This is a genomic window from Phycicoccus avicenniae (assembly GCF_018139485.1).
Classification (GTDB): Bacteria; Actinomycetota; Actinomycetes; order Actinomycetales; family Dermatophilaceae; genus Phycicoccus; species Phycicoccus avicenniae.
In genome coordinates this window covers 1-57,671 of the sequence record NZ_JAGSNF010000002.1, presented here as the reverse complement: position 1 = coordinate 57,671, position 57,671 = coordinate 1, and the positions used below count along the sequence as shown (strand labels likewise).

Here is a 57,671-nt window from a genome sequence, read left to right as displayed (position 1 = left end):
TCGTCCACGGCGTCACGTCCGCGCCCGGACGACGGCTGTACCGCCGGGCGGCGGGGGCGACACCGACTGCGTGAGAGAAGTTCGACAAAGTCTCGACAGAGTGCATCCACGGACGCGCCCGCCGTGGAAGAGGGAGTGTCAGCCACCCCCGAGAAAGGTTCGTCATGCGCCGAGCACTCGCCCTGACGGCGGCCACCGCGGTCGCCACGCTCCCCCTGGCCCTCGCGGGCCCCGCGACCGCCGCGGAGTCCGACGACGCCAGCGTCGTCGTCGTCCACGCGGTCCCCGACCTCACCGTCGACGTGTACGGCAGCGCCGACGAGGAGTACACGGCCGACGAGGCCCTCCTCACCGACTTCGAGCCCGGCACCGTCACCGACCCGGTGTCCCTCCCGGGCGGGACGTACAACCTCGCCGTCTTCCCGGCCGGGGACGACCCGTCGGGCGACCCGGCCATCGAGGCGACCGGGGTCGAGGTCCCGGGCGGCGCGAACATCAGCGTCGCCGCCCACCTGGACGAGGGCGGTACCCCGACCCTCACCCCGTTCGTCAACGACGTCGAGCCGACCGCCGCCGGTGAGGGTCGCCTCGTCGTCCGGCACACCGCGGCGGCCCCCGCGGTCGACGTGCTCGCCGGCGGCGACCCCGTCTTCACCGGCCTGACGAACCCGAACGAGGAGCAGGCCGACCTCCCGGCCGGCACCGTCTCGGCCGCCGTCGCCCTCGAGGGCACGACCGACCCGGTCATCGGCCCGGCCGACGTCGACGTCGCCGAGGGTGCCGCGACGATCGTGTACGCCTGGGGCTCCGCGGAGGACGAGAACCTCGCCCTCGCGGTCCAGACGATCGACGGCCTGCACTCCTCCCCGTCCGGCGTCCCGTCGGGCACGGCGGCGCTGCCGGCCGACACCACCCCGGTCCTGCTCGGCGGCATCGCGCTCCTCGCGGCCGTCGCCGCGCTCGGTATGGGCGCCCGCGCCCGCAGCCGCGCCTGACCCGGACCACCCACGGCGGGCGGGTGGCCACGGCCACCCGCCCGCTGTCCTCAGGAGACCTCCATGTCCTCGTCGGACCCCTCGAGCCGCTGGCGCCACGGCGCTCTCGCCGCCGCGGTCGTCGCGCTGCTCGCCACGGGCGGGCTCGCCTCCTGGGCGGCCACTCGCCCCGCCCCGGTGGCGGGCGACGGGGTCGCGGCGCTCTCGGAACCCGCGGCCACCCCGACCCCACGCCCGTCGGTGCGCGCCGTCGCCCGGCCCGCGGACCCGGAGTCGGTCGCGAGGTCCCGCGGCGCCGCGCCCACGGCGCTGAGCATCCCCGACCTGGGCGTCGAGGCGGACGTGCGCGGTGTCGGCGTGGAGGCGGACGGCTCGATGACGATCCCCGCGGAGCCGACCTCGGTCGGTTGGTACCGCTTCGGCGCGGTCCCCGCGGACCCCGCCGGGCACACCGTCATCGCCGGGCACGTCGCGACGCGCGAGGACGGTCCCGGCGCCCTCGCCCCGTTGCTCGGAGCCGAGGAGGGCATGCGCGTCGAGGTCGTCGACGCCGACGGGACAGCCCACGCGTACGAGGTCGTCGGGCGCGAGTCGATCCGCAAGCAGTCCCTCCCCGTCGACCGCATCTTCGCGCGCGACGGGGACCCCCTGCTCGTCCTCGTGACGTGTGGCGGGGAGTACGTCCCGGAGCTGCGGGCGCACACCGACAACGTCGTCGTCACGGCGCGACCGATCGGGTGAGGCCGTGTCCCCGCGTGCCGTCGCCGGCGCCCCGTCCGGGGCGACCGTCGCCCCTGGGCGGGCCCCCGCACCGGCCAGTAGGCTCCGGGACGTGGCGCTGACGGTGGTGCGCGACTCGCCCGACGACCCCGACGACCTCGCGGTCCGGCTCCGAGCCGGCGACCGCGGGGCGCTCGAGGAGGCCTACACCCGCTGGTCCGGCCTCGTGCACACCCTCGCCCTGCGCTCGCTCGGGGACCACCACGACGCCGAGGACGTCACCCAGCAGGTGTTCGTCGCCGCCTGGCGCGGCCGGCACACGCTGGATCCCGACCGGGGCTCGGTCCCGGGGTGGCTGGTCGGGATCACCCGGCACCGCGTCGCCGACGTCCACGCGGCCCGGGCGCGGGCCGCGCGGGACGCCGACGCGGTCGCCGCGCAGGACCCGGGGCGTGCCGGACCTCCGCCGGTCGACGACCGGCTCGCCGCCCGCCTCCTGCTCGCCGACGCGCTCGAGCATCTCGGCGAGCCCCGGGCCAGTGCCATCCGCCTGGCCGTCGTCGACGAACTCACCCACGAGGAGGTCGCACGCCGGCTCGACCTGCCGCTGGGCACCGTCAAGAGCCACATCCGGCGCGGACTCGCCGCGCTCCGCACGCACCTGGAGGAGGTGACCCGAGATGACGCCTGAGACCTGGCACCCCGACGAGGACGCGCTCGCCGCCCTCGCCACCGGCGGGTCGGTCACCCCCCGGGTCACCGACCACGTCGCAGGCTGCCCCCGGTGCGCGGCAGAGGTCGAGGGCCTGCGCGCGACGGCCGAGCTGCTGCGTGAGGGTGACGCCGGGCTCACCTCCCCTCCCCCGTCGGTGTGGGCGGCGATCCGGTCCGCCCTCGACGAGGACGACCGCGGCTCCGCCCACCCCGGTGACCTCCCGGCGCGGGGACCGGAGGCGACCTCGTCGTCCGGGTCGCCCCGGTCCCACCCGGCGTCCTCCCCACGTCGGGGCTCGTTCGTCCGCGCGGTCTCCCCGTGGTGGCTCGCCGCCGCCGTCGTCGTCGGCATCGTGCTCGGCGGGGTCGGGCGGGGCTGGGTCGGACCCGACACCGGCACCGGAGACGAGGCCGTGCTCGCGGCGACGACCCTCGAGACCCTCGACGACGGGACGCGCCGCGGCAGTGCCGACGCCGTCCGGGTCGCGGGTGGGCTCGACCTCGACGTGAGCACCGAAGACCTCGAGGACGACGGCGGATACCTCGAGGTGTGGCTCATCACCGAGGACCTCACCCGGATGGTCTCGCTGGGCGTGCTGCGCCCGGGTGAGGCGTCGCAGCGGTTCGCGATCTCGCAGGACCTGCTGGACCAGGGCTACGTCGTCGTCGACATCTCCCGCGAGGAGTTCGACGACCAGCCGCAGCACTCCGGTGACAGCGTGGCCCGGGGCACCCTCCGCCTCTGAGCGATGCGGGTCCGCCTCACCCCTCGCCGATCTGGACGGCCCACAGCCCGGCGTAGGTGCCACCGGCCGCGACGAGGTCGTCGTGCGTCCCGGACTCGACGACCCGGCCGGCCTCGAGAACCCAGATCCGGTCGGCCCGCCGCACCGTCGAGAGCCGGTGCGCGACGACGAGGGCGGTCCGGCCCGCGCTCGCCTCGCGGACCGAGCGTTGGATCGCGGCCTCGGTCTCGGTGTCGACGGCGCTCGTCGCCTCGTCGAGGAGGAGGACGGCGGGCCGCCGCAGGAGGGCCCGGGCGAGGGCCAGCCGCTGGCGCTGACCGCCGGACAGGGTGAGCCCCCGTTCGCCCACCTCCCCGTCGAGCCCGCCGGGCAGCCGGTCCACGACGTCGGTGGCCGCCGCCTGCGCGACGGCCGTCCCCAGCTCGTCGCGGGAGGCGCCCGGCCGGGCGTACTCGAGGTTCTCCGCGACCGAGCCCGCGAAGAGGTGCACGTCCTGGGCGACGTAGCCGACGGACCCGCGCAGCGAGCCCCACGTCAGCTGCCGGACGTCGACGTCGTCGAGGAGGACGGCGCCCTCGCGCGGGTCGTCGTAGCGCAGGAGGAGGCGCAGCACCGTCGACTTCCCGGCGCCCGTCGGGCCGACGAGGGCGTGCGTCTCGCCCTCGGGGACGACGATGTCGACGTCGCGCAGGACGTCCGGCCCGTCGCCGTAGCCCGCGCGCACCCCGCGCAGCTCTAGCCGGCCCCGGACCGGGGTGTCGAGCACGCGCCGCCCCTCGTCGACCTCGACCGGGACGGCGAGCAGGGCGAGGATCCGCGCGGTCGACGCGCGCCCCCGCTGGTAGAGGTCGAGCACGGTCGCGACCTCGGTGAGCGGCCAGAGCAGACGCTGGGTCATGAAGACGAGGACGGAGTACAGGCCGACCTCGAGGGTTCCCTCGAGCACCGAGAGGCCGCCGACGAGCAGCGTCGCGGTGAAGCCCGCGAGGATCGCGACCCGCACGAGCGGGACGAAGGCGGCGGACCAGCGGATCGTGTCGACGTTGGCCCGGCGATACTCGTCGGAGGCTTCGATGACCCGGTCGCGCTCGCGGTCCTCCGCCGTGAAGGCCTTGATCGTCGGCAGCCCGCCGAGGTTGGCCGACACGACGCCCGACATCCGCGCCACGGCCTCGCGCACCCGGAGGTAGTACGGCTCGAGGAGACGCTGGTAGCGCAGCGAGGCGACGACGATGAGCGGGATCGGCAGGAAAGCGAGGACGAGCAGCTGCCAGGACGCCACCGCGAAGACGATGCCGACGAGGACGACGTTGAGGACGGTCTGCCAGATCGCCGGGACGCCGACGTCGAGGAGCCGCTCGAGCTGGTTGACGTCGTCGTTGACCGTCGCGAGGGTCGCGCCCGAGGCCCGCGCCTCGTGCCAGCGCAGGTCGAGCCGCTGGGCGTGGTCGTAGGCCTCGACCCGCAGGTCGTGCTCGACGGACTGCGCGAGGCCCCGGAACAGCAGGGCCGAGACGTACTCGGACGCGGACTCGACGAGCCAGACCACCGCGTTGACGACCGCGAGCCACACGAGCTGCGCCTCGCGGCTCTCCACCCCGAGCAGGCCGGCGACGAACGAGTCGTCACCCCGGACGACGACGTCGACGGCCGCGCCGATGAGGAGCTCCGGGACGATGTCGGCGACCTTGTTGACCGCCGAGACGACGACGGCGAGGACGAACCGGGTTCTGTACCGGCGGTAGCGCTCCCAGAGGGCGGCGATCGGTCGGGGTGGGCCGGCGGGCGGGTCGGGCAGGTCGGGCAAAGGGGTCCTCGGGCACGGAGCGGGCGACGTCGGCACGGGTGGCGGCCGGGCGCGACGATGACTTAGGTAAACCTAACCGACGGACGGGCCCCGTTCGCGACCGGGCGTGACCGGCCGGGTGTCCCCGGCGAGCGCGAGACTGCTCGCATGACCGCGACCGAGACCACCCGCCGCTTCGCCACCCTCCACGAGGACGGCATCTTCGTCATGCCCAACCCGTGGGACGTCGGGTCCGCCCGGCTCCTCGAGGACGTCGGCTTCCGCGCGCTCGCGACGACGAGCTCCGGGCTGGCAGCGACCCGGGGCCGCGGTGACCAGACCGTCCGCCGGGACGAGCTCCTCGCCCACGTGGCCGACCTCGCCGCCGCGGTCGACGTCCCGCTCTCCGTCGACGCCGAACGCTGCTTCCCCGACGAGCCGGGCGGCGCCGCCCGCACGGTGCAGCTGCTCGCCGACGCCGGGGCCGCCGGCCTGTCCGTCGAGGACTACGACCCCGGCGCCGGCGCGGTCGTCCCCCTCGACCGAGCGGTCGAGGCCGTCGCGGCGGTGACGGCGGCGGCCGCGGAGCGCGGCCTCGTCGTCACGGCACGCGCCGAGAGCCACCTCTACGGCGGCGACGACCTCGACGACACCGTCGCCCGGCTGCGGGCCTACCAGGAGGCCGGGGCCGACGTCGTGTACGCACCCGGCGTCACCCGGCCCGAGGACCTCGCCCGCCTCGTCCGCGAGACCGGCGCGCCGGTCAACGTCCTCGCGCAGCCGGGCACCCCCGACGTCGGGGCGCTCGCCGCCCTCGGCGTCCGGCGGGTGTCCACCGGCGGCGCCCTCGCCTGGGCCGCCTACGGGGCCCTCGTCGACCTCGGCACCACGCTCCTCACCGAGGGTCGATACCCGCACCTGGACCGTGACCTCGACCCGGCGGTGAGGGCCCGCGCCTTCCACTGACCCCGCCACACGACGGACGCCGCCACGACAGAGGTCGTGGCGGCGTCCGCGGGACTGCCGTCCCGCTACTCCTTGGGCTTGCGCAGCTCGAACTCGACCGTGGTGGTGTTCCCGGCGACGTCGTGCACGACGAGGGTGTTCTCACCCTTGACCGCGCCGAACGCCCCGACCTTCACGAAGTTCAGGTCCGACCACGCGTTGTCGCTCAGGCCCTTCTCGACCCCGTTGAGGACGACCGTGTCGACCTTCCCGGCGTCGTGGAGCTTGAAGGACACCATCCGGTACCGGTTCTTCTTCGCGTTCACCACGTCGGTGAACCGCTCACCGTCCTTGACCGTCACCGTCGGAGCCGTGACGTCCAGGGTGAACTCCACCGTCGTGGCGTTCCCCGCGACGTCGTACACCACGAGAGTGTTCGCGCCCTCGACCGCCCCGAACATGCCCGGGGTGACGAAGTTCAGGTCCGACCACGCGTCGTCCGTGAGGTCCTTCTCGACCCCGTTGAGCGTGAGCCGGTCCACGAGACCGTCCACGTCGTGGAGCGTGAACGAGACCTTCGAGTACGTCCCGTCCCGGCCCACCGTGAACCGCTCACCGTCCTTGACCGTCACCACCGGACCCACCGAGTCGGTGGGCTCCGGGCCCTCGACGTCGACCGTCGTGCCCAGCGTGAACGGCGACAGCGACAGGCGGTCGATGTTCGGCGCGGACCCGTCCGACCGGGCGAAGGTGAGGGCACCGTCGTCGGTCGTGAGGTCGAGGTCGGAGGAGACGTCCCAGAAACCGTCCCACGTGTAGTTGTGGCGGTACGGCGACCGGGTGGTGTCCCCGCCGGCCTCGGTCGTGTCGACGAAGCGCGTCACGACGTCGGTGTTGTACGGGTGACCGAGGTTGACCTCGGCGTTGGCGTACCCGACGGTGAGCACGTACTCACCGGCGTCGACACCGTCCGGACGCTCCCAGACGAGCGAGCCGTCCTGGCCGACGTCACCGACGTAGGTCCCACCGGATGCCCACCGGCTCGACGCCGTCGCGGCCTCGCCCTGCACCTGTAGGTCCTCGGCCTCGACCGCGACGGTGGCGTCGTCGGCGTCGGTGTTGCGGACCGTCGAGAGGGAGGACACCGTCACCGGCGTGCCGCCGGTGTTGGTGAGCCGCACCTCGTTGACCCCGCGGTGGAGGAAGACCGTCGTCGAGACGGTCCCCTCGCCGGCCGGCACGGCGCCGGCCTCGCCCCCGAGGTCCCGGCCCGAGACGAGGACCTCGAGCGTGCCGTCATTCTCCGCACTGCCGGACCGGACGAGGTCGTAGTACCCGTCCGCCGGGGCGCCGACGAAGAGCTGGGCGGCCGCGTCGGCCTCCAGCGTGACCGGACGGTCGGTGCTCGAGTGGTCGACGGAGACGTCACCGGAGAGGCGCGCCTGCCACAGCGGGAAGGTCAGCTCCTCCGGCTCGGGCACCGAGACGTCGAGACGGTCCAGCGTGACGTCGTAGTTCACGTCGAGGGGACCGTCCGGGCCCGTGGCGCGCAGCGACACCTCGTGGGCGCCGGCGGACAGGTCGACCTGCACCTCGGCCCGGGCCCGGTAGGTCCAGCCGAGGGTCGCCGAGTAGGTGACCCGGCCGACGTACGCGTCGTCGACGTACAGCGCGTGCTGGCTCCACGTCTTGTCGTTGCCCGCGATGACGCCGAGCTCGTAGGTCCCGTCCGCCGGGACCTCCACGTCGAAGGTCACCCGCGACGAGGGCCGGTTGAACGAGCCCACGTCCGCCAGACCGGAGGCGGCATAGCTCCAGTCGCCGGTCTGGGAGTAGGCCTGCGCGTCGACGAGGGTCGCGTCCTCGGCCTCGTAGGAGGCCGACCACACGGCGTCGGGCTCGGCCGGGGCGTCCCCGGCGGCGGGCACGATGCTCACCCGGTACGCCGACTGCGCGTCGGCGGGGACGGGCACCTCGATGCCGCCGTCGGTGACCGTCATCCGGGTGACGGAGTCGACCATGGGGGACGAGGCCTCGCCCTCCTGGCCGGTGACGTCGGTCGACTCGACGAAGACGTCGACGGTGTCACCGAGGACGTCGGCCGGCATGTTCTGCACCCGGAGCACGCCGCCGTCGTCGTTGCCGCCGACGAGCACGGTCGCGAGGCGCTTGGACTCGTCGAGCGCGGCGATCCCCTGGAGGGTGTCCGGCCGGACGGCCTCCGGCGTCAACGCGACGGTGTGGCCCGAGAGGTCGGAGTACCACTTGTTGAGCCACCAGCCGCCGTTGGCCATCGCCGTCTGGACGGCGTGGTCGGACAGGTTGCCGGCGTAGGTCCAGAACGCCATGTCACCGTCGACCTTGGTGTCCTCGAACATCGAGAGCCACTGGATGAGGCGGCCCGGGTTGCCCATGTCGTGGCGGTTGCCGTACTCGTCGATGTTGATCGGCAGCGGGTCGATCCCGAGGTCGCGCTCGAGCTGCCGGTACTCCTCGAAGTGCGCGCGGTAGCCCCGCGAGCCGAGCGAGCCGGTCCCGAGCTCGTGCCACGCCATGACGTCCGGCAGCGTGCCGGCCTCCTGCGCGTGGGTCATGAGGTCACGGACCCGGTCGGCGTGCCACACGGCCTCGTTCGGCCCGACGATGACGGCGTCGGGGTCCATCTCGCGGATGACCTCGTACGCGGCGTCCCAGTCGCGGAGGAAGTTCTCGCGCTCACCGCCGCCCCAGTTCTGGTACCAGATGCCGTCGGGCTCGTTGAACGGGACCCAGGCGAACTTCTCCATGGGCAGGCCGGAGTCGATGACGGCCTGCATCTGCTGCCGGATCTTCGGCAGGTAGTCGGCCTGGATGTCGTCCGGCTCCTGGTAGGGCCACCGGCTGTAGACGTCCTGCATGTAGACGACCATCTGCTCGCCGCCGTTGTCGAAGAAGGCGTCGGAGATGTCGAGGACGTCACCGTTGGGGTGCTGGTCACCGTTCGGCGGCTTCTGGGCCAGGGTGCGGGGCCGCTGGCCTGCGACGAGGTCGTCGCTGGGGACGCCGTCGTCGCTCATCCCGTAGAGGACGCCGGTGGCGCCGCCGTGGATCGGGCCGGTGCTGTCGGCGAGGTCCACGACGACCGAGGGGGTCGCGGGCTCGACGGTGCGCTCCCACAGCTGGTTCGGGGCGCCCGAGCACCACCACGTGGCGATCTCGGTGCCGGGGGTCGTGGCCGCCTGCCAGGCGTCGACGCAGAGCCGCCCGTCGGCACCGCTCTGGATCGTGAGGTCCTCGAGGACGTCCCACTGCTGGGTGTCGGACCCGTCGCAGTCGGCGGCCACGACGCGGGTCCCCGCGTCCGGTGCGGCGGCGAGGTCCATGCAGAGGTCACCGGGCGCGGCGAGCTCGCCGTCCGCGGTCTCGACCCACTGCTGCGTGGGGCCGCCGTCGCAGGACTGGAGGGTGAGGATCTCGCCCGCCCCTCCGTCCGGGACGGTGATGCACAGGTCGCTGGCGACCCCGCGCAGGACGTCTCCCTCGGCGCCGGCCGCCGGGGTGGCGACCGCCCCCATGAGTCCGGCACCGACGACGAGGGCCGTGGCCCCCGCGGTGCTTCTCGCTACGTGCTGTCTCAGCGTCACTGCTGGTCTCCTCCGACGGGTCGTGCAGGGGCGGGCGGCCGGCAGGCGGGACGCCTGGAGCGGCGGGGCCGTGCCGACGGACCCCGTCGGTCGGACCAGGCGCCGTTGGCCGGTCGAACAGATTGTGACTAGTCACATTCCGCGACGAGTGTCACCCACGACCTCGGTCACGTCAACCCCTCGTCCGGCCGTGGACCGGCGGGTCCGCTCGTCAGCGGCGCGGCGGCGGCGCCGTCGAGCCGCGGACGACGAGCCCGGGTGACGGGAGGCCGGGCGCGACGGGCGTGCCGCCACCGGCGACCGTCGTCGCCATCGCGTGCGCCGCCCGCCCGAGCGCGACGAAGTCCATCCGCACCGTCGTCAGCGGCGGGGTGAGGAACGCCGCGAACGGCACGTCGTCGAACCCCACGACGCTCACGTCCCCCGGGACCGACCGGCCGGCGTCGTGCATCGCCCGGGACACGGCGAGGGCGACGTCGTCGTTGCCGCAGAAGACCGCGGTCACGTCGTCCCGTGCCGCGAGCCCGGTCCCGGCGTCGTACGCGTCCGCGAGCTGCCAGCCGGCGACGACGACCTCCGGCACCGGCGCGCCCGCGGTGGTGAGCGCGTCGACCCAGCCCTGCTGGCGGCCGGCGATGCGCCCCTCCGAGGGGATGGCGACGTGGTGGACCGTGCGGTGACCGAGCTCGAGCAGGTGCCGGGTCGCCTCGGCGGCGGCGTCCCGCTCCTGGAGGGACAGCGAGGGGCGGCCGGGGTCGTGCGACCCCGGCTCGGCGGCGACGACGACCGGGACGTCGTCCGGCACGTGCTCGAGGAGGGCGAAGACGACGGGGTCGAACGCGATGACGACGACCGCACCCGCGCTGGGATCGCACACCTGGTCGACGAGCCGGCGGACCTGCTCCTCCTCGACGGACTCGACGACGCTGATCGCGACGCTGTCCCCGACGGCCCGCGCGGCCTCCTCGATCCCGCGCAGCGTGCTCGCGTGGCCGAAGAGCCGGGTGTCCGCAGTGACGACGGTGACCGCGCCGCGCCGGCCGTAGTTGAGCGACCGGGCGGCGCGGCTCGGGCGGAAGCCGTGCTCCTCGATCGCCGCGAGGACGCGGGCGCGCGTCTCCTCGCGGACGTTGGGTGCGTCGTTGAGCACCCGGGAGACGGTCTGGTAGGACACCCCCGCGGTCGCCGCGACGTCACGGATGTTCGCCGTGCGCTTGCGCCCCGCGTCCGGCGTGCCTGACGAGGTCGTGGTCACACCCCATTGTGCGCACGTGGGGCGAGGCGCGTCCGCGCTCGTGCCACGAGGCGCAGTCGCGCACGTGGGGCGAGGCGGGTCCGCGCCCGTGCCGACGTCACTTCACCGCGCCGCTCGTCACCCCCGAGATGATCCGCCGCTGGGCCACCGCGAAGACGACGAGCAACGGCAGGCTCATGAGGACGACGTAGGCGAAGATGAGGTGCCAGTTCTCGAGGTAGAGCCCGGCGCTGGCGACCTGGAAGAGGTTGAGCGGGAGGGTGTCGACCCGGCCGCCGACGACGAAGAAGGCGTAGAAGACGTCGTTCCACACGTAGAGGCTGATGAGGATCGTCGCCGTCGCGAGGACCGGCCGCAGCAGCGGCAGGATGATCCGGAAGAAGACGGTGAGCGGCTTGGCCCCGTCGACCCGGGCGGCCTCCTCGAGCTCCGGCGGGACCGTGCGCACGAAGCCGGTGACGAAGAAGATGACGGTCGAGAGGTACATGCCGACGTACACCCCGACCATGCCGGGGATCGTCCCGTCGATCCCCAGCTGGCGCAGGAGCAGCACGACGGTGACGACGGCGGGAGGCAGGACGATGCCGCTGATCCCGATCGCGTAGACGACGGCGAGCACCCGGCCCCCGCGACGGGCGAGGATCCACGACGCGAGCGAGCCGACCGTGAGCACGATCGCGATCGTCGGCGCGAGGATGAGGGCGCTGCCGACGAACGCGTCGAGGACCCGCCCGTCCTCCCAGACCGTCCGGTAGTTCTCGAGCATCTGCCACTGCTGCGGCAGGGCGAGGTTGGGGTTCTGCGCCTCGGCCTGCGGCTTGGCGGAGGTGACGACGACCATCCAGAGCGGGACGCCGAGCAGCAGGACGACGACGAGGACGGCGACGACGGGCTGGACCCGGTCCCAGCCCCGGACACGGTCCCGTCGTGGGCGCCGGGGGGCGGTGGCGGCCCTCGTCGAGGAGACCGCTCCGGTCGTGGTGGTCGAGGTGGTCACAGGACGTTCTCCCGTCGGCGGAGCAGCCCCACGACCGGGAAGGCCATGAGCGCGACCGTGAGGAAGAGCACGAGGCTCATGGTCGTGGCCTGCGCGAACAGGCCTTGCCCGAAGGTGCGGTAGATGAAGATGTTGAGCAGCTCGGTGCTGCGGGCCGGGCCACCGCCGGTCGTCGCCTGGACGATGTCGAAGCTGTTGAGCGACCCGAGCAGCGCGGTGGCGACGTTGAACGTGACCGCCGGCGCCAGGAGCGGGAAGCGTACGTGGACGAACCGCTGCCACGCCGTCGTGCCGTCGAGCTTCGAGGCCTCGATGAGCTGGCCGTCGATCGTCTTGAGGCCCGCGAGGTAGATGAGCATCGACAGACCCATCCACTTCCAGCCGTGGATGACGGCGACGACGACGATGGTCCACGTCGTGCTGCCGAGCCAGGCCGTGCTCACCTCGTCGCCGCTCACCCGGGTGAGGACCGCGTTGAGGGCACCGTCCGGCTTGAGGAGGGCCTGGAAGATGTACCCGACGGCGAGCGCCGACATGAGGACCGGGATGAAGAGGAAGACCCGGCTGAGCCGGTTGACCCGGGTGTCGTTCTCGAGGAGCACGGCGAGGAGCAGACCGAAGAGGTTCTGGAAGAGGGCGACGAGCACGGCGTACACGACGGTGATCCGCAGGGCCCGCAGCAGGTCGCCGTTGCTCAACAACCGCTCGAAATTGTCCGCGCCGACGAAGTTGATCTCGGCCTTGAACGAGGACCAGTCCGTGAAGGCGTAGACGAAGTTGTAGACCGTGGGGAGGAAGAAGAAGACGAGCAGGACCGCGAACGCCGGCAGGAGGAAGGAGACCGGGTAGGACGACGCGTGCCGTGGGTCGGCGGGCCCGAACAGCCGGGGGCCCCGTCGGGCGGACGGTGCGGAGGGCGTGGCGGACCTCTCCCGCACCTCGGTGCCTTGCGCCATTGCAGCAGCTCCTGTCTCGTGTCGACCTGGGCCGAGGGGGTGCCGGCGGACCCGCCGCCGGCACCCCGTCGGGTCACTCGTCGAAGGCCTCGACGCCCTGGGCGCGGGCGAGCTCGGCGAACTGGGCCTGGGTCTGCTCGGCGACCTCCTGCGGGGTGGTCGCACCCTGCAGCATGTCGGCGAGGTAGATGTACAGGTCGGGGTTGGCGACGGCCAGCGACTGCATCGAGCCGACCGAGTCCGCGAGGGCCTCGTTCTCGGAGATCAGGGCCTCCGGGACGCCGTCCGGGTTCGGGACCTCGGTCTGCAGCGAGACGGTCTGCTGGTCCTCGACGAAGGTCGGGTAGCCCTCGCTGAGCCAGTAGTTGAGGAGCTGGCGCGCGGCCGCCTCCCGGTCGTCGTCACCCGTCGCGAAGGCGACGAGGGCGTTGCTCTGGTCCGGGATGTTCGTCCCGACGTTGCCGCCCGGGGAGATCGGGAAGTAGCCGATCTTCTCGTCGAGCTCGGCGGTGTCGGCCTTGCTCTGGAGCTGCCCGAAGAAGGAGTTCACCTGGACGACCATCGCGACGTCGCCGGCGAGGAGGGCGTCGCCCTCGTCCTCGAACGTGGCGGTCTTGTAGTCCTCGTTGAACAGGCCGTCCTCGACGAGGCCCTGGTAGGTGTCGATCGTGTCGAGCACGACCGGGTCGGTGAACGAGGTCTCGTTCGCGTTGATCTCGTCCCACAGACCGTCGGCGGCGGCGTCGGCGAGCTGGACCTGGACCCACCACTGGGTGGCCCAGCGGTCACCGCCCATCTCGAAGAACGGCGTGACGCCGGCCTCCTGGAGCTCACGACCGGTCTCGACCATGTCGTCGAAGCTCGTCGGGGTCTCGGTGATGCCGTTCTCCTCGAGCACCTCCTTGTTGTAGTACACGCCGATGACCGCGGGGCTCTTGATGAGGGCCGCGTAGCGCGTGTCGTCGAGCATGCCGGTGAGGTCGCGCAGCTCGGGCTTGTAGTTCTCGAGGTAGGGGGCGTCGTCGAGCGGCTGGAGGTTCTGCGTCGCGTTGAGGGCCGACAGCTGCGAGCCGGTCGGCTGCCAGAACGCGAGGTCCGGCTTGTCGCCGGTGGCGACACGGGTCTGGACGCTCTGCTCGTAGGGGTCCGGGATGGTCTCGACCTCGACGCTCGCGCCGGTGGCCTCCTCGAAGGCGGCGACGACGGCCTCCGGGACGGTGTTCGAGTTCTGGGCGGCCCAGATCGTCAGCTCGGTGCCGGCGAGGTCGGCGGTCGCCTCGGGCCACTCGGCGGCGGCCGAGTCGCCGGAGCCGGTGTCGGCGGTGCTCGCCCCGGGGTCGGAGCACGCGGCGGGGAGCAGCAGCGCTGCGCCCACCAGGAGTGCGGGGAGGGTGCGGGCGGTCTTCATGGGAACTCCTTTGTTCTGTCGGTGTCCTCGGGGTGAGGACGGTCAGGCCTGCCTGATCCGGAGGACCCGGGCCTGGGGGGTCGTGGCGGGGGTGTGGACCCGGAGCTCGCCGGCCCCGGGCGACCAGTCGGTCGTCCAGGGGTCGTCGCTCACGACCGGGAACACGGTCTCGACGGACGTCTCGGCGCCGGCCAGCCAGGGCAGCGGCACCGTCGCGGTGCTGTCGGCGCCGGGGCGGCGCCACAGGGTGAGGAGGGTCTCCTCCCGCCCACGGAGGGCGAGGCAGACCCAGGGGTCCGTCCAGCCCGGCGCGCCCCAGGGCAGCACCGGCACCGTCTCGGGCAGCAGGTCCCGGAGGGACCGGTGCGCCGCGACGGCCTCCCGGACGAGCTCGCGCTGGTGCGGCTGCATCAGGTCGAGGTGTCCGGAGAGATAGAGGCGGCCGAGGAGTGCGCCGGCGAGGGTGAAGGCCATCTCGTCGGAGTCCATCTCGGCCTGCGGGTAGGCCCAGATGCCGGCCTGCTCGGGGAGCAGGGTGAGCATGGAGGCGGCCGCGATCGGGGGGTAGCGCAGGAAGTCCTGCTGGTCGGAGGTCGACTGCACGTTGCAGCGCGACACGGTGGCGAAGTCCTGGCGCATGCCCCCACTGGCGCACGACTCGAGGAGCACCTGCGGGTGCCGCGCCGCGAGGTCGTCGAGCCAGTCCAGGACCGCCTGCTGGTGACCGAGCAGGTTGCCGCCGGGGCTGCTCGCCGGACCGTCGACCCCCCGGCCGGGGGTGACGTTGTAGTCGAGCTTGAAGAACCCGGCGCCGAGGTCGTCGACGAGCCGGTCGACGACGCTGTCGAGGTGCTTGCGGGCGGAGGGGTCACGCAGGTCGAGCAGGTGGCGTCCGTGCTCGACGATCCGCACGCCCTCCCGGCGCAGGAAGGCCTCGTCGGGAAGGGTGGCCGCGAGCGGGCTGTCGACGCCGATGACCTCCGGCTCGAGCCACAGCCCCGGGACCATGCCGCGGGAGCGGATGTGCGCGAGGACCTCCTCGAGGCCTCCGGGGAAGCGCCACGTCGCGGGCTCCCACTCCCCCACCGTCGACCACCAGCCGCCGTCCTGGGCGTACCAGCCGGCGTCGATGCAGAAGTACTCCGCGCCCGCCTCCGCGGCGGCGTCGACGAGCGGGAGCAGCTTGTCCGTCGTCGGGTCCCCCATGAGGGTGTTCATGTAGTCGTTGAAGACGACCGGCATCGGCAGCGGCCCGGGGCGACGCTCGTCGAGCAGGCGGCGCCGGTGGCGGGTGAGCTCGGCGAAGGCGCCGTCGGTCCCGCCGTCCGCGACGGCGACGGAGACCGGGACGCTCGTCATGGTCGCGCCCGGCTCGAGGACGTGCCGCCACTCGTGCTCGTCGGTCGGCCCGGTGGCCAGGAAGGTCAGCTCGCGGTGCTCCGGCGTCGTCCGCTCGGACAGCTCGACGGTCCAGGAGCCGTTGTGCTCGACCTGCCAGGCGAGGGCCCGACCGCTGGGGCGGTGCAGGAGCGCTCCGCTCGGCATCCACGTCGCCGACGACCAGGACCCGGCCGACCCGAGGACGACGGCGTCACGCCGGTCCTGGTCCTGGTGCCGCGGGAGGTCGAGGTCGACGAGGGCGTCGTCGGCACCGAGGTCCTCGAGCCGGTAGCGGGCCTCCCCGACCCACGTGCTGCGGCCGGTGAGGTGGCTGACGTCGGCGAGCGCCTCCCCCGGCCGCAGGAACGACCCGAGGGCCAGGCTGGAGACGGCCTCGAGGACCACGCGCTCGGCTCCGTCGTTGTGCACCGTCGTCCAGGCCTGGAGAGCGGCCGCCCCCCGCGCGCTGCGCAGGTGGCTCGTCACGACGAGGCCGGTGGCGGCGTCCCGCTGCACGACCTCGAGCACGCACCAGTCGCCGACCTCGCGGACGCTGTGCGACACGGGCCGCAGACGCTGCCCGACGAGCGTGTTGTGGTGCGTCGTGTTCATGTGGGCCCGCCCGTGGCCGACGGCCAGCAGCTCGACGAGCGGCTGCGCCGGGGCGTCGGCGGCATTGTCGGGGGCGGGGGTGCCCAGCGCGACGATGCGCGCGGGCCGGTCGTCGGCGAGGGACAGCGCGAGCGTCAGCTCGGCTCCGTCCATCGTCACGGTCTGTTCCACTGTCGTGCTCCTTTGCGCGGTGTCTCGCCATGAAAACGTTGATCAGATGTCCGCGTCAAGAGCTTCCCAGAAGATTCTGATTAACGTTTTCATCACGCCGCCGGTGAAGGACCCACCGGGATCGGACAGCGGTCGTCGACGCGCGGGGGTGGTCGGCAGCGCGTCCCGGCGCGGCAGCCCCGCGTGGGAACATCCGTCGTCAGGCGACCGGGGTCGGCGCGGGACCGGTGCTGTCCCGGATGACGAGCTCGGCGCGGACCCGGCGGCCACGTCGGACGGGCCGCCCGTCGGCGACCTCGCCGAGCGCCCGGAAGGCCAGGCGCCCGAGCTCGTGGAAGTCCTGGGCGACGGTCGAGAGCGGCGGCAGGGTGAAGGCGCTGACCGCGAGGTCGTCGAAGCCCATGACGGAGACGTCCTCGGGGACCCGCCGCCCGGCCTCGGCCATGGCACGGAGCACGCCCATCGCGAGCTCGTCGTTGCCGCAGAGCACCGCGGTCACCTCGGGCCGCGACGCGAGCCGGCGTCCGGCCTCGTACCCGGAGAGCGGGGTCCAGTCCGCCTGCTCCACCTCGGGGACGGGTGCGCCGGCGGCCTCGAGCGCCGCACGCCACCCGACGACCCGGCCGATGGGGCGCCCGACGACCGGGATCGCGACGTGGTGGACCGTGCGGTGCCCCAGCCCGAGGAGGTACTCCGTGGCCTCCCGGCCCGGGGTCTCGTCGTCGAGGAGGACCCGGGTCACCCCGTCCCGCCGCGCCACCGGTGCCGTCGCGACGACGGGGACGTGCGGCGGGAGCGCGCGCAGCGCCGCCTGGCCGGCCTCGTCGAACTCGATGACGATGACCCCCGTGAGCGCCTGGCCGAGCAGCAGGTCGGTGGCCCGCTCGATGACGTCGGGGTCCGCGGTCTCGACGACCGAGATCGCGACGGCGATCCCCGCCTTGCGGGCCTCCTCCTCGATGCCCTGGATCGTCATCGCGTAACCGAACCGGGTCGTGTCGGAGGCGACGACGGCGACGAGGGACCGGGTGCCGCGCACGAGGGACTGGGCGGCCGGGTTGGGCCGGTAGCCGAGGTCGCGCACCGCCTGCTCGACGAGGGTCCGCTTGGCCTCGCTCACGGGGACCGTGGAGTTGAGCACACGGGAGACCGTCGGGACCGACACCCCGGCCGCGCGCGCGACGTCGGAGAGCGTCGGCGCGCGGGGACGCTCGCGGTCGGCCATGGGGTCACGGTAGTGCCGTCGACGCCGTGGGAGCCGCCGACCCCCGGGACTCCCTTCCGCGCCGGGCGGATCCGCCCGTGGCAGGACCACCTCCCGGCGACGTCGACGATGCCGCACCGTCGGTCCCATGAGCGACCACGCCCGCCCCACCCATCCGCTCGACGCCGAGCTGAGCCGGCGCCTCTTCGAGCAGCGCGTCCTCCTCCTCGGGGAGCCCCTCGAGGACTGGAACAGCAACCGGCTCTGCAACGGCCTCCTCCTGCTCTCCCTCGAGGACCCGCGCGCCGACATCCACCTCCTCGTCAACTCCCCCGGTGGCTCGGTGCCGGGCATGCTCGCGATCCGCGACTGCATGCGGGCCGTCCCGAACGACGTCCGCACCGTCAACCTCGGGATGGCCTACAGCGCCGGCCAGTTCCTCCTCTCCTCGGGGACGAAGGGCAAGCGCTACGCCATGGAGCACTCCAAGGTCCTCCTCCACCAGGGCTCCGCCGGGATCGGCGGCACGGCGATGGACATCGCGATCCAGGCCGAGGACCTGCGCGCGACCCGGGACACCGTCATCGGCCTCGTCGCGCAGGACACCGGCCAGGACCGGGAGACGGTCGAGCGCGACTCGCGACGGGACCGCTGGTTCACCGCGCAGGAGGCCCTCGACTACGGCTTCGTCGACGCCGTCGTCTCCGGTCTCGACGACGTCCTGCCGAGCAGAGCGCGCACCGTCGGCCTCGGAGGTGTCCGGTGAGCACCTACCCGATCCCCTACGTCACGACCCGCACGCCGCTCGGTGAGCGCACCGTCGACATCTGGAGCCGGCTGCTCGCCGACCGCGTCGTCTACCTCGGGACACCCGTCGACGACGGGGTCGCGAACGCCGTCATCGCCCAGCTGCTCCACCTCGAGACCGAGGACCCGGACCGTCCGATCAACCTCTACCTCAACTCCCCCGGCGGGCAGATCCCGGCGACCCTCGCGATCTACGACGCGATGCAGTTCGTCCGCGCCCCGGTCGAGACGACGTGCGTCGGCCAGGCCGTCGCGAGCGCCGTCGTCCTCCTCGCCGGCGGCGAGCCGGGCAGCCGCCGGATCCTCCCGCACGCCCGGGTCGTCGTCCACGCGCCCGCCGCCGAGGGGCGCGGGACGATCCCGGACCTCATCCTCGAGGCCGACGAGGTGGAGCGGGTCCGCACGATGCAGGAGGAGCTGCTCGCCCTGCACACCGGTCGCTGCCGGGAGCAGGTCCGCGACGACACCGAGCGCGACCTCGTCCTCACCCCGGAGGCGGCCGTCGAGTACGGCGTCGTCGACGCGGTCGTCCGGGCCCGGCCGAGGGGGTGAGCCGGCGGCGGGCGCACGCTCAGGCGGCGAGGCAAGGGGCGCCGCCGGACGCCCCGGCGAGCCGCGTCGCCGCCCTGCCGGCGAGCTCGGCGACGGTGAGGTCGAGGGCGCCGGCGACGGCCGACAGGACCTCCGAGGACGGCTCCTTGAGCCCGCGCTCGACCTCCGAGAGGTACTGGACCGAGACCCCGGCGCGGCCCGCGACGTCGACCAGCCGCTCCTCGCGCTCGGCCCGCTCGGCGCGCAGCTCGGTGCCGACCGCCTCGCGCCACAGCGGCTCGGGGCGGGGACGCGGGACGGGACCGCGGGAGGCGACGGGACGACGGTGCAGCGGGACGACGACGCTCATGGACCGACGGTAGACCCGCTGCCGCGGCACCCGGCCGCCGTTCCGCCGACAGCGGACCGGGGCCGGGCGCCGGCGCGCGGGACGGACGCGGGGGCCGGCGGCGCGAGGGGCCCAGGTGCGTCCTCGCGCCGCCGGGGTCTGCGGGGCCCGCGCCTCAGAGGCGGGCGGCGAGCCGGTGGTACGCGGAGCTCCAGCGCAGGGAGTCCCGCATCCCGGGGATGGTCGTGCCGCCGTCGATGACGACGAGCTCGGTGCGCAGCATCTCGGCGAGCTCACGGAACTCGGCCGTGCCGACGGCGGTCGAGAGGACGGTGTGGTGCGGACCGCCGGCGAGGATCCACGACTCGGTCGAGGTCGCGAAGTCCGGCTTCGGCTCCCACACCGCGCACGCGACGGGCAGGTTCGGCAGCGGCTCGGACGGCTCGACGACGTCGATCTCGTTGAGGGTGAGCCGGAAGCGGTCGCCCATGTCGCTGATGCCGACGACGACGGCGTCCGTCGCGGGCGCGGCGGTGAACCGGAGCCGGACGGGGTCCTCGCGGCCGCCGATGCCGAGCGGGTGGATCTCCAGCGTCGGGCGGCCGGCGGCGATGCTCGGGCACACCTCGAGCATGTGCGCGCCGAGGATCTTCTCCGCACCCGGCGTCGACAGGTCGTAGGTGTAGTCCTCCATGAACGACGTGCCGCCCGGTCGCCCGGCGGCCATGGCCTTCGTCGTCCGCAGCATGACCGAGGTCTTCCAGTCGCCCTCGCCGCCGAAGCCGTAGCCGTCCGCCATGAGGCGCTGGACCGCGAGGCCCGGCAGCTGGCGCAGGCCGCCGAGGTCCTCGAAGTTGCTCGTGAACGCCGTGAACCCCCCGTCCTCGAGGAAGGTCCGCAGGCCCCACTCGATGGCGGCGCCGTAGCGCAGCGACTCGTGCCGCTCGCCGCTCGGGAGCAGCTCGGCGGCGACGTCGTAGTGGTCGACGTAGTCGGTGACGATGTCGTCGACCGCGTCCGCGGGGGCGGAGTCGACGAGGTCGGCGAGCTCGGTGACGCCGTAGGTGTTGACCGACACCCCGAACCGCAGCTGGGCCTCGACCTTGTCGCCCTCGGTGACGGCGACCTCGCGCATGTTGTCCCCGAAGCGGGCCAGGCGCATCGTCCGCAGCTCGTGCGCGCCCCGGGCCGCCCGGGTCCACGCCGCGACGCGCTCGCGGACGGCCGGGTTCGAGACGTGGCCGGACACGACGGTCCGCGACACCCCGAGCCGGGCGCCGATGTAGCCGAACTCGCGGTCGCCGTGGGCGGCCTGGTTGAGGTTCATGAAGTCCATGTCGATGGAGCTCCACGGCAGCTGTGCGCCGGCCTGGGTGTGCAGGTGCAGCATCGGCTTGCGGAGGGCGTCCATGCCGGCGATCCACATCTTCGCCGGCGAGAAGGTGTGCATCCACGTGACGACCCCGGCGCAGTCCGGGTCGGCGTTCGCCGCGAGGATCATCGCGTGGACCGACGCCGAGTCCTTGAGGACCGGCTTCCACACGACGCTCGCCGAGAGGTCGCCCTCGGCGTCGAGCTGCTCGGCGACGGCGCGCGACTGGTCGGCGACCTGGGCGAGGGTCTCCTCGCCGTAGAGCTCCTGGCTGCCGGTGAGGAACCAGACGGTGAGCGGGCGGACGGGCAGGGGGCTGGACATGTGGTGGGTGCTCCTCGGGTGGGACGGGGTCGGTGGGGCGCGGCCGGGACGCGAAGGCAGTCGGCGCGCGGTCAGCGCTGGCCGTAGACGTTCTGGTAGCGGTCGAAGAGGGAGGCGACGTCGGACTCGGCGATCCGCTGCGGCTCGCCGAGCTGACGCGAGACGTGGACCGAGCGGGCGACGTCCTCGAGCATGACGGCGGCCTTGACGGCGTCCTTCGCGTCCTTGCCGATGGTGAACGGGCCGTGCCCGGCCATGAGGACGGCCCGGCTGTTCGACCCCCGCAGCGTCTCGACGATGCCGCGGCCGATCGAGTCGTCGCCGATGAGGGCGAACGGGCCGACGGGGATGTCGCCGCCGAACTCGTCGGCCATCATCGTGAGGACGCACGGGATCGGCTCGGCGCGTGCCGCCCAGGCGCAGGCGTACGTCGAGTGGGTGTGCACGACACCGCCCACCTCGGGCATGTGCCGGTAGACGTAGGCCGCGGCGGCGGTGTCCGAGGACGGGGCGCGGTCGCCCTCGACGACCTCGCCGTGGAGGTCGCAGACGACCATCGACTCCGGGGTGAGGTCGTCGTAGGACACCCCGGACGGCTTGATGACCATGAGGTCGTGCCCGGGGACGCGGGCGGAGACGTTGCCCGCGGTCCACACGACGAGCCCGTAGCGGGTCAGCTCGCGGTGCAGGTCGCTCACGGTGCGCCGCAGGGCGGCGATCGTGTCGCGGACGTCGGTGACGGCGGTCATGCGGGGGTCCTCCTCGGACGGGTGGGTGGTGCGGTGCTCTCGCGGACGACGAGCTCGGGGACGAGCAGCGGGGCGGGTTCGGGCGAGCCGCCGTCGACGAGGTGTCGGACGGTCTCGACGGCCCGCCGGCCGATGGCGGCGAAGTCCTGGCGCACGGTCGTGAGCGGCGGGAGCAGGTAGCCCGCCTCGGGGATGTCGTCGAAGCCGACGACGCTCACGTCGTGGGGCACCCGGCGACCGGTCTCGTGGAGCGCGCGGAGCACGCCGAGGGCCATCTGGTCGTTGGCGGCGACGACGCCGGTGACGTCGGGGCGGTCGCGGAGCAGGAGCCCCGCCTCGTAGCCGCTCTGCGAGCTCCAGTCGCCGACGAGGGGGTCCTCGGCGGCCAGACCCGCCTCGTGCATCGTGGCGCGCCAGCCCTCGAGCCGGGCCCGGGCCTCCGCCCAGTCGAGCGGGCCGGCCACGTGGACGACCGCCCGGTGCCCGAGGTCCAGCAGGTGCCGCGTCGCGGCGCGCGAGCCGGCCACCTGGTCGACCCCGACCCCGGCGGCCCCCTCCCCCAGGTCGCCCTGGGCGATGACGACGGGGACCCCGACGGTCTGGGCCCGGGCGAGCCGGAGCGCCTCGTCGTGCCCGACGACCATGACGACGGCCTCGACCCCGAGGGTGCGCAGGTGCTCGGCCGCGCGGGCGAACGCCTTGGGCGTCAGCTCCGGCAGGTTGACCGACGTCGCGAGGAAGCCTGCCTCGCTCGCGGCGAGCTCGATGGTCCGCTCGATGCTCGCCGTGCCGAACTCGACGGCGGCGGTCGCGACGACGCCGATGATCCCGGAGCGTCCGCGGACGAGCGCGCGAGCCGTCGTGTTGGGCCGGTAGCCGAGCTCGTCGATGGCGGCGAGCACCTTGTCGCGGGTCGCCGGACGGATGTGGTCGGCGCCGTTGACGACGCGCGAGACGGTCTGGTGGGAGACACCCGCCACCCGGGCGACGTCCGCCAGCACGGGGCGGCGCCCCTCTTCGACCGTCATCATCGACCTCCGTTGTCCGCGACGATTGTGAACGCTAACATTCACGGTGTCAACGCCGACCGAAGGAGCCCTCCCCATGACCACCGCCGCCGCATCGCCCGACGCCGACGTCATCAGCCAGGGCCGCGCCGTGCTCGGGATCGAGCTCGGGTCCACCCGGATCAAGGCGGTGCTCGTCGCCCCCGACGGCCGTCCGCTCGCGAGCGGTGGGCACGCGTGGGAGAACCGTTTCGTCGACCGGACGTGGACCTACACCGAGGACGACGTGTGGTCCGGACTGCGCGAGGCCTACGGCGCGATGGCGGACGACGCGCAGGAGCGCCACGGCGTGCGCCCGACGGCCCTCGGCGCGCTCGGGGTCTCGGCGATGATGCACGGCTACCTCGCCTTCGACGAGGCGGGCGCGCTCCTCGTCCCGTTCCGCACCTGGCGCAACACGACGACCGGCCCGGCGGCGGGTGAGCTCACCGAGCTGCTCGGCGTCAACATCCCGCTGCGCTGGTCGGTGGCGCACCACTACCAGGCGGTCCTCGACGACGAGCCCCACGTGGCGCAGGTCGCGAGCCTGACGACCCTCGCCGGCTGGGTCCACCGCCGGCTCACCGGGGAGCACGTCCTCGGGGTCGGCGACGCCTCGGGCATGTTCCCGATCGATGCCGCCACCGGGACCTACGACGCCGACCTCGTCGCCCGGTACGACGCGCGCCTCGCCGAGCGCCTCGACGGGGTCTCCCTCGAGGCGCTGCTGCCGCGGGTCCTCCCGGCCGGTCGGGACGCCGGTCACCTCACCGCGGACGGCGCGGCCCTGCTCGACGCGACGGGCGCCCTCTCCCCCGGCGCGCCGCTCTGTCCGCCCGAGGGCGACGCGGGGACCGGCATGGTCGCGACGAACGCCGTGGCCCCCCGGACCGGCAACGTGAGCGTCGGGACGAGCATCTTCGCGATGGCCGTCCTCGAGCAGCCCCTCGCCCGGGTGCACGAGGAGATCGACATGGTGACGACCCCGTCCGGGGACCCGGTGGCGATGGTGCACTGCAACAACGGCGCGAGCGAGCTCGACGCCTGGGCCGGCGTCTTCGCCGAGCTCGTCGAGGCCGTCGGCTCGCCGGCCGGCCGCGACGAGGTGTTCCGGGCCATGCTCTCCGCGGCTCTCGACGCGGAGGCCGACGCGGGCGGAGTCCTCGCCTACAACTACCTGTCCGGTGAACCGGTGACGGGCCTCGACGAGGGGCGCCCGCTCTACCTGCGGACTCCCGACAGCCGTCTGAGCCTCGGGACCTTCGTCCGCGCCCAGGTCCTCGGGGCGTTCGCGACGCTGGCCCTCGGGATGCGGATCCTCGACGACGAGGGGGTCGACCTCGACGTCGTCGTCGGACACGGCGGCATCTTCCGGACCGCCGGGGTGGCGCAGCGCCTGCTCGCCGGTGCGCTCGACACCCGCGTCGCGGTCGGCGAGAGCGCTGCGGAGGGCGGCGCGTGGGGCATCGCCGTCCTCGCGTGCTACCTCGCCGACGACAGCGGCGCCGACCTCGCCTCGTGGCTCGACACCCACGTCTTCGCCGACGCGGCCTCGAGCGTCGTCGAGCCCGACCCCGCCGACGTCGAGGGCTTCCGGTCCTACCTCACCCGGTACGAGGCGGGCCTGGCCGTCGAGCGCGCCGCGGTCGACGCCTGCTGAGCCCGGCTCGACCCCGGGTCAGGCCCGGTCGAGCAGGCGGGCCATCCGCTTGGCGACGGTGTCGGTGGCCCGGCGCGGGGAGATCCGCGACAGCACGTCCATCGCTCGTGCGTCCTTGCCGATGACGACGCGGAAGGAGCCGTCGGCGAGGCCGTCGACGACCTGCCGGCCGGCGTCCTGCGGCGTCGTGAGCGACATCGAGGAGCCCGCCTCCTCCCCGGCCGACGGGATGCTCACGCCGGAGTTGTCGGTGATGTGCGTCGACACCCCTCCGGGGAAGACGACAGTCACCGCGACCGGGGTGTCCCGCAGCTCGGCGTAGAGGGCCTCGGTGAAGAGCATGACGGCCGCCTTGCTCGCCCCGTAGACCGCCTGGCCCGGGACGGGGACGAGCGCCCCCATGCTCGAGACGTTGACGATCCCCGCCTCCGGGCGCTCCAGCAGCAGCGGCAGGAAGGCCCGGACGGTCCCGACGACGCCGTGGAAGTTCACGGCCATGACCCGGTCGACGACGGCCTGATCGAGGTCGGCGACCCGGACGAAGGGCTGGATGATCCCGGCGACGTTGAGCAGCGCGTCGACCGAGCCGTGCGAGGTGAGTACCGCCTCCAGCAGGGCGGCCACAGCCGCGGCGTCGGTGACGTCGACGGCGTGGGTCGACAGTCGCTCGCCGGCCCCGGCGAGGTCCGCGGTCTCCGCGAGGCCGTCCTCGCGCAGGTCGACGGCCGCCACCCGGGCGCCCCGCCGCAGCAGCTCGAGGACGACCTCGCGCCCGATGCCGTTGCCGCCGCCGGTGACGACCGCGGTGCGTCCGGTGAGCTCCATCAGGCGTCCCCGTCCGTCGCCGCGGCGGACAGATGGCGTGCTGCGAGGTGGCCGAAGACGAGCGCCGGACCCAGTGTCGACCCCGGTCCGGGATAGGTCCGACCCATGACCGACGCGCTGCAGTTCCCGGCCGCGAAGAGCCCCTCGACCACCGACCCGTCGGACCGCAGCGCCCTCGCGTGCTCGTCCGTGACGACCCCGCCCTTGGTCCCGAGGTCGCCGGGGACGACCTCGACAGCGGTGAAAGGCCCGCGCTCGATCGGCCCGAGGTTGGGGTTGGGGTGGACCGTCGGGTCGCCGTAGTAACGGTCGTAGGCGGAGTTGCCCCGGCCGAAGTCGTGGTCGACGCCGGTGCGGGCGAACCCGTTGAACCGCTCGACGGTCGAGCGCAGTGCCGCGCTCTCCACCCCGATCCGCCCCGCGAGCGCCTCGAGCGTCGGCTCCTCGTGGAGGATGCCCGCCGCCCGCATCCGCTTCAGCACGCGGGGATCCATCGCGTAGGAGCGCAGGTAGCGCCGGGCGTGCCGCCGGTCGCTCACCATCCAGAAGCGGCCGGGCACCTCCTCACGGCGCTCGAACATGTGGTGCCCGAGGTCGACGTAGGACTCGGACTCGTTGGCGAACCGGCGCCCGGAGGCGTCGACGATGATCGAGAACGGGACGGACCGCTCGCTCACCATGAACCCGGCGCGGTCCTGCGGGCTCGCGGGCGGTACCGACCCACCCCACCAGGCGTCGTCCATGAGGTCGGTGTCGGCACCGGCCTTCTCGGCGATCTCGATGACCGACCCGACGTTGGACGCCGCCCCGGAGGACCAGGAGCCGTCGACGCCGTGGAAACGCTCGCGCATCTCGGCGTTGTGGTCGAAGCCGCCCCCGGCGAGGACCACCCCGCGGGTCGCCGCGACGGTGACCGGCCGGCCGTCGCGGACGACGCGGACGCCGACGACCCGGTCGTCCTCGACGACGAGCTCCTCGACCGGGGTCCCGGTCCAGACCTGCGTCCCCTGCCGCTGGACGACGTCCATGAGCGCGGCCGTCAGCCCGGCACCCATCCCGACCTGCCACTGGCGACGAGCCGCCATCGCGAGCACCCGGCCGGCGACCTTCGCGCCGCGGACCATGCCGCCGGGTGTCGACCAGGCCCGCTGGAGCAGCCAGAAGTCGTCGGTCATGACCGGGGCCGGGACCCCCTCCTTCTTGCCGCGGGACGTCGCCCACCAGGGGCCGATGCGGCGGACGTCGAAGGGGCGGACCTCGATCGCACGGCCGACCTTCCCACCGGGCAGCTCGGGGTAGTAGTCCGGGTAGTCCGCGGCCCGGGCGAACGTCATGCCGAGCCGCTCGAGCATCTCGACGAGCGGGCGGACGCCGTCGACGAACGCCTCCTTCCGGGCCCGGGACGTCGCCGGCCCGGCGTCGCCGACGGTCCGCTCGAGGTACTCCAGCGCCTCCTCACGCGAGTCGCCCGCCCCGTCCCGGCGCATGAGCGGGTTGTCCGGCAGCCACACCCCGCCCCCGGACATCGAGGAGCTGCCACCCCACAGGCCGCTCCCCTCGACGACGAGGACCGACAGCCCGAGGTCGGCGGCGGGAAGGGCCGCACCGACGACGGCGTGGGTGTGGTCGGCGGCGACGGCGTCGTGGGTGTGGTCGGCGACGACGGCGGTCATGGCGGCTCCTGCGGGCTCGACACAACCGGACACTGTTGTCCGGTTGTACGCTCACCAGCATGCCGCCGCCCCGCCGCGCCCGCAAGACCCTCGGGCAGACCCCGCCACGGTCGTCCGCGCCTCGGGGGGCGAACCGGGGACCGGCGGCGGCCGCGGAGAACCGCGAGAAGATCCTCGCCGCCGCCCGGCGACTGTTCGTGGCGCACGGATACCGGGTGCCGCTCAGCACGATCGCCCAGGAGGCCGGCGTCGGCCAGGGAGTGCTCTACCGGCACTTCCCCGGCCGGCTCGAGCTCGCGACCGCCGCGTTCGAGGGCAACCTCGACGCGATCGAGGCCCACGCCGCCGCCCATCCCGGCCCGGACGGCCTCGTCCTCGTGTGGCGCCGGATGGTCGAGACCCTCCTGGAGTCGACGGCGTTCGTCGAGGTCGTCGCCCACGCCGCCGACGCGGGGGCCGCGATCGGGGCCGCCGACCGGATGGCCGGCATCCTCGCCGGGCGGCTCGAGCAGGCCCGGGAGGCCGGCATCGTGCGCGAGGACCTCGAGGTCGAGGACCTGTTCCTCCTCGTGCGGATGGTCCACGGGCTCGCCGTGACGAACCCGCGCGACCGCTCGCTCGCGGACCAGGTGCGGCGCGCGGTCGGCCTCGTCGACCCCGCGCTCGCCTGGCCGCCCGAGCCCTGACCTCGGCACGGCCGGTCCTCGACGGATCAGCCGCCGGTGGGCTCGGCGGGTGCCGGCCGCACGGCCTCGCGGGTCCGGCTCGCCGCGAGGCTCGCGAGGAGCGCGAACCTCTCGGCGGTCGCCGAGCCCGCGGGCGCCGTGTACGAGGTGACGGAGACCCCCGACCCCCCGGGGACGGCGAGCACGTCGTAGTCGGCCTCGAGGTCGCCGACCTCGGGGTGGTGGAACACCTTGCGCCCCGAGCGGTGCTCGTGGACGTCGCGGGCGGCCCAGTGGGCGCGAAAGACGGGGCTGCGCGTCGAGAGCTCGCCGACGAGGGCGGTGACGTCCTCCGCCAGCGGGTCCCGGCCGGCCTCGTACCGCAGCATCGCGGCGTTGAGGCTGCACGCGAGGTCCCAGTCCTCGAAGAAGGACTGCGCCCGCGGGTCGAGGAAGGTGAACCGGGCGAGGTTGGGGCGTGCCGCCTCGAACACCGGCGCGAACATCGCCCGCCCGAGGAGGTTGGCGCCGACGACGTCCTGGCAGGCGTCGTAGGCGAGCGCCGGCACGGTCATGCTGTCGAGCATCCGCTGCAGCGACTCGGGCAGACCGGCACGTCCGCCGGCGGGCGCACGCCGCCCCGACCGAGACGGGCGGAAGAGCGCGAAGAGGTGCGCCCGCTCGGCGTCGGTGAGCCGCAGGGCGGTCGCGATCGCGCCGAGCACCGCGTCGGAGGCGCTCGTCACGCGGCCCCGCTCGAGCTTCGTGTAGTAGTCGACGCTCACACCCGCGAGGACGGCGACCTCCTCACGTCGCAGGCCCGGAACTCGCCGCTCGCCGCCCCCCGCCGGCATCCCGACCTGCGCGGGGGTGACGTTGGCGCGTCGCGAGGCGAGGAACTCGCGGATCTCGTCCGTCATGTCCACATCTCCAGGGTACGAGCGGCTGACCCGTGCACGCCCGTCACAGCGTCAGCATGACCTTCGTCGCGCGACGCTCGTCCATCGCCCGGTACGCCTCGGCCGCATCCTCGAGCGGGAGCGTCAGGTCGAAGACGAGGCCCGGGTCGATCTCGCCGGCCCAGATCCGCTCGAGCAGGTCGGGCAGGAACCGGCGGACCGGAGCCGGGCCGCCGAGCGCGTGGATCCCCGCAAAGAACAGCTCGATCCCGGGGATCTGCACATCGTGGTTGACCCCGACGTAGCCCAGGTGGCCTCCGCCTCGGGTGATGCCGACGGCCTGCATGAACGACTCCTGCGTCCCGACGGCCTCGATGACCGAGTGCGCGCCGAGGCCGCCGGTCAGCTCCTTGACCTTCTCGACGCCCTCGTCGCCACGCTCCTCGACGATGTCGGTCGCGCCGTAGTGACGCGCGAGACGCTGCCGCTCGGGGTGGCGCGACATCGCGATGATCCGCTCGGCACCGAGCTCCCGTGCGGCGAGGACGGCCATGAGGCCGACGGCACCGTCACCGACGACGGCGACGGTCCTGCCCGGACCGGCCTCCGCGGCCACCGCGGCGAACCAGCCGGTCCCGAGCACGTCGGACGCGGCGAGCAGCGCGGGGTAGAGCTCCGGCCCCGGGGTGCCCGGGGTCTTCACGAGCGTGCCGTCCGCGTGCGGGATCCGCGCCTTCTCGGCCTGCGTCCCGATCGTCTGCGCGACGAACTCCGCGTGGACGCACTTGGACTGGAAGCCGGCCCGGCAGATCTCGCACGTGTTGTCCGAGATGACGAAGGAGCCGACGACGAAGTCGCCGGGGGCCACGGTCTCCACGGCGGAGCCGACCTCCTCGACGACGCCGATGTACTCGTGGCCCATCACCTGGTGGTCTGCGGGCTCGACGCCGCGGTACGGCCAGAGGTCGGACCCGCAGACGCACGTCGCGGCCAGGGTGATGACGGCGTCGGTCGGCTCGAGGATCTCGGGGTCAGGGCGGTCCTCGACCCGGACGTCCCCGGCGGTGTGCATGACGACTCCGCGCACGGGAGTCTCCCTTCTGTGTCGCTGGTGACCCCGCGGTCGGGGCCCTCACCACCAGGGAACCGCCCAGCGACCCCGGCCGGGAGGGTCTGTTCTTCCCCCTCGGTGCGCCCGGCTCGACGGGGCCGCGTCGTCGGACGGGCCGGCAGGCCGCCGACCACGACGGAGCGCCGGCCGGACCCCGTGCGGGTCCGGCCGGCGCTGCGTGGGCGAGCCGCTACTTCAGCGTGAACCTCACCGTCGTCGGGTTACCGAGCGTGTCGAACACCACGAGGGTGTTCTCACCCTTGACCGCACCGAACGAGCCCTTCTTCACCCCGTTCAGGTCCGACCACACCGCATCCGTGAGGTCCTTGACCGTCCCGTTCACCGTCACACGGTCGACCTTCGACGGGTCGTGCAGCTTGAACGACACCTTCGAGTACACACCACCCGAACCCGACGTCAGCTTCCCGTCCTCCTTGACCGTCACCTCCGGACCGGAGACGTCCAGCACGAACTCCACCGTCGTCACGTTCCCGGCCACGTCGAACACCTCCAGCGTGTTCTCACCCTCGAGCGCACCGAACACACCCGGACGCACGAAGTTCAGGTCCGACCACACGTTGTCGCTCAGGTTCTTGACCGTCCCGTTTACCGAGACCCTGTCCACCTTCCCGGCATCGTGCAGCTTGAACGACACCTTCGCGAACCGCCCGTCCCGGCCCACCGTGAACTCCGAGCCGTCCTTCACCGTCGCCGTCGGGGCCTTGGTGTCCAGGGCGAACTCCACCGTCGTGCCGTTGCCGGCGACGTCCGTCACGACGAGGGTGTTCTTCCCCTCGACCGCCCCGAACCTCCCGGGGACGACACCGTCCAGGTCCGACCACTCCGCGTCCGTCAGGTCCTTCTCCACCCCGTTGAGGGTGAGCCGGTCCACCTGGCCGTCCACGTCGTGGAGCTTCCACGACACCGTCGACCAGATCCCGTCCCGACCCACCGAGGAGTCCTTGACCGTCACGACCGGCCCGACCGTGTCGGCGGGCTCGCTGCCCGCGACGACGCGGACCTCGTGCGAGGCGCCCGTCAGGTCGAGCGGCACCGTGAGGTCACCGTCGCTCGTCACGGACTCCCGGGCCTCGCCGTCGACGAGGACCCGGTAGTCACCGGCCGGCAGGGACCCGAGCGAGACGACCGGCGAGTAGGCGCCGGACCCCGTCGGGTTCTCCAGGGTGAGCGAGACCTCGGAGAGGTCCTCGGCCACGACGGCCTCGGTGTAGCGCGCCCCGTCGAGAGCGACGGAGAAGCCGCCCTCGGTGTAGAGGGTCAGCGCCTGGCGGACGCCGTCCTTCGGGACGACGGTGTAGGAGCCGTCCTCCAGGGTGACGTCGCCGCCGTAGCCGTACAGGCCCACGACGTCGTCGTCGACGACGTTGACCGACGCGGTGCGCATGGCGCCCCAGAAGCCGAGGTCGGCCTCACCGGACCAGGCCCACCAGCCGTCGATCATCGGCATGAACGACCACGCACCCTCGCCGGCACCGAGCTGGCTCTGGTACTGCCAGGACGCGGCCCCGATGTTGGCCGGCGAGTCGCTGATCTGACCGGAGTTGATGTTCGCCCAGCCGCCGAGGTAGGCGCCGTAGGTCGAGCGCATCGCGTCGTCGAAGTCCGGGTCGTCGGGCGAGGCGTACGTCGACAGGTACTCCTGCTGCTGCCACGCCCCCAGCTGGGTCTCGTAGCCGAGGTTCCACCACGACTCACCCATGTGCCGGTTGTCCGAGCCGTAGTAGTACCAGAGCGGCTGCAGACCGCGGGACGCGAGCGAAGCGCTCTGCACCTTGTCCGCGAGCTCGGGGTTGTCGAACATCGTGGCCAGCGTGTAGTTGGCCTCGAACCCGGTGGTGTCGATGCTCGCCTCGGACGCGAACGGGTACTCCTGGGCGAAGAGGCGGTCGGCCTTGTCCGACAGCCGACCCCGCAGCGTGTCGGCCTCGGCCGACATGCCCTCCGCGCGCAGCGCCGCGAGCAGCTGCGGGTAGGTGCTCTCGCCCATGAGGCCGAGGTCGTGGGCCGCGTCACCGATCGGGGTCGGCAGCGGGATCTTCGTGAACATCGCGTCGATCGTCCTGTACGCCATCGTGAGGTACTCGGTCGCCGTGAAGCTCGTGTCGAGGTCCGGGTAGCGCGTCTTCAGCTCGTACATCGCGAGGTAGGTGTTCGCGATGTGCGTGTAGTTGTAGGCCCGCCACACTCCCTGGTCGTTCGGGGTGTCGTCACGACCGTCGTACCAGCGGTAGACCTGCCAGGTGCGCTCGCCGTTCTCCGTCCGCGACTGGAGGTAGCCGAGCAGGAAGTTCTCGATGTAGTAGTCGATGGCCGAGACCTGGTCCTGGTCCGGCTCGACGAGGTTCTTCTCGGCGAGGTAGGCCGCCGGGGCCAGGCCGAGGTCGTCCGAGCCGCCGGCCATCCACTGCTTCCAGCCGCCGCCCGGGTAGTCGTCCCACGTGACGAGCTTCTCCCGGCTCATGTCCCACTGGAGGAACGCGCCGTCGTAGCCCCGGTCGGTCCGGGCCTGCTGGTGGTCGACGAGGAAGTCGGCCCGACGCTCGATGAGCGTCTCGACCGGCTCGACGGCCGCGTACTGCAGCACCGACCGCCGACCGCCGTCGAAGGTCACGACGACCTGCTGCGGACCGAGCTGCGGCAGGGTGAGCTCGTAGAGCTCGTACCCGTTCCGCTCTCCGGCCGGCTCGACGGTGATGTCCTTGCCGTCCTCGCCGGTCACCGACTCGATGCCGCCCTTCGCGCGGACCGCGAGGGTCGCGGTCTGGTCGGTCGGGATGGTCATCCCGGGCAGCGACACCGCGTCGACGACGCCGGCGTCGTACAGGACGTCATGCAGGTCGGCGTAGGAGTCGGCCCACCGGAAGGTGAAGCCGTAGTCCTTCGTCCCACCGGCCGGCAGGGTGAGCGAGGTGGCCGGCAGGTACCCGCCGATCTTGCCCTCCCGCTCGGGCTGCAGCGCTTTGGAGTGGATCGAGAACTCGACGAGGCCCTCCCACGCGGGGTCGTTCTCGCCGAACGGTCCCTCGCCGGTGCGCGCCTTGTTCCGGAACTCCAGCGAGGTCCCGGACTTCGGGACCATGACGAGGTACGGGCCGACGCCGTTGGGGCGCTGCCAGTACGCGTAGGAGCCGTCCTGGGCGATGAACGAGTGCCGCCCGACGTTCTGCTCGTAGATGCTCGTCTGGTCGCCCCCGTTCCACCACGAGTTCATGAGCATCGGCAGGGAGAGGTCCTCGACCTCGATCGCGGCGCCCGAGGTGTTGTCGATGCTGATCGACCAGTCGAGGACGTCCTCGTCGGCCCCGGTGAGGGCGTAGCGCTCGGTGAGGTCGAAGCCGCGGATGCCGTACTGGTTCGCGGCGTTCCCCGTGTAGGACACGGCGATGCCCTCGTCGTCGGAGGTCACGGTCCGGACGTCGTCGGACAGCCCGGTGACCCGGGGCGTGCCGTCGACGCGCATGACGACGTCGCCGACCCAGCGCGAGTCGTTGACGTCGAAGCGCGGACGCTGGGTCGGGTTCTCGACGTAGTTCGTGCAGAAGGGGTCGTCCGCGGCGTTGGCGAGGTGGTAGACACCGCCGGTCACCCGGCTCACCCCGACGCTGAACGCGTCCGAGGTCAGGGTCTCCAGCCCGGCTCCCGCCCGGTCCGGCGCCTCGCCGGTGACGGCCCACTCGCTGACGGCGACCGCGGCGAAGGTCGTGCCGTTCGTCGTCGCGTCGAACACCGCCCGCAGGCGCTCGGTCGTCACGGGCTCGGCGAAGACGACCTCGTTCGGAGCGGCCTTGTCCCGGCCGTAGGACGAGCCGTCGGCGAGGGCGACGTCGGCCCAGGCCCCGTCGACCCACGCCTGGATCCGCCAGGAGCGCGGGACCGCGACGCCGTTGCCCGCGGTGTCGGACGTCGTGTCGTGCCAGAAGGAGACCGCGGCGCCGGTGAAGGTCCCGGCCCCCGACCAGGTGTACTGGAGCCACTGCGAGGCGGGGCGGTTCGAGGAGTACGTCCCCCAGACCTGGTTCTGCTGGCCGCCGGTGAAGACCGACACCCCGTCGCTCACCGCGGCGATGGAGTTCCAGGACGCCGTGTACGACGCCGTCGGGGTCGCCTTCTGGGCGACCGAGGTCTCGGGCGGGGTGCACGACCCCGTCGTCGCGGCCGCGGGGACGGCCGTGGGGGCGGGTGCCGCCGTCGTCGGGGCGGCTGTCGCGAGCCCCATGACGACCGCGGCGGCCGTCATCCCGACGGCGGACCGTCGGAGCGCTGTCTTCGCCATTGAATGCACGCTTCCTGTCTTTCGGACCGACACCGGGCGCCGGCCCTCGGGGTGGGCGAGCCGGATGCTCACGCCCGGCTCACGACCACGCGGCCGCCTGCTCTCCGGCGGCGCTGCGGGGTCGACGCCCTTACGGTAGGAAGACTCCGCGTCATGCCGCAATGGTTTTCGGAATGTTTCGAGAACGACCCCTGGGACGCACTGTCCCGGGGGTCGTCGACGGTCGTCGGTGGGCCTCAGCCCACGTGGTCGCGCCAGGTGTGCCGTGGCTCGTAGCCGAGGACGCGTCGGGCCTTGTCGATGCCGAGCAGCGTCTCGTGCTCGCCGAGCTCCTTCGTGATCGGCACGTCGGGGTGGACCTCGGCCATGAGGCTCGCGCTGGAGCGGGACATCACGGTGTCCGCGTTCGCGATGACGAAGACGTCGGCACCGGGCACGTCGTGGGCGAGGGCCCGTTCGACGGCCTGCGCCCCGTCCCGCGCGTCGATGTAGCCCCAGAGGTTCCACTTCCGCAGCTGCGGGTCGGCGTCGAACGAGGGGAACTGCGCGTAGTCCTCGACGTCCATGACGTTGGAGAAGCGCAGGCCGACGGCGACGAGGTCGGGCTGCCAACGGCAGAAGTGCCCGGCCATCTCCTCCTCGAGCGCCTTGTTGAGCGAGTACGTCGACTCCGGTCGCGGGGCGTACTCCTCGTCGACCGGGGCGTACGGCGGCGGGGTGTCGAACGGCAGGCCGAGGACGGTCTCGCTCGAGGCCCAGACGACCTTCGTGATGCCGGCGGCCCGGGCCGCGGCGAAGACGTTGTACGTCGCGGCCGAGTTGTTCGCGTACGTCGCGGCGTTCGTCGTCATGCCCGGGGCCGGGATGGCCGCGAGGTGGACGACGGCGTCGACGGGCGCGTGCTCGTCGACGCCGCCGAGCATCTCGACGACCTGGCCGTAGTCGGTGAGGTCGACGACGAGGAACTCGCCGTCGACCTCGCGGGGGTCGCTCCCGGCGACCCGGTCGGTCGCGAGGACGTCGAGCCCGACGTCGCGCAGGTGCGCGACGACGGCCCGACCGAGCTTGCCGCGGGCGCCGGTGACGACGACACGGCTCGGGCTGCTGGTGGTGGTGGTCATGTCCCCATCCTCACCCCGACGGGCGCCGGTGCGACCACCCGGCTCACGCCCCGTCGACGACGGGCATCCAGACGCGCATCGTCGACGGGCCCCGTTCGGCCCACGAGTGGTAGGGGACGAGGCGCACGTCGCCCGTTGACCCCGGCCGCGTCGGGACACCGTCACCGGCATAGGGCCAGGACCGGTCCTCGAAGGCCCGGGTCCGGACCCCGATGCGCACCTCGCCGGAGGTGTCGTCGAGCGAGGCGGGGTCGACGAGCGCCTGGGCGACGTCGACGGGACCGCCGGTGGCCTCGACGAGGTCGACCGACTCCAGGCACAGCACCTCGGGGCCGCGCTCGACGGCGACGCACCCGCGCACGGCGTCGATCCGCGGGTCCGGGCGGGTCACCCGGGGCCGCATCGGCAGGACGAGCTCGACGGCGTCGCCCCTCCGGAAGCGGCGGCGCACCGCCACGTACCCCGGCTCGGCGGGGAGCAGCGAGGTGTCCCCCCCGCTGGTCACGGCCAGCTCGGCCCCCGCCGCCCACTCCGGGACCCGGATCGAGAGGGTCCACGCGTCGTCGCCGTCCTCGAGCGGCACGATCCGGACCCGCCCGTCGGCCGGGTAGGCGGTCTCGACGCGCACGGAGACCCGCCGACCGTCGTCGAGCGTCGTGTCGACCGTGCACCCGGCGTACTGGTGGATCTGGATGCCGTCGCCGTCGGCGGTCGCGACGAGGGCGTCGAGGCCGGCGAGGGTCCGGGCGACGTTCGGCGGGCAGCACGAGACGTCGAACCACGGCGCACGGAGCGAGGACAGGGCACGCGGCGAGGCCGACTCCGGGTCCGCCGGAGCACCCGGCACGCGCTGGTGGAGGGTGTTCGCGTAGTAGAACGCGTCACCGTCGCTCGAGGGCGAGGTGGCGACGACGTTGTACAGGGTGCGCTCGATGAGGTCGGCGTAGCGCGCCTCGCCGTGGGCGAGCAGCAGCCGCCACGAGAACATCACCGACGCGATGCCGGCGCACGTCTCGGAGTAGGCGCGGTCCGGGGGCAGGACGAAGTCGTCGCCGAACGCCTCGTCCATGTGGTGCGAGCCCTGACCGCCGGTGACGTAGGTGCGGCGCGCGGTCGTCGACCCCCACTGACGGGTCAGCGCCTCGAGCAGCCCGTCGTCGCCGAGATCGGTCGCGACGTCGACGGCCCCGGCCGCGAGGTAGTTCGCCCGCACGGCGTGGCCGCGCAGGACCTCGGCGTCGCGGACCGGCACGTCGTCCTGGAAGTACTGCTGGCCGAACTCGATCTGCCCGAGCGACCCGCGACCGCGACGCTCGACGAACAGGGCGGCCTGCTCGAGGTACCTCGGCTCGTCGGTGACGCGGGCCAGCTCGGCGAGGCCGACCTCGACCTCGGCGTGCCCGCACACCCGGGCGATCCCGTCGGCGCCGAAGACCTCGCAGACGAGGTCCGCCGCCCGTCGGGCGATCGTGAGGAGCCCGTCATCGGCCCCGGGCCGCGTCCGCTCCCGGGCCACCGCGCTCTGGAAGAGGTGCCCGAGGCAGTACAGCTCGTGGCCCCACTCGAGGTCCGACCACCGCGGCGCCTGCCCCGGCCGCCCGAAGGCGGTGCCGAGGTAGCCGTCCGGCTCCTGGGCGGCCGCGACCCGGGCGACGACCTCGCGCAGCTCGCGCTCGTGGGCGTCGCCACCGGTCCGGCCGATCTCCCAGGCGAGCGCCTCGAGGTACTTGTAGACCTCCGAGTCCGAGAACTCCCGGCCCCGTCGTCCCTCGGCGAGCCCGCCGGCCACGGCGAGGTCGAAGTTGGGCAGCCACCCCTCCCGCTCCAGCCAGTGCCGGACGTGGGCGAGGGTCCGCGTGCCGTTGACCTCCTGGCGGCGGGCCCAGAAGCCGTCGGTGATCCGCACCTGGTCCCCGCCGAGCGGGCGCAGGGTGCCGCTGCGGGGTGCGACCGGCACGAAGCCGGCGTGGTGGCGGGTCGGTTGCGTCGTCGTCATGGAGGTCATCCCTTGAAGGCGCCGGACATGAAGCCGGCGACGTAGTGGCGTTGGAGGAGGAGGAACAGGAGGATGCAGGGCAGCGCGAGCACGACGACCCCGGCCTCGGTGGCGCCGTAGTCGACGACGCCCTGGACCTGGACCCGCAGGTTCGACACCGCGAGCGGCAGGGTGAGCTTCTGCGAGTCGTTGATGAGGATGAGCGGGGCCATGAAGTCGTTCCAGGCCGTGAGGAAGGCGAAGAGCCCCACGGTGATGAGCCCCGGCTTGACCGCGGGCAGCAGGACGCGCCAGAGGGCGGCCCACGTCGAGCACCCGTCGACCTTCGCGGCCTCGTCGAGCTCCTTGGGGACGGACTCGAAGGAGATCCGCATCATGAAGGTCGAGAACGGCAGCTGGAACATCGTGAGCACGAGGGCGACACCGAGGAGGGAGTTCTGCAGGCCCACCTCGTTGAGCAGCACGTAGAGCGGGATGAGCAGCGTCGCGTACGGGACCATGAGGATGGCGAGCGTCACGAGGAAGAGCGCGTTCTTGCCCGGGAAGGAGAACCGGGCGAAGGCGTACCCCCCGAGGAACGAGATGAGCAGCGTCAGCACGACCGTCGTGATCGACACGAAGGCGGAGTTGTAGAGGTACTGCCAGATGCCCGCCTGGTAGTTCGCGAGCGTGACGTAGTTGCCGAACCCGTAGCCGTCGGTCTGGTTCGTCCCGGGCAGCGGCGACACCGACGCCCACGTCGTCCAGGCCAGTGGGTAGATGAAGAGCACCGCGAGGCCGGCGGTGAACACCCAGTAGGGCGTGCGGATGGCGACGCCGGCCAGGGTCGTGCCGCGGTTGCGGTCCAGCCGGGGGCCGCGGGGGCCCTCGGGCTCGTGGTCCTGGTCGGCGACCGCGCGGGCCGCCGGCTCGACCGGGGCGTCGGTCGCCCGGGGGGTCTGGGAGGAGGTCGTCATGCTTCTCACCGCTCGTCCGTCCGGAAGGCCCGCAGCTGGGCCATGTTGATGACCACGAGCGCGAGCAGCGCCATGACGGACAGCGCGGCGGCCACCCCGAGGTCGTTCTGGCCCTGGAAGGCCACGCTGTAGATGAGCTGCACGATGGTGATCGTGCTGTTGTCGGGCCCGCCCTTGGTGAGGATGTAGAACTGCTCGAAGGCGAGCAGCGACCCCGTGACGCACATGATCGTCGTGAGGGCGAGGGTCGGCTTCAGGAGCGGGATCGTGATGCTCCGGAAGGTCTGCCAGCGGCCGGCGCCGTCGATCCGGGCGGCCTCGTAGAGGTCCCCGGGGATGCCCTGGAGGCCGACGAGCATGAGGAGCATGTAGAAGCCGGCGAAGCGCCAGACGATGAGGAAGACCGTCGAGAACAGCGCGGCGTTCGGGGTTCCGAGGAAGGTGAAGCCGGTCCCGGCGAGCAGCCCCGAGGCGGGGCCGGCGATCGGCGAGTACAGGACGTAGAAGAGCAGGCTCGCCGAGGCGAGACCGAGGGCGCTCGGGACGAGGAAGGAGACCCGCAGGAGGTTCTGCCAGCGGCTCGACTCCTGCACGAGCAGGGCGAGACCGAGCCCCAGGCCGATGAGCAGGACGGTCGCGACCGCCGTGTACTTGAGGGTGAAGACGATGGAGTCGACGAAGAAGCGGTTGTCGACGGCCTGCACGAAGTTGTCCGGGACGTTCGGCCCGCGGTTGCCGCCGAGGAGCGGCCAGTCCGAGCCCGACATCTGGAGCACGAGCAGGAGCGGGAAGACGAAGAGCAACAGGACGAAGATCGCGGTCGGGGAGGCGTAGAGCCATCCCTGGACGGCCTCACGACGTCCGACGCGGGCGCGACGCCGCGGTGGGCGCACGCGTCGCTGCGTGGCGATGAGGGACACGGCCGGTCCTCCAGACGGTGTGGTGGGGACGGAGGGCGGCGCCGGGCCGGTCGTGGGACCGACCCGGCGCCGGGTGGATCACTGGCTCAGGATGTCCGTGATCTGCTGGTTGTTCTGCTCGAGGTTCCCCGCCCCGTCGTTGAGGACGTAGTCCCGCACGAGGGTCAGCCAGGGGCTGTTCGGGGCGTTGTACGCCTGCTGGAAGTTCAGCGCGACGGGGGTCCGGCCCTGGGCCGCCACCTCGTTGATCGTCACGAGGCGCGGGTCCTCGGCGGCGTACTCGTTGTTCGCGAGGTCGGCGCGGGAGACGACGTCGTTGTTCTGCGCGAGCACCTCGACCTGGGCGTCCTCGGACATCATCCAGTTGAGGAAGTTCCACGCCTGCTCGGCGTTCTCGGAGTCCTTGGAGATGCCGATGCCGTCACCACCGACGAAGGTGGAGGCGCCGCCGCCAGGCCCGGGGATGCCGGCGACACCGGCGTCGAACGGGGTCGAGGAGAGCAGCGTGGCCGGGTAGAACATGAGGCCGACGTTGCCCTCGGTGAAGCCGGCGGTCCACGTCGGTCCGGCCTCGTCGCGCGAGCTCGGGAGGACGGCGCCGGAGTCCCAGAGGTCCTGCCACGTGTCGAGCACCTCGGTGGCCTCGGGGCTCGTGAAGAGCGCCTCGGTGCCCTCGGCGTTCATGACGTCGGCGTCGGCGGCCCAGATGCTCGGGAACCACGTGAAGACGAGGCAGCCGCCGCAGTTGAGGCCCGTCGCGGTGCCGTAGACGCCCGGCTTGTCGAGGTCCTGGACGGCCTTGGCGGCCTCGGCGTACTCCTCGAGGTTCGCGGGGGCGACCTCCGGGTCGAGACCGGCCTCCTCGAACAGCTCCTTGTTCCAGAAGAGCATCGACAGGTCGAGGACGAACGGCAGGACGTGCTCCTTGTCGTCGGACGTGCCGGCGGCGAGGTGGCCCTGGTTGATCTCGTCCTTGAAGGGCAGGGCGTCGACGTTGCTGCTGATGTCGCGGAAGAGGCCCTGCTCGACCCAGTTCGGGACGTAGACGATGTCGGCGGCGAAGAGGTCGGGCAGCCCGCCGGAGCCGGCCGCCGCACCCACCTTCGCGACGTAGTCGTCGTTGGGGACGACCGTGAGCGACACCTGGTTCTCGTGGGTGGCGTTGTACTCCTCGACGAGGAGGTTGGCCTGCTTCTCGAGCGGGGCGCGGGTCCACAGCGTGAGCTGCGTCCCGTCGTCGGTCCCCTCGGCGGAGACCTCGACGGCCTCCTCGGTCGTGTCCGTCGTCCCGACCCCGCAGGCGGCGACGCCGAGCATGGCGGCGGCCACTCCGAAGGCCGTCACGGCGCTGCGCGCGCCACGGCGGTGGAAGGGGTGCATTGCTCCTCCTGGTGTGCTCTCCGTTGAGCGGTCGCGGTGATGCGACCGGGTCCATCGAAAACCTTTACCTTCGCCGCGGCTCGAGGTCGGCCGGGCGGCGGGTCTGCTTCCGCTCGCTTCTTCCTCGACCGTTCTGTCTGTGCGAGGATGAGCCGGCGGCGCGGGCCCTGCTCGACCGTTTCGAAACTTCGAAAGCGGTTTCGGTAGAAGATAGGACGGGCCCCCGGGCGACGTCAAGACCTTTCGGGGGATCCGTCGGATCCGTCCCGTCGCACGACCTCGAGGAGGAGCGATGAGCACCCAGACCCCCGGTGCGCCCCGCGCGGTGACGCTCAGTGACGTCGCCCGGCTCGCCGGCGTCTCCGTCGCGACGGCGTCCAAGGCCCTCAACGGGCGGGGCGACGTCGCCGCCCGGACGCGAGTCCGGGTCCGGGAGGCCGCCGAGCAGCTCTCGTTCGTGCCGAACCCGATGGCCCAGGGGCTCCTCGCCGGCCGGACCGGCACCGTCGGGCTCCTCACGAGCGACCTCCAGGGCCGCTTCGTCCTGCCGATCCTCATGGGGGCCGAGGACGCGTTCGGCGCGGGGCAGGTCAACGTCTTCCTCTGCGACGCCCGCGGCGACGCCATCCGCGAGCAATACCAGCTCAAGGCCCTCCTGAGCCGCCGCGTCGACGGCCTCATCGTCGTGGGCAGCCGGACCGACGCGCGCCCGTCCCTCGGCCAGGACCTGCCGGTGCCGGTCGTCTACGTCTACGGGCCGTCCGTCGACCCCGCCGACACCTCGCTCGTCTCCGACAACGTCGCCGCGGGCCGGATGGCGGCCGAGCACCTGCTCTCCTGTGGACGGACGCGGATCGCCCACGTCACCGGCGACCCGGGGTACGCGGCCGCCCGCGACCGCGCCCGCGGCGTCCGGGAGGCCCTGGCCGACGCGGGCGTCGAGCTCGTCGGGGACGTCCTCGCCAGCGAGTGGTCGGAGGCGTGGGGGCGCTCCGCCTCCTCCGTCGTCCTCGACCGCACGCCCGACGTCGACGCCATCGTGTGCGGGTCGGACCAGATCGCCCGCGGCGCCCTCGACACCCTCCGCGACGCCGGCCGTGCCGTGCCCGAGGACGTCGCGGTCATCGGCTTCGACAACTGGGACGCCATGGTCGAGCAGTCGCGGCCGCGCCTGTCGAGCCTCGACCCGAACCTCATGGGACTCGGACGCGCCGCCGCGCAGCAGGTCTTCGCCGCACTCGACGGCGAGCGCCTCTCCCCCGGCGTGCACACCCAGGAGCCGCGGCTCGTCATCCGGGGGTCGACGGTCGCGTCCCGCTGAGCCGCGACCCGGACCTCAGGCCACCCCGCCCGTGAGGTCGGGCCCCGCGTCGGCGAGGAAGGTCCGCAGCGACCGCGGCGGACGACCGGTCACCCGCTCGACGTCGTCGGTCGGGTCGGCGAAGACGCCCGCCCGGACGCGGTCGTAGGTCAGGGCGGTGAGCTCCCGCTCGAAGCCGCCGGTCCCCTCGAGCGCCTCGGCGTCCGTGACGTCACGGTGCTCGACCTCGCGACCGGTCGCGGCGGCGAGCAGCGCGGCGGTCTCCGGGAGCGACAGCGGTTCGGGGCCGGTGATCTCGTAGGTCACCCCGTCGTGGACGTCCGGCGCGAGCAGCGCCTCGGCGGCGACGGCGGCGATGTCCCGCACGTCGACCCAGGCCAGCCGGGCTCCGCGCGACGGGAAGGGCAGCGCCCCGTCGTCGAGGACGAGGTCGCGGAAGAAGCGCGGGTCCGTGAGCACCTGCATGAACCACCCCGGACGCAGGACGGTCCAGGAGCCCTCCCGCGAGGTGACGGCGCGCTCGACCCGCACCGCCCAGTCGTGCCCGCCGGTCTCCTCGGCCCGCCGCTCCGAGAGCAGGACGACGTGGACGTGCGGTGGCAGGACGCCGAGCAGGCCGGCGACGAGATCGGGGGCGTCAAGACGGTCCGGGCGGACGACGAAGACCGCGTCGACGTCGTCGGCGGCCGCGCGCCACCCGTCCGGGTCGTCCCACGAGAACGCCGTGGGCACCACCCCCGGGAGGTCGACGGAGCGCGGGTCGCTGCTCCCGCCCCGCACCTCGACACCTCCCCGGGCGGCCAGCAGCGCCGCGAGCGGCACCCCCGTCTTCCCCCGGACCCCGGTCACGAGCACCCGGTCCATCGCTCCTCCTTCTCCGTCGGACACGATGCTTGAGCAACTCAAGCATCGTGACGATCCCCAGTCGAGCACATTTCCTTGAGTGGATCAAGGAGTAGGGTGACGGCATGGCCTCCCCGACCCCCGCCGTCCGGGCCGAGCAGCTCCTCTGGGATCTCGTCTACGCCTACGACGACGCCTACGAGCGCGCCGCCCTCGAGGTCGGCCTGAGCGCCGCCCAGGCGTGCGTCCTCGAGCACCTCGTGGACGGCCCGGCGACGATGGGCCGGCTCGCCGACGAGATGCTGTGCGACGCCTCGAACATCACGCAGCTCGTCGCCCGGCTCGAGGCCAGGACGTGGGTCGAGCGCGGTGCGGACCCCACCGACCGCCGGGTGAAGCGGGTCGCCCTCACCCCGGCGGGCCGGCGCGCCCGCCGCGAGGTGCACCGCCGCTTCCGGCTCCCCGCCGACCGCATCGGCCGGCTCGACCCCGCCCAGCAGGAGCAGCTCGCCGGCCTCCTCGCGCTCATGACGGACCCCGACCCGGAGCGGGTCTGACCGTGGACGCCACGCGGACGACGCCCCGCAGGTGACGCCGAGCGCACGACGCCGCCCCGGCCCGACGAGCGGACCGGGGCGGCGTCGTGGCGGGGTCACCCCAGGTCTGCGACCACCGCCTCGATCGTGAGCCGCAGCGCGGACCGCGCCGCCGCGTCGCTGATGCCGGAAACGGTGTCGAGGGCCTTCTCCAGCTCCTTGCCGGCCTGCCGCTCGCGGTCCCGGTCGAGCCAGTCCTGCGCCTTGTCGAGCTGGCGGGCCAGCTTCTTGGCGCTCTTGGCGTCGACCGACCCGTCGGCGGCGAACCGCTCGAGGAGGGCGACCGCGTCGGCCATCGTGGCCTCGACGGTGAAGGCGACCTCGACGGTCGTCACCGAGCCGGCGACGTCGCGCGCCTCCACGGCGAGCACGTGGTCACCGACGGCGAGCGTCGAGGCGTCGAGGACGAGGTCCTGCCCCGCCGCGTCGTCACCGAGGGCCTCGCCGTCCAACGTCACCGTGACGGACCCGACGCCGCTCGTCGCGTCCTCGACGAGGACGCCGACGTCGACGACGTCCGAGGTGCCGATCGTGGTCCCGTCCTCGAGCCCGTCGACCGTCACCTCCGGCGCCGTCCCGTCGAGGTCGACGGAGACGGTCTCGACCTCCGTCGTCTCGTCGCCGCGGACCGCGCGGACCCGGACCTCGTGCGAGCCGTCCTCGTCGAGGACGACCTCGCCGTCCGGCACCGCGACCCACCCGGTCCCGTCGACGTCGACCTCGACGGTCGCGTCGTCGGCCGTCGTCGCCGTCACCGTGACGGGCGTGACGTACCAGCCCGCGTCGCCGTCGGGAGCCTCCGGCGAGACGGTGACCTCGAGGGTCAGGGGCTCCTGCGTCCCGTCGAGGGCGAGCATCGGCAGCCGGACCGGCGACGACGCCGTCCAGTCCATGACGACCGCCTGCTCCTGCCCCGGGCCGACGATGACGTCGAGCGCATTCGGGTCACGCAGGTCGGTGTCGTGCGCCGGGCTGTCGTCCCACTCGCCGGCGCCGCCGCCGAGCCGCCAGTCCCGCACGAAGCCGAGCCCGGCGGGCGGGTCCTGCCAGTACTCGAGGTCGTAGACGGGACGGACGTTGCCGACCCCCTCGCCGCCCTCGGCGTTGACGAACATCGCCGTGCCGTACCGGGCCGACCCCGGGTCGAGGTCGCCGAACGCGCTCGCCGGGACGGTGACGCCGAACCGGTGCTCCGACGGGACGCTGAACATCTCCCCGTCGGCGAGCTTCGTCCCGTCCGGGGCGTAGACCCCGGCGAGGCCGAACCGGCCGTCGATGACGACCGCCGCACTCCAGGCGCTCGCGGTGTCCATGTTCGTGCCGGGCAGCGCGGCGGCGGCGTCGCCGGAGCCGTCGCCGACGTACACGTTGACCCGCTGCATCGACACCTCGTCACCGCCCCACGCCGACGGGTTCGTCACCGGACCGTCGATGCTCGTGACGAACCGCAGGTCGTCGCCGTCGCGGTACACCTCGAGCCCGGTGAGGTCGAAGACGCCGTCCTCGAACACCTCGTTCGCGGGGTAGACGTACGTGCCCGGACCGTCGTCGTCACCGGCCGGGTCCTCGAGCGAGCCGACGAGCTCACCGAAGTCGCGGACGACGACCGTGCGCCGCTCCACGCTCGAGGAGCCGTCCTCGGCGTAGGCGTACACGACAACCTCGTGCGAGCCGTTGTCGAGCGGCAGCCCGACCTCGAAGGCACCGTCGGCCGGCGTCGCCGACCACAGCGCGGTCCCGACGCGGACGTCGACCTCGACACCGTCGGTCGTGCCCGCGACGGTGACGTCGCCGTCGCCGAGGACGGCGTCCTGCTCCGGCGAGGTCACCTCGAGGGCGGGCGCCGTGCCGGCCGGCGTCGCGATGTCCTGGACCTGGATGTCCCGGTAGTAGACGTCGTCGCCGCCGCCGTGGTTCTGGATGCCCACGAGGCTCGGCGCGTTCATCCGTGCCGGGTCGGTGTCGGTGAAGTCGTTGACCTCGGTCCCGTTGAGCAGGACGCGGATGCGGTCACCGGTCACGACGATCTCGTAGGAGTTCCACTCCCCCGGCGGGTTGAGCGCGGCGTCCCGGGCCTCGACGTCGGCGGCCTGAGCGTTGTAGACCGCGCCGGTCGTCGAGTCGGGGTCGTCGGTCGCGTCGATCTGGATCTCGTGACCCTGCTCGACGGCGACCCACGGGTCGGTGCCCGGGTCGGGGAAGCCGACGAACACGCCACCGTTGTCGTCCCCGGCGAGCTTCCAGTCCATCGTCAGCCGGTAGGACTCGAGCTCGTCCGGGTGGTAGAGCAGCCCGAGACCGCCCTGGGACAGGATCGAGCAGTCCTCCTGGAGGGCGAAGCCGCCCGGCCCGGCCATCCGCCACTGCGCGAGCGACTCGGCCGTGCCGTCGAAGAGCATCCGGAAGCCCTCGTCCGGGGAGAACGGCGTCTCGCACCTGCGGACGTCGGCCTCACCGAGGCGGAAGAAGTCGAAGGTCGCCGCCTGGCCGTTGCCGTTGTACGCCGCGAGACCGACCTGCGGGTCGGGCATCGTCGACCCGGAGCGGGTGCGACCGACGTCGGTCCACTCCTGGCCGTCCGCCGACCACGCCGCGGTGTACCCCGCGCCGTCGAAGGTGAGGCGCAGCCACACCCCGTCGGTGGTGCTCCCCGCGGGCAGGACGACCCGGTCGAGGGCGGGGTCGAAGCTCGCCTGGCCGCCGAGGGTCTGGCCGAGCTCGGCGACCCACCCGTCGGACGGGTCGTCCATGAGCATGAGCTTGACGAAGTCGCGGTCGGACTCGTGGGCGATGATCCCGGCCTGCTCGTACTCCTCGCCCTCGGGGAGGGTGACGAGCGTCGTCGCGGACCAGGTCCCGTCGGGGGCGTCCTGGAGGACGAGGTTGTCGGCGTTCGTCACGCCGCCGTGCATGTCGCCGTCGACGGCGTCGATCTCGAGGTGCCCGTCGGCCACCCGGAGGTGGTCGGGGTCCTCACGGACGACGTCGGTCCAGCGGCACCGGTCGAGGAAGGTGCCCTCGAACTCGTCGTCCGGCTCGACCGCGCCGTCGCAGTCCTGGCCCACCTGGACCCGGATCGTGCGGGACGCGGACCGGCCGTCGGCGTCGGTCGCGGTGACCCGGGCGTCGAACGTGCCGGGCGTCGAGTACGTGTGGTCCACCTGCGCCCCGGACGCCGGCTCGGAGCCGTCGTCGAAGTCCCAGGCGTAGGAGACCTCGGTGCCCTCGGGGTCGCTCGCGTCCGCGGTGAAGGCGACGTCGAGCGGCACCGTGCCGCTCGTCGGCTCCGCCGAGGCCGTGAGCTCCGGGACCTCGTTGTACTCCCGCTCGACCCAGACGTTGCGGTAGCGGACCGGGTTGCCGTGGTCCTGGAGGCGGATCGGGCCCGCGGCGGGACCCTCGGCGATGCCACCACCCGTCGGGCCGGTGATCGCGACGTCGTCGTGGACGCGCTCGCCGTTCCAGTCCATCGTGAGCCGGGCGTCGGACACCTTCGTGCCGTCCGCGTCGAAGCGGGCCGCGGTGAAGTCGACGTCGTACGTCTGCCACGTCCCCGGCGGGGTCGCGGCGTTCACGTCGGCGGCCTTCTGCTGGTAGACCGCCGCGGCGTCGTTCGTCGCGAGCGGGTCGACCCCGTACGAGTCGAGGACCTGCACCTCGTAGCGGTCCTGCTGGTAGACACCGGAGTTGGCCCGGTCCTGGCCGGTGACGTCGGCCGGGTACTCGGGGAGCCAGAACTCGACGTGCAGGCGGTAGTCGCCGAAGGACTCCTTGGTCCGCAGGTCGCCGCAGCAGACCTCGACGACCCCCTCGCCGGCGGCCGGCCACTCCGACGCGCGGCCGTCGGTGTGCTGCCACTCGGACAGGTCGCCGTCGGCGCCGAGGAGCTCGATGCGCTCGCCGGCGGGGCGCACGGACATCGCATCGAGGTTGACGTGCCCGGTGTCGTCGAGGCCCACCTCGACCTCGACGAGGTTCGTGCCGGCAACGAGGTCGACCCGCTCGGTGAGCGTCGACCACGTGCCCCACGTGCCGGTGGACGGGAAGGTCACCTGCTGCCGCTCGCCGTTGACGACGAGCGAGAGGGTCTTGTCGCCCTGGAACGGGTTGGGGCCGTTGGCGTAGCGCAGCCCGAGGTCGACGGCACCGGCCTCGTCGGCCTCCACCCGGAACGTCGTGCCCGCGTGCCGCTCGTCGAGGGCGGCGACGAAGCCGTCCCCGGAGTGGGCGATATGGTCGGTCGCGATCGTCGCGCCGCCGTCGAGCTGGCCCTCCTCGGCCTCGAGGAATGTCGGCTGGTCGTCGTCACCCGGCTGCTCGTTGAGCGTGTACCAGGCCTCGGTCGTCCACAGCTCCTCGCCGTCGGCGCTCGTGAAGGAGCGCGGCGAGCGGAGGTGGACGACGCGGTCGGTCTTCAGGCCCTCGACCTCGAGCGAGACGGTGAGCCCGTCGTCCGACACCGTGGCGCCGGTGACGGCGAGCTCCTCCTCGCCGATCTTCGGACCGCCGTAGGTCGTCGCCGGGCTGTAGGCCCACTGCTCGACCTGGAACGCGTCGGCGATGCCGGCGGCGGTCTCCTCGCTCAGCGGCTCGGTGTACTCGACGTCGAAGCCGGTGGCGGTCGCGCGCATCTCGCGCATCTCGAAGGCCGTGGCGCCGTTCGGGGAGAGCTTCTGGAGGCCGTAGGTCAGCTTGCCACCCTCGCTCCAGTTGCCGGCCTCACCGATGCCGCCGATGTACAGCGCCCCGTCGGGGCCGAGGAGGGTGCGGTTGACGCCGGCCTCGAGCCCGGCGGTGTGCCGGAAGACCGCGCCCTGGTACTGGTCGTCGACGGTCTCGACGAACGTGCGCTGGAGGCCGCCGTACGTGACGTCGCCGATGAGGAGCTGGCCGGCGAACGGTCCCTCCTCGAGCATCACCGGGTTGCTCGGCGAGTTGCCGATCTCGTTCTGCGGCAGCCACACGACGGGCCGGGTCACCGGCTCGTCGTCGAACGGGCCGGCCGGGGTCGTCCGGTGGTTGAAGAACCGGCCCTGCTCGAGGTGCATGATCTTCGACGCCGGGAGCCAGGCACCCTGGTTGTCGCTGATGAACATCTCGCCGTCGGGGCCGACGCCCATGCCGTTCGGGGTACGCAGGCCGCCGGCGACGAAGGAGACCTCGCCGGTCTCGTCGTCGATGCGGATCGCCGTGCCGCGCCCGTCGGCCGGCTGCGGGTCGGTCGTCGCGCCGCCCGCGTCGATGGCCACGGAGAGGTTGACCCAGAACGCGCCGTCGCGGTGGACGAGGCCGAAGGCGAACTCGTGGAAGTTGCCGCCGTACGGCCACTCGGCGACGGTCTCCTGCTCGAGCAGGCCGTCGCCGTCGGCGTCGGGCCGCAGCGCGGTGAGGCCGTCGCGCTCGGAGACGTGGATCGTGCCGTCGACGACCGTCATGCCCATGGGGTTGAGCAGGTCGCCCGCGACCGGGGTGACCGTGACGTCCTCGGGGCCGGCGGCGTCGAGGACGCCCTCGAGCCGGAACACCTCACCGGACTCCGGGTCGTCGACCGGGCCGCCGGGGCTGACGTTGCCCGACGTCGCGACGAGGAGGTCGTCCTGATCCCACGCGAGGGCCGAGACCATCGGCTCGAAGCCGTCGGGGCGCAGGTCGACGAGGTCGTAGACCGGGTTGACCGACTCCAGCGGCAGCCCGTCGCCGGGCGAGTCCGTCTCGCCCTCGCAGGCCTTCGTGCCGGGGGCGGTGACCCGGACGACGTCGGCGGGCGTCGCGAGGTTCTCGCTCGGGACGACCTCGAAGTCGCTCGCGCCCGGGGTGCGCCACTCGAGGGTCACCTGCTGGCCGCCGCCGGCCTCGAAGTGCTCGAGGAAGAGCGGGTGCGATCCCTCGGTGAGGGTCGCGGTGCCCTCGCCCGGCGGGTCGATGCCGCGCAGCCCGTCGTGGTCGATGACGAGGGTGTCGTCGATCGTGAGGCGGGAGCCGTCGTCGCTCGTGAGGCGGGAGCCGTCGTCGCTCGTGAGCCGGAAGGCGTACTCACCGTCCTGGGGGACGACGAGGTCGGCGAGCGTGTGCGACACGAAGTTGTCGGCGAGACCGAAGTCCTCGTCGCTGGAGTAGTCGATGACCGGGACGTACCGGTCGACGTTCGGGGTCTGTCCGCCGCGCAGGGTGCACAGCTCGCTGAGCGAGACCGAGCCGAGGTCGTAGACCCGCAGGGTGGCACCGGGCTGGGTGTCCGCCTCCGCCGCGAGGGCGGCGGGCGGGACCGCGGCGGCCCCGGCGAAGGCCACGGCCCCCGCGAGGAGGAGCCGGGCCGCGGTGCGGACGGGGCGGGCGACGGTGCTGATCATGGGCGACGTCCTCGGCGCTCGATGACACGCGACCGACGGTGGCCGCGCACGTTCACCGTTGAACGTAGGAGTCTTATGGTGTGGATTTCAAGACTTATGACGGTCTTTCCGCAAAAGACTCGCGTGACGACCCTTTGCGCAAGCACCGGGTCCGCCACCAGAAAGGACACCTGGCGTCGGAGCGGGGGTGAACGCACCGGTTCCGCCACCAGGAAGGGCACCTGGTGGCGGAACCGGGGTGGTGCGTCGGGGCCGGAGCGGACCGGCCCCGGTCAGTCGCGCGTGGCGAACGCCGCGTCGAAGGCGGCCTCGGGCGGGTCGAAGGCGTAGCGGCGGACGAACTCGAGCGCCTCGGGCGCGCCGAGCAGCCGGTCCATCCCGGCGTCCTCCCACTCGACGGAGATGGGGCCGTCGTAGCCGATCGTGTTGAGCATCCGGAAGCACTGCTCCCACGGGACGTCGCCGTGGCCGGTCGAGACGAAGTCCCAGCCCCGCCGCGGGTCGGCCCACGCGAGGTGGCTGCCCATCCGCCCGTTGCGGCCGTTGCCGACCTGCTTCTTCGCGTCCTTGCAGTCGACGTGGTAGATCCGGTCCTTGAAGTCCCAGATGAAGCTCACCGGGTCCAGGTCCTGCCACACGAAGTGGCTCGGGTCCCAGTTGAGCCCGAAGGCCTCGCGGTGCCCGATGGCCTCGAGCGTGCGGACGGTCGTCCAGTAGTCGTAGGCGATCTCCGACGGGTGCACCTCGTGAGCGAACCGCACGCCGCACTCGTCGAAGACGTCGAGGATCGGGTTCCACCGGTCGGCGAAGTCCTGGTACCCCGCGTCGACGAGCTCCTGCGACACCGGCGGGAACATCGCGACGTACTTCCAGATCGAGGACCCGGTGAAGCCGATGACGGTCTTCACCCCGAGCCGCTGGGCGGCCCGGGCGGTCATCGTCATCTCCTCGGCGGCGCGCTGCCGGACGCCCTCGGGGTCGCCGTCGCCCCAGACCTTCGGGGGCAGGATCGCCTCGTGGCGGGCGTCGATCGGGTCGTCGCAGACGGCCTGGCCCTTGAGGTGGTTCGAGATCGCCCACACCTTGAGGTCGTACCTCTCGAGCATGTCGAGCTTGGACTGCACGTACGCGTCGTCCTCCGCGGCCCGCCACGGGTCGAGGTGGTCGCCCCAGCAGGCGATCTCGAGGCCGTCGTAGCCCCACGAGGAGGCCAGCCGGCACACCTCCTCGAAGGGCAGGTCCGCCCACTGGCCGGTGAAGAGGGTGATCGGTCGGGTCATCGGGAGCTCCTCGTGAGGTCGTCGGTCAGGGACCGCCCCCGCGGCTCGGCCGCACCGGCCGCCGCGAGGACGAGATCGTGGACCTCGGTGGCGGCGATGCTGCCACCGAGGGGTCGGGGGGTGGACGTGAGGACGACGGGGCCGTCCTCGGGGTCGCCGCCGAGGCGGCCGTGGCTGCCGCGGACGCACGACGGGTCGAGGGGGACCACGCGCATCGCGTAGCGCAGGCCGACCTTCTTGCGCACGAGCGAGAGCCCGGCCCGGGCCTTGGCCGTGCGGTCGTCGGGGTCGAAGAAGAGCTCGGCCGGGTCGTAGCCGGGCTTGCGGTGGATCTCGACCCCGTGCGCGAAGTCGGGGGCCCGGTCGTCGTCGAGCCAGTAGGCGTAGGCGAACCAGGACCGCTCGTCGGCGACGACGACGAGGTCGCCCGAGCGCTCGTGGTCGATGCCGTGGGCCGCCTGCTCCTCCCGGTCGAGGACCTGCTCGACGCCGGGCACCTCCGCGACGAGGGAGCGGACGTGCTCGAGGTCGCCCGGGTCGCGGACGTAGAGGTGGGCGACCTGGTGGTCGGCGACGGCGAACGCCCGCGAGGCCCACGGGTCGAGGTACTCCATCCCCTCCTGGGTGTACACCTCGAGCAGCCCGGCCCGGCGCAGGTGCCGGTTGAGCGGCACCGGACGGTCGACGTCGGTGATGCCGTACTCGCTGACGACGACCACCTCGACGCCGAGGCGCTCGGCGTCGTCGAGCAGCGGCGCGAGGACGGCGTCGAGCTCGCGGGCGGCCTCGCGGGCCTGCGGCGAGCGCGGCCCGAAGCGCTGGAGGTCGTAGTCGAGATGGGGCACGTACGCGAGCGTGAGGTCGTGCTCCGGCATGAGCCGGCGGGTCGCCTCGACGATCCACCGGGACGACGCGATGGACGCCGTCGGCCCCCAGTACTGGAAGAGCGGGAAGGGCCCGAGGTCCGCGGTGAGCGCGTCGCGCAGTCCCGGAGGGCGCGTGTAGCAGTCCGGCGACTTGCGGCCGTCCGCGTGGTAGACCGGGCGGGGCGTGACGAGCGAGTCGACGTCCATGCCCATGGCGTACCACCAGCAGACGTTCGCCACCGTGGCACCGGGGTAGGTGCGGCGCAGGGCGTCCCACACCTTCTCCCCCGCGACGAGGCTGTTCGGCTGGCGCCAGAACATGATCTCGCCGAGGTCGCGGAAGAACCATCCGTTGCCGACGGCGCCGTGCTCGGCCGGGGTGCGGCCGGTGAGGAAGGTCGACTGCACCGAGCACGTCACGGCCGGGAGCACGGTCTCGAGCGCGCTGCGCGTCCCCTGCTCGGCGAGCCGGGACAGCCGCGGCATGTCGGCGAGCGCCCGGGGGGTCAGCCCGACGACGTCGAGCAGGAGCACCGGGTGGGGTGAGGTCTTGAGGGTCACGGGATCTCCTTGAGTCCGAGGTCGACGAGCCGGTCACGGGTCCACGCGAGCTCGCCGGCGATCCGCCGGGCGAGGTCGTCGTCGGTCCGGGGGCGCAGCCGCTCGGGCAGCACCCCCCACGTGTACGTCTCGACCTCGAGGTGGTCGGTGAGGGGGACGGGACCCGCGACGAGCGTCGCGAGCCAGTCGCGGGTCGTGTCCTGGGTGGCGGTCAGCGGCGCCTGCGGCTGCTCCCCGAGCGGGACGTGGAAGTGCACCCGCCAGGGGTCGCCGGCGTCCTCTAGGCCGCCGGCCAGCGCCTCGGGCAGGTCGTCGACCCCGCCGGCGGCCCCACCGGACTCGCCGGGACGGGCGCCCCGGCGGGTCTGGTGCAGGAACCGCTCCTCGTCGAAGGCGGCGAGCGCCTCGCGGGTCGTGGGGTCGTGCGGGTCGGCGGCGTGCAGGGCGGCCGACACCTGCGACTTCACGACGGGCAGTCCGGCCGCGGCGAGCCGCCCCGGGGTGGAGGCCACGTCCTCGAACCCGGTCGCGAGGTGGCACACGTCGAGGCACACCCCGAGGCGGTCACCGTCGAGCCCGGCGAGGTGGTCGGCCGCGTCGGCGACGGTCTCGACGACGCAGCCCGGCTCGGGCTCGAGGCCGACCCGCACGGTGCGGCCGGTCTCCTCCTCGAGGTCGGCGAGCCCCGCGGCCAGCCGGTCCAGCCGCTCCCGCGCGTCGTGGGCCCGACCGTCGTCCCACGGGGTGCGCCAGGCGAGCGGCAGGGTCGAGACGCTGCCGCGGGCGGCGTCGTCCGGCAGCAGCCCGGCGAGCACGCGCGCGCAGTCGAGGGTGTAGTCGAGGCGTTCGTCGCCCGTCCAGTCCGGGTGGTAGACGCGGTGCTTGACGACCGGCTCCTGGAAGCCGCGGTACGGGAAGGCGTTGAGCGTCACCGTCTCCAGGCCCCGCTCGGCGAGCGCGGCCCGCAGACCTGCCGTCCGGGCGGGGTCGGCCGCGAGGACCCGGGCCGCGGGGGCGGCGAGCCACAGGCCGACCCCGAGCAGGTCGCTGCCGAGGTGGCTTCGCACGGGCAGGCAGAACCGGTCGAGGTGGGCGAGGACGTCCTCGACGGTGTCCCCCGCGTGGACGTTCGTGCAGTACGCGAGGTGGACCGTCGACCCGTCGGCGTGCCGGAAGCGCATCAGTCGCGGCTCCCCCGCAGGACGGAGTTGCCCTCGAACGTCGCGCCGGCGACGGCCCCGACGGTCTCGTCGAGGTCGTCGATCTCGAGCCGCCCGGACTGGCGGTAGAACTCGACGGGGTTGCGCCACAGGACACGGTCGACGTCGTCGACCGAGAACCCCGCGGCCCGCATCGCCTCGCCCGTGCGCAGGGTGAGCAGCGGGTCGCTGCGGCCCCAGTCGGCCGCGGAGTTCACGACGATGCGCTCGAGGCCGTACTCCTTGAGGATCGCGACCATCCGGTGCGGGTCCATCTTCGTGTCCGGGTAGATGGAGAAACCCATCCAGCAGCCGGACCCGGCGACCTCGCCGACGGTCACCTCGTTGAGGTGGTCGACGAGGACACGGCCCGGCTCGAGGCCGCTGGCGTTCACGACGTCGATCGTCCGGCGCGTCCCGGCGAGCTTGTCCCGGTGCGGGGTGTGGACCAGCGCGGGCAGCTCGTGGGTGACGGCGAGGGCCAGCTGGGCCTCGAAGACCTCCTCCTCCTCGGGCGTCATCGAGTCGTAGCCGAGCTCGCCGACGGCGACGACCCGGTCCTTCTCGAGGTAGCGGGGCAGGACGTCGAGCACCTCGCGGCAGCGGGGGTCGTTGGCCTCTTTCGGGTTGAGCCCGATCGTCGCGAAGTGCGCGATGCCGAACTGCGAGGCCCGGAAGGGCTCCCAGCCGAGGATGGCGTCGAAGTAGTCGCAGAACGTCCCGACGCTCGTGCGCGGCTGGCCGAGCCAGAACGAGGGCTCGACGAGCGCACGGACGCCGGCGGAGTACATCCGCTCGTAGTCCTCGGTCGTGCGGGACGTCATGTGGATGTGCGGGTCGAAGATCCTCACCGCAGGCTCCTTCCGTGGTGGGTGCTCGGGGTGTCCACGAGGACGAGCCAGGCGTCGGCCGGGACCTCGCGGCCGGCGGCGCGGCGCTCGTCGGCGAAGTCGGAGACCATCCGCACGAGGGTGTCGTCGCGCCGTGCGTCGAGGCCGTCGACCATCGCGAGGGGGATCCCGGTGAAGAGCGCCTTGACGACACCCTGCCGCCAGGCCGTGTCCTCGAGGTGGGTCCGGGCGTAGGGGCCCATCGCGGCGGCGACGAGCCGGGTGTCGTTCGTGCGGAGCGCGTCGCGGACGACCGGCAGCAGCCGGTCGCCGACGGCCTCGCGCCGGTCGGTGGGGTGGTCGAGCTCGGGGAGCGCCCGCAGGACGGCGAGCTTCTCGGCGCTGTCGCCGTGCTCGTACACCTCCTGCACGAGCGCCGCCACCGCGTCGGCGTCGCCGGGCAGGGCGAGCAGCAGGTCGATCCGGAGCCGCTCGCCGTCCACGCCCTCGGCCCGGGCCCGTCGGGCGGCGCCAGGGAAGGCGACGTGGACGTGGCTCGCGTCCTCCTGGACCGTTCGCAGGGCCTCTTCCGTCCAGGTCATCGCACGGACCTCCTCGTCGTCGCGGTGGACAGGGCGGCGCGCAGCCGCTCGATGCTGTGCCGCGCCAGGGAGGGCGCGGCGTGGGTGTGCCGGGGCAGCTCGACGTGGACGAGCCCGTCGTAGCCGACGTCGAGGAGGGCGCCCACTGCCTCGGGCAGGTCGACCTCGCCCTCGCCGAAGGGCAGGTGCTCGTGGACGCCGCGCCGCATGTCGTCGATCTGGACGTTGACGAGGTGGCCCCCGGCGTCGCGGATCACGGCGCCCGGGGCGTCGTCCTCGGTGCACACGAGGTGCCCGACGTCGACGGTGAGGCCGAGCCCCTCCGGGCGGTCGAACCGGTCGATGAGCGCCGTGACGTCACCGACCCGCTCGAGGAACATCCCGGGCTCGGGCTCGAGGGCGAGGGTCGTCCCCGTCTCCGCGGCGACCGGAAGCAGCCGCTCGACGGCGCGGTCGACCCGCTCGCGCCCGGTCCGGGCGTCGACGTCGTCGGGCAGGATGCCGCTCCAGCACGAGACGACGGGCGCCCCGAGGTCCGGGGCGATCCGCAGCGCGGTCTCGGTGAACCGGATCCGCCGCTCGGCGTCCTCGCTGACGAAGGTCGGGTGGTGCTTGCGCCACGGGTCGAGGACGTACCGCCCGCCGGTCTCGACGACGACGTCGAGCTCCCGCTCCCGCAGCAGCCGGGCGACGGCCCGGACCCGGTCGGCGAGCCCCGGCCCGAACGGGTCGAGGTGGGCGTGGTCGAGGGTGAGGGCCACGCCGTCGTAGCCGAGGCCGGCGACGACGTCGAGGGCGTCGACGAGCCGGTGGTCGGTGAACCCGTTGAGCCCGTAGCCGAGGCGCAGGCCGGTCACGTCGGGCTCCCGCGGCGCAGGACGGACCGCGCGGCCCACGTCGCCCCGGCGAGCGCCCCGGCGACCGGGGCCGCCCCCACCGCGGCGAGGAGGCCGCCCTGGAGCGGGACCATCCCGTGGATGCCCGCGACCGTCGCGGCACGCGCCGGACCGGCCCCCGGGTCGGCGACCACCCGCTGCTGGGCGCCGCCGACGGACCGCCCGTAGACGGCCGCACCGGCGAGCGCCCCGAGACAGGAGCCGGTCCGCGCGAGCGCGCCGCCCGGACCCGTGCGGGCGGTCCACGCGGCGAGCGCCGGGACGGCGCTCGTCACGGCGGCCGTCGTCGCGAGCGCCCCCCGGGCGACGGCGTGGGTCGTCCCGTGGACCTCGCCCCGGCTCAGCGCCGTGACCGCGGCCGTGTGCGCGGTGAGGACCGCGGCCGGCAGCGCGGCCCGTCGCAGGCCGTCCCGACCCCCGGCCGCCGCCCCGAGGAGGACGTCCAGGCCTCGCGTCGACGCCATCGTCGCGGTGCTGAACGGGCCCTGCTTCGCGGAGAGGTCGTAGGCCCAGACCGCCCCGGTGAGCACCGTCGCGAGCGCCGCGGCCCGGGGACCTCCCCCGACCGCCGCGAGGGCGACCCCGGCGGCGCTCAGGCCACCGGCGACCCCGAGCGCGAGGTCCGGCGACACCCGCCCCGAGGGGATCGGGCGCTCCGGACGCTCGTCGGCGTCGAGGTCCCGGTCGGCCCAGTCGTTGAGGGCCATCCCGGCCCAGTAGAGGCAGGCCGAGGCGACGGGGAGCACCGCCGTGCGCGGCCCGGCGGGCCAGCCCGCGGCGGCGGCCCCCGCGAGCGAGTCGCCCGGGACGGTGAGTGCGGCGGGGGCCCGGACGAGCTCGGCGATGTCGGCGAACGCCGTCATCGACCGGTCCACCCCTCGCCGCGCACCCAGCGCAAGAGGGCGTCGTACTGCGCGGCGAGCGCGTGCTCGTCCGACCCGACGGGGTCCTTGAAGAAGAAGCCGAGCGCGGGGACCGCCCCCGACTCCTCCCGCTGCATCGCGAGGTCGAGGAGGCGGGCGAGGTCGACGACGAGCGGCGCGGCGAGCGCGGAGTCGCAGCCCTGCCACGTGAACTGCAGCGTCATCCGGGTGCCGAGGAAGCCGGAGAACGTGATGTGGTCCCACGCGGTCTTCCAGTCGCCGAGGTCGGCGACGTTGTCGATGTGGATCGGGCCCTCGACGGGGTAGCCGAGCATCGCGCCGACGCCGGCCGCCTTGCTGCGGGCCTTGCTCTCGAACGCGTCCGGCCGGGCGAGGGTCGCCCCGTCACCGCCGCCGAGGAGGTTCGTGCCGCTCCACGAGTGCACCCGCAGCGCGCGCTGGGCGAACATCGGGGCGAGGACGGACTTCAGCAGCGTCTCCCCCGTCTTGCCGTCGCTGCCGCCCCACGGCAGACCGGCCCGGGCCGCGAGCTCGCCGAGCACCGGCAGCCGGGCCCCGGTGGAGGGCGTGAAGTCGACGAACGCGCACCCGGCCGTGAACGCGGCGGCGGCGTAGACCGACGACGGCGGCAGCGGGGCCTCGCCCCGGGACCAGGCGGCCTCGAGCGCGGCGACGTCCGCCGGGACCTCGGCCGCGTCGACCGGCGGCTCGGTCGAGGAGACGTTGACGACGACGACCCGGTCCAGACCCTCCCGCTCGCGGAAGTCACGCAGGTCCTCGGCGAGCCGGCGCACGGCCGCGCCCTGGTCCTCCGCGCCCACCGCGTACCCGGGACGCACCCGCTCGGAGGCGGCGTCGAGGTCGGCGGCGACGAGGCGCGCGAGGTCGTGCGGCACGACCCCGGCCGTCGCGAGGTCCTCGACCCGCTTGGTGAGCGAGACCTCGTGGACGTCGTGCCCGCCGGTCACGAGGTCGGCCGTGTCGACGAGGCCGGCCCCGGCGAACGCGGACGTCTCCGTCACCACCCCGCCGGGTCCGGCGGCGCCCACTCGCATCGCAGCCAGCCCGGCCACGACGGTGCTCGCCACCGACCCCCCGGCTCCCACGAGCCACAGTCCGGTCCGTCCGGTCCTCGTCATCGTCTGTCCACTCCTCGTGATCGGTGATGTGCCCGTGCGGCGGGGGGCGGGGGGGGCCCCCCCCCCCCGCGGGGGGGGGGCCCCCCCGGGCGGGCCCCCCCCACCGCGGTGCGG

Annotated in this window: 44 protein-coding genes (1 of these 44 running past the window's edge); 12 read left to right on the top strand and 32 right to left on the bottom strand. The window is 73.3% G+C overall.

Annotation, left to right across the window (positions count from 1 at the left end; genetic code table 11):
* From KC207_RS01965 to KC207_RS01945, 5 genes are all read left to right on the top strand, one after another.
* Positions 1-74: the final stretch of a cation:proton antiporter domain-containing protein gene (locus tag KC207_RS01965; protein WP_211601229.1), read on the top strand. It extends 1,141 nt beyond the left edge of the window; only the last 74 of its 1,215 coding nucleotides appear in the window; its start codon lies off the left edge, out of view; it ends in the stop codon at positions 72-74.
* A 90-nt stretch (positions 75-164) separates the two neighbouring features.
* Positions 165-995, top strand: a complete 831-nt coding sequence (locus tag KC207_RS01960) for a DUF4397 domain-containing protein (protein WP_211601228.1) — start codon at positions 165-167, stop codon at positions 993-995.
* 63 nt (positions 996-1,058) lie between these two features.
* The gene (locus KC207_RS01955; protein WP_211601227.1) at positions 1,059-1,736 is read left to right on the top strand and encodes a class F sortase; all 678 of its coding nucleotides are present in this window, start codon (positions 1,059-1,061) and stop codon (positions 1,734-1,736) included.
* 91 nt (positions 1,737-1,827) lie between these two features.
* Entirely contained in the window at positions 1,828-2,406 is a 579-nt protein-coding gene (locus tag KC207_RS01950; protein WP_367616018.1) for an RNA polymerase sigma factor, read from the top strand.
* Positions 2,396-3,175, top strand: coding sequence for an anti-sigma factor (locus KC207_RS01945; RefSeq protein ID WP_211601226.1), 780 nt, complete (start codon positions 2,396-2,398; stop codon positions 3,173-3,175). Before KC207_RS01950 ends, KC207_RS01945 begins: the two co-directional genes overlap by 11 nt.
* 16 nt (positions 3,176-3,191) lie before the next feature.
* Here KC207_RS01945 and KC207_RS01940 read toward each other — a convergent pair whose 3' ends face one another.
* Positions 3,192-4,982: an ABC transporter ATP-binding protein gene (locus tag KC207_RS01940; protein WP_211601225.1), complete on the bottom strand. Its 1,791-nt coding sequence runs from the start codon at positions 4,980-4,982 to the stop codon at positions 3,192-3,194.
* A 147-nt stretch (positions 4,983-5,129) separates the two neighbouring features.
* Between KC207_RS01940 and KC207_RS01935 the strand changes: the two genes are divergently transcribed.
* Entirely contained in the window at positions 5,130-5,927 is a 798-nt protein-coding gene (locus KC207_RS01935) for an isocitrate lyase/PEP mutase family protein (RefSeq protein WP_211601224.1), read from the top strand.
* Positions 5,928-5,992: 65 nt separating this feature from the next.
* Here the strand turns inward: KC207_RS01935 and KC207_RS01930 are convergent, their stop codons facing one another.
* The 7 genes from KC207_RS01930 to KC207_RS01900 all read right to left on the bottom strand — a co-directional run bounded on the left by KC207_RS01930 (position 5,993) and on the right by KC207_RS01900 (position 17,533).
* Entirely contained in the window at positions 5,993-9,529 is a 3,537-nt protein-coding gene (locus tag KC207_RS01930; RefSeq protein ID WP_211601223.1) for a ricin-type beta-trefoil lectin domain protein, read from the bottom strand.
* A gap of 211 nt (positions 9,530-9,740) precedes the next feature.
* Positions 9,741-10,784: a LacI family DNA-binding transcriptional regulator gene (locus KC207_RS01925; RefSeq protein WP_211601222.1), complete on the bottom strand. Its 1,044-nt coding sequence runs from the start codon at positions 10,782-10,784 to the stop codon at positions 9,741-9,743.
* Between the two features lie 97 nt (positions 10,785-10,881).
* Positions 10,882-11,781, bottom strand: a complete 900-nt coding sequence (locus KC207_RS01920; RefSeq protein WP_249138501.1) for a carbohydrate ABC transporter permease — start codon at positions 11,779-11,781, stop codon at positions 10,882-10,884.
* A complete protein-coding gene (locus KC207_RS01915; RefSeq protein ID WP_249138500.1) occupies positions 11,778-12,737 on the bottom strand; it encodes a carbohydrate ABC transporter permease in 960 nt (319 codons plus the stop codon). Before KC207_RS01915 ends, KC207_RS01920 begins: the two co-directional genes overlap by 4 nt.
* Before the next feature lie 73 nt (positions 12,738-12,810).
* Complete coding sequence (locus KC207_RS01910; protein ID WP_211601221.1) at positions 12,811-14,145, bottom strand: ABC transporter substrate-binding protein; 1,335 nt, start codon at positions 14,143-14,145, stop codon at positions 12,811-12,813.
* Positions 14,146-14,187: 42 nt separating this feature from the next.
* Positions 14,188-16,308, bottom strand: coding sequence for a glycoside hydrolase family 36 protein (locus tag KC207_RS01905; protein WP_211601220.1), 2,121 nt, complete (start codon positions 16,306-16,308; stop codon positions 14,188-14,190).
* A 199-nt stretch (positions 16,309-16,507) separates the two neighbouring features.
* Positions 16,508-17,533 carry a LacI family DNA-binding transcriptional regulator gene (locus KC207_RS01900; RefSeq protein WP_211601219.1) on the bottom strand — a complete coding sequence of 342 codons (1,026 nt, stop codon included), beginning with the start codon at positions 17,531-17,533 and terminating at the stop codon, positions 16,508-16,510.
* 127 nt (positions 17,534-17,660) lie between these two features.
* On the opposite strand from KC207_RS01900, the gene KC207_RS01895 reads away from it, so the two are divergent.
* Together KC207_RS01895 and KC207_RS01890 are read left to right on the top strand one after the other, a co-directional pair.
* Positions 17,661-18,278: a ClpP family protease gene (locus KC207_RS01895; RefSeq protein ID WP_211601218.1), complete on the top strand. Its 618-nt coding sequence runs from the start codon at positions 17,661-17,663 to the stop codon at positions 18,276-18,278.
* Complete coding sequence (locus KC207_RS01890) at positions 18,275-18,871, top strand: ClpP family protease (RefSeq protein WP_211601217.1); 597 nt, start codon at positions 18,275-18,277, stop codon at positions 18,869-18,871. The genes KC207_RS01895 and KC207_RS01890 overlap by 4 nt, the downstream gene beginning before the upstream one ends.
* Positions 18,872-18,890: 19 nt before the next feature.
* Here KC207_RS01890 and KC207_RS01885 read toward each other — a convergent pair whose 3' ends face one another.
* The 4 genes from KC207_RS01885 to KC207_RS01870 form a co-directional block, all read right to left on the bottom strand.
* On the bottom strand, positions 18,891-19,220 hold the full coding sequence (locus KC207_RS01885; protein WP_211601216.1) for a helix-turn-helix domain-containing protein: 330 nt from the start codon (positions 19,218-19,220) through the stop codon (positions 18,891-18,893).
* A gap of 154 nt (positions 19,221-19,374) precedes the next feature.
* Entirely contained in the window at positions 19,375-20,895 is a 1,521-nt protein-coding gene (gene araA / locus KC207_RS01880; protein ID WP_211601215.1) for an L-arabinose isomerase, read from the bottom strand.
* 71 nt (positions 20,896-20,966) lie between these two features.
* Positions 20,967-21,644 (bottom strand): L-ribulose-5-phosphate 4-epimerase, encoded by a 678-nt coding sequence (locus KC207_RS01875; protein WP_211601214.1) that lies wholly within the window; start codon positions 21,642-21,644, stop codon positions 20,967-20,969.
* Positions 21,641-22,675, bottom strand: coding sequence for a LacI family DNA-binding transcriptional regulator (locus KC207_RS01870; RefSeq protein WP_211601213.1), 1,035 nt, complete (start codon positions 22,673-22,675; stop codon positions 21,641-21,643). Before KC207_RS01870 ends, KC207_RS01875 begins: the two co-directional genes overlap by 4 nt.
* A 73-nt stretch (positions 22,676-22,748) precedes the next feature.
* On the opposite strand from KC207_RS01870, the gene KC207_RS01865 reads away from it, so the two are divergent.
* Positions 22,749-24,350, top strand: coding sequence for a xylulokinase (locus tag KC207_RS01865; RefSeq protein ID WP_211601212.1), 1,602 nt, complete (start codon positions 22,749-22,751; stop codon positions 24,348-24,350).
* Between the two features lie 18 nt (positions 24,351-24,368).
* Here the strand turns inward: KC207_RS01865 and KC207_RS01860 are convergent, their stop codons facing one another.
* Positions 24,369-25,175, bottom strand: coding sequence for an SDR family NAD(P)-dependent oxidoreductase (locus KC207_RS01860; RefSeq protein ID WP_211601211.1), 807 nt, complete (start codon positions 25,173-25,175; stop codon positions 24,369-24,371).
* Positions 25,175-26,848 (bottom strand): FAD-binding protein, encoded by a 1,674-nt coding sequence (locus KC207_RS01855; protein ID WP_211601210.1) that lies wholly within the window; start codon positions 26,846-26,848, stop codon positions 25,175-25,177. The genes KC207_RS01860 and KC207_RS01855 overlap by 1 nt, the downstream gene beginning before the upstream one ends.
* A 59-nt stretch (positions 26,849-26,907) precedes the next feature.
* Between KC207_RS01855 and KC207_RS01850 the strand changes: the two genes are divergently transcribed.
* Positions 26,908-27,534, top strand: coding sequence for a TetR/AcrR family transcriptional regulator (locus KC207_RS01850; protein WP_211601209.1), 627 nt, complete (start codon positions 26,908-26,910; stop codon positions 27,532-27,534).
* A 26-nt stretch (positions 27,535-27,560) separates the two neighbouring features.
* Here KC207_RS01850 and KC207_RS01845 read toward each other — a convergent pair whose 3' ends face one another.
* The 8 genes from KC207_RS01845 to KC207_RS01810 form a co-directional block, all read right to left on the bottom strand.
* On the bottom strand, positions 27,561-28,433 hold the full coding sequence (locus KC207_RS01845; RefSeq protein ID WP_249138499.1) for a helix-turn-helix transcriptional regulator: 873 nt from the start codon (positions 28,431-28,433) through the stop codon (positions 27,561-27,563).
* A 43-nt stretch (positions 28,434-28,476) separates the two neighbouring features.
* The gene (locus KC207_RS01840) at positions 28,477-29,499 is read right to left on the bottom strand and encodes a zinc-dependent alcohol dehydrogenase family protein (protein ID WP_211601207.1); all 1,023 of its coding nucleotides are present in this window, start codon (positions 29,497-29,499) and stop codon (positions 28,477-28,479) included.
* Positions 29,500-29,713: 214 nt separating this feature from the next.
* Entirely contained in the window at positions 29,714-33,817 is a 4,104-nt protein-coding gene (locus tag KC207_RS01835) for a DUF5695 domain-containing protein (RefSeq protein ID WP_211601206.1), read from the bottom strand.
* A gap of 236 nt (positions 33,818-34,053) precedes the next feature.
* A complete protein-coding gene (locus KC207_RS01830; protein ID WP_211601205.1) occupies positions 34,054-34,938 on the bottom strand; it encodes an NAD-dependent epimerase/dehydratase family protein in 885 nt (294 codons plus the stop codon).
* A 43-nt stretch (positions 34,939-34,981) separates the two neighbouring features.
* Positions 34,982-36,934 carry a glycoside hydrolase family 127 protein gene (locus KC207_RS01825; RefSeq protein WP_249138498.1) on the bottom strand — a complete coding sequence of 651 codons (1,953 nt, stop codon included), beginning with the start codon at positions 36,932-36,934 and terminating at the stop codon, positions 34,982-34,984.
* Positions 36,935-36,939: 5 nt separating this feature from the next.
* A complete protein-coding gene (locus KC207_RS01820; protein WP_211601203.1) occupies positions 36,940-37,890 on the bottom strand; it encodes a carbohydrate ABC transporter permease in 951 nt (316 codons plus the stop codon).
* 5 nt (positions 37,891-37,895) lie between these two features.
* Complete coding sequence (locus tag KC207_RS01815; protein ID WP_249138497.1) at positions 37,896-38,810, bottom strand: carbohydrate ABC transporter permease; 915 nt, start codon at positions 38,808-38,810, stop codon at positions 37,896-37,898.
* A gap of 78 nt (positions 38,811-38,888) precedes the next feature.
* Positions 38,889-40,190, bottom strand: coding sequence for an ABC transporter substrate-binding protein (locus KC207_RS01810; RefSeq protein ID WP_211601202.1), 1,302 nt, complete (start codon positions 40,188-40,190; stop codon positions 38,889-38,891).
* Positions 40,191-40,482: 292 nt separating this feature from the next.
* Between KC207_RS01810 and KC207_RS01805 the strand changes: the two genes are divergently transcribed.
* On the top strand, positions 40,483-41,511 hold the full coding sequence (locus tag KC207_RS01805; RefSeq protein ID WP_211601201.1) for a LacI family DNA-binding transcriptional regulator: 1,029 nt from the start codon (positions 40,483-40,485) through the stop codon (positions 41,509-41,511).
* Between the two features lie 15 nt (positions 41,512-41,526).
* Here KC207_RS01805 and KC207_RS01800 read toward each other — a convergent pair whose 3' ends face one another.
* Positions 41,527-42,375, bottom strand: a complete 849-nt coding sequence (locus KC207_RS01800) for an NmrA family NAD(P)-binding protein (protein WP_211601200.1) — start codon at positions 42,373-42,375, stop codon at positions 41,527-41,529.
* 104 nt (positions 42,376-42,479) lie between these two features.
* On the opposite strand from KC207_RS01800, the gene KC207_RS01795 reads away from it, so the two are divergent.
* Positions 42,480-42,911: a MarR family winged helix-turn-helix transcriptional regulator gene (locus tag KC207_RS01795; protein WP_211601199.1), complete on the top strand. Its 432-nt coding sequence runs from the start codon at positions 42,480-42,482 to the stop codon at positions 42,909-42,911.
* Between the two features lie 95 nt (positions 42,912-43,006).
* Here KC207_RS01795 and KC207_RS01790 read toward each other — a convergent pair whose 3' ends face one another.
* The 9 genes from KC207_RS01790 to KC207_RS01750 form a co-directional block, all read right to left on the bottom strand.
* Complete coding sequence (locus KC207_RS01790; protein ID WP_211601198.1) at positions 43,007-49,300, bottom strand: 3-keto-alpha-glucoside-1,2-lyase-like domain-containing protein; 6,294 nt, start codon at positions 49,298-49,300, stop codon at positions 43,007-43,009.
* 272 nt (positions 49,301-49,572) lie between these two features.
* Positions 49,573-50,580, bottom strand: a complete 1,008-nt coding sequence (locus KC207_RS01785) for a sugar phosphate isomerase/epimerase family protein (protein WP_211601197.1) — start codon at positions 50,578-50,580, stop codon at positions 49,573-49,575.
* Positions 50,577-52,007, bottom strand: a complete 1,431-nt coding sequence (locus tag KC207_RS01780; protein ID WP_211601196.1) for an alkaline phosphatase family protein — start codon at positions 52,005-52,007, stop codon at positions 50,577-50,579. The genes KC207_RS01785 and KC207_RS01780 overlap by 4 nt, the downstream gene beginning before the upstream one ends.
* Entirely contained in the window at positions 52,004-53,188 is a 1,185-nt protein-coding gene (gene eboE / locus KC207_RS01775; RefSeq protein ID WP_211601195.1) for a metabolite traffic protein EboE, read from the bottom strand. The genes KC207_RS01780 and eboE overlap by 4 nt, the downstream gene beginning before the upstream one ends.
* On the bottom strand, positions 53,188-54,057 hold the full coding sequence (locus KC207_RS01770; RefSeq protein ID WP_211601194.1) for a TatD family hydrolase: 870 nt from the start codon (positions 54,055-54,057) through the stop codon (positions 53,188-53,190). The genes eboE and KC207_RS01770 overlap by 1 nt, the downstream gene beginning before the upstream one ends.
* Positions 54,054-54,638: an EboA domain-containing protein gene (locus KC207_RS01765; protein WP_211601193.1), complete on the bottom strand. Its 585-nt coding sequence runs from the start codon at positions 54,636-54,638 to the stop codon at positions 54,054-54,056. Before KC207_RS01765 ends, KC207_RS01770 begins: the two co-directional genes overlap by 4 nt.
* Positions 54,635-55,495, bottom strand: coding sequence for a sugar phosphate isomerase/epimerase family protein (locus KC207_RS01760; protein ID WP_249138496.1), 861 nt, complete (start codon positions 55,493-55,495; stop codon positions 54,635-54,637). The genes KC207_RS01765 and KC207_RS01760 overlap by 4 nt, the downstream gene beginning before the upstream one ends.
* On the bottom strand, positions 55,492-56,397 hold the full coding sequence (locus KC207_RS01755) for an SCO3242 family prenyltransferase (RefSeq protein WP_211601192.1): 906 nt from the start codon (positions 56,395-56,397) through the stop codon (positions 55,492-55,494). Before KC207_RS01755 ends, KC207_RS01760 begins: the two co-directional genes overlap by 4 nt.
* Entirely contained in the window at positions 56,394-57,557 is a 1,164-nt protein-coding gene (locus KC207_RS01750; RefSeq protein ID WP_211601191.1) for an inositol-3-phosphate synthase, read from the bottom strand. The genes KC207_RS01755 and KC207_RS01750 overlap by 4 nt, the downstream gene beginning before the upstream one ends.
* Positions 57,558-57,671 lie beyond the last annotated feature (114 nt).

Bases quoted from the DNA above. Each gene is read 5' to 3' on its own strand.
- KC207_RS01960 (WP_211601228.1), top strand. From the start codon at position 165: ATGCGCCGAGCACTCGCCCTGACGGCGGCCACCGCGGTCGCCACGCTC.
- KC207_RS01955 (WP_211601227.1), top strand. From the start codon at position 1,059: ATGTCCTCGTCGGACCCCTCGAGCCGCTGGCGCCACGGCGCTCTCGCC.
- KC207_RS01945 (WP_211601226.1), top strand. From the start codon at position 2,396: ATGACGCCTGAGACCTGGCACCCCGACGAGGACGCGCTCGCCGCCCTC.
- KC207_RS01935 (WP_211601224.1), top strand. From the start codon at position 5,130: ATGACCGCGACCGAGACCACCCGCCGCTTCGCCACCCTCCACGAGGAC.
- KC207_RS01915 (WP_249138500.1), bottom strand. From the start codon at position 12,737: ATGGCGCAAGGCACCGAGGTGCGGGAGAGGTCCGCCACGCCCTCCGCA.
- KC207_RS01910 (WP_211601221.1), bottom strand. From the start codon at position 14,145: ATGAAGACCGCCCGCACCCTCCCCGCACTCCTGGTGGGCGCAGCGCTG.
- KC207_RS01900 (WP_211601219.1), bottom strand. From the start codon at position 17,533: ATGGCCGACCGCGAGCGTCCCCGCGCGCCGACGCTCTCCGACGTCGCG.
- KC207_RS01895 (WP_211601218.1), top strand. From the start codon at position 17,661: ATGAGCGACCACGCCCGCCCCACCCATCCGCTCGACGCCGAGCTGAGC.
- KC207_RS01885 (WP_211601216.1), bottom strand. From the start codon at position 19,220: ATGAGCGTCGTCGTCCCGCTGCACCGTCGTCCCGTCGCCTCCCGCGGT.
- araA (WP_211601215.1), bottom strand. From the start codon at position 20,895: ATGTCCAGCCCCCTGCCCGTCCGCCCGCTCACCGTCTGGTTCCTCACC.
- KC207_RS01875 (WP_211601214.1), bottom strand. From the start codon at position 21,644: ATGACCGCCGTCACCGACGTCCGCGACACGATCGCCGCCCTGCGGCGC.
- KC207_RS01870 (WP_211601213.1), bottom strand. From the start codon at position 22,675: ATGATGACGGTCGAAGAGGGGCGCCGCCCCGTGCTGGCGGACGTCGCC.
- KC207_RS01865 (WP_211601212.1), top strand. From the start codon at position 22,749: ATGACCACCGCCGCCGCATCGCCCGACGCCGACGTCATCAGCCAGGGC.
- KC207_RS01860 (WP_211601211.1), bottom strand. From the start codon at position 25,175: ATGGAGCTCACCGGACGCACCGCGGTCGTCACCGGCGGCGGCAACGGC.
- KC207_RS01855 (WP_211601210.1), bottom strand. From the start codon at position 26,848: ATGACCGCCGTCGTCGCCGACCACACCCACGACGCCGTCGCCGCCGAC.
- KC207_RS01850 (WP_211601209.1), top strand. From the start codon at position 26,908: ATGCCGCCGCCCCGCCGCGCCCGCAAGACCCTCGGGCAGACCCCGCCA.
- KC207_RS01845 (WP_249138499.1), bottom strand. From the start codon at position 28,433: ATGACGGACGAGATCCGCGAGTTCCTCGCCTCGCGACGCGCCAACGTC.
- KC207_RS01835 (WP_211601206.1), bottom strand. From the start codon at position 33,817: ATGGCGAAGACAGCGCTCCGACGGTCCGCCGTCGGGATGACGGCCGCC.
- KC207_RS01830 (WP_211601205.1), bottom strand. From the start codon at position 34,938: ATGACCACCACCACCAGCAGCCCGAGCCGTGTCGTCGTCACCGGCGCC.
- KC207_RS01825 (WP_249138498.1), bottom strand. From the start codon at position 36,934: ATGACGACGACGCAACCGACCCGCCACCACGCCGGCTTCGTGCCGGTC.
- KC207_RS01820 (WP_211601203.1), bottom strand. From the start codon at position 37,890: ATGACGACCTCCTCCCAGACCCCCCGGGCGACCGACGCCCCGGTCGAG.
- KC207_RS01810 (WP_211601202.1), bottom strand. From the start codon at position 40,190: ATGCACCCCTTCCACCGCCGTGGCGCGCGCAGCGCCGTGACGGCCTTC.
- KC207_RS01805 (WP_211601201.1), top strand. From the start codon at position 40,483: ATGAGCACCCAGACCCCCGGTGCGCCCCGCGCGGTGACGCTCAGTGAC.
- KC207_RS01800 (WP_211601200.1), bottom strand. From the start codon at position 42,375: ATGGACCGGGTGCTCGTGACCGGGGTCCGGGGGAAGACGGGGGTGCCG.
- KC207_RS01795 (WP_211601199.1), top strand. From the start codon at position 42,480: ATGGCCTCCCCGACCCCCGCCGTCCGGGCCGAGCAGCTCCTCTGGGAT.
- KC207_RS01790 (WP_211601198.1), bottom strand. From the start codon at position 49,300: ATGATCAGCACCGTCGCCCGCCCCGTCCGCACCGCGGCCCGGCTCCTC.
- KC207_RS01785 (WP_211601197.1), bottom strand. From the start codon at position 50,580: ATGACCCGACCGATCACCCTCTTCACCGGCCAGTGGGCGGACCTGCCC.
- eboE (WP_211601195.1), bottom strand. From the start codon at position 53,188: ATGCGCTTCCGGCACGCCGACGGGTCGACGGTCCACCTCGCGTACTGC.
- KC207_RS01765 (WP_211601193.1), bottom strand. From the start codon at position 54,638: ATGACCTGGACGGAAGAGGCCCTGCGAACGGTCCAGGAGGACGCGAGC.
- KC207_RS01755 (WP_211601192.1), bottom strand. From the start codon at position 56,397: ATGACGGCGTTCGCCGACATCGCCGAGCTCGTCCGGGCCCCCGCCGCA.
- KC207_RS01750 (WP_211601191.1), bottom strand. From the start codon at position 57,557: ATGACGAGGACCGGACGGACCGGACTGTGGCTCGTGGGAGCCGGGGGG.